Source organism: Serratia sp. EC4, from assembly GCF_059652115.1.
In genome coordinates, this window is the sequence record NZ_JBNIDE010000012.1 from 1 (window position 1) to 57,671 (window position 57,671).

A 57,671-nucleotide genomic window follows, 5' to 3' on the forward strand; every position below is an offset into this window, starting at 1 on the left:
CGCAAAAAAGCGCAGCTACGCTGCGCGGTTTTCCCCTCCTCCTTATTCTCCGCCAGCGAGCCAGAGAAAAGGCCCCGAAGGGCCTTTGATTAGGGTGTGTTTGCTTTTTTCACTTATTATTCGATCAATGCGAGCTGCCCTGAGAGATGCCCAGCCCGGTTTGCGAACGGACAAACTGGGCCCGGAAGCGTTCCCGCTCCTGCTGTCCGGCCAGCGAGCTGTCGGTGATCGAGAACAGCCAGGTGCCGACAAAGGCCACGATCATCGAGAACAGCGCCGGATATTCATACGGATAAATTGGTTTTTCATGGCCGAGGATCTGCACCCAGATTGTCGGGCCGAGGATCATCAGAATTACCGCCGTTAACAGACCCAGCCAGCCGCCAATCATCGCGCCGCGGGTCGTCAAACGCGACCAGTACATCGACAGGATGATGATAGGGAAGTTACAGCTGGCGGCGATGGAGAAGGCCAGTCCGACCATAAAGGCGATATTCTGCTTCTCGAACAAAATCCCCAGGGCAATGGCGACCAGCCCCAATACCACGACGGTGATCTTGGAAACCTTCAGTTCATCGCGCTCAGTCGCCTTGCCGTTTTTAATCACGCTGGCGTACAGGTCATGGGACACGGCCGAGGCGCCAGCCAGCGTCAGGCCTGCGACGACTGCCAGAATGGTGGCGAACGCCACCGCCGAGATAAAGCCGAGGAAGAAGTTGCCGCCAACGGCATTGGCCAGATGCACCGCCGCCATGTTGGTGCCGCCCAGCAGCGCGCCGGTGGCGTCTTTGAACGCCGGATTGGCGCTGACCAGCAAGATGGCGCCGAAGCCGATGATAAAGGTCAGAATATAGAAGTAACCGATAAAGCCGGTGGCGTAGAACACACTCTTGCGCGCTTCCTTGGCGTCACTCACGGTGAAGAAACGCATCAGGATGTGCGGCAGACCGGCGGTGCCGAACATCAGCGCCAGGCCAAGCGACAGCGCGGAAATCGGATCGGACACCAGCCCGCCGGGGCTCATGATGGCGATGCCTTTCGGATGCACCTTCACCGCTTCGGCGAACAGGGTATTGAAGTCGAAGTTAACCGACTTCATCACCATCAGCGCCATAAAGCTGGCGCCGGCCAGCAACAGCACCGCTTTGATGATCTGCACCCAGGTGGTGGCCAGCATGCCGCCGAACAGCACGTACAGCACCATCAGGATACCGACCAGGATCACCGCCACATGGTAGTTGAGCCCGAACAGCAGCTGGATCAGTTTGCCGGCGCCGACCATCTGCGCGATCAGATACAACGCCACCACCACCAACGAGCCGCAGGCCGAGAGGGTGCGGATCGGTTTCTGCTGCAGACGGTAAGAGGCGACATCGGCGAAGGTATAGCGGCCGAGATTGCGCAGGCGTTCCGCGATCAGGAACAGAATGATCGGCCAGCCGATGAGGAAGCCGATGGAGTAGATCAGGCCGTCATAGCCCGAGGTATAGACCAGTGCGGAGATGCCGAGGAACGAGGCGGCGGACATGAAGTCGCCGGCGATCGCCAGCCCGTTTTGCAGACCGGTGATGCGCCCGCCCGCAGTGTAGTAGTCCTGACGGGAACGGGTGCGTTTGGACGCCCAATAGGTGATGTAGAGCGTGGCGCCGACAAACAGGATAAACATCACGATCGCCTGGATGTTCAGCGGCTGACGATGCACCTCGCCGCCAATGGCGTCGGCGCAGGCCAGGCCCGGCAGCAACAGCAGCGCGGGGGCGGACAATAAGCGCTTCATTGTTTCACCTCGCGCAGAATCTCTGCGGTGAGGCGATCGAATTCGCCGTTGGCGCGAAACACGTAGATCCCGGTCAAGACGAAAGAGATCACGATCAGCCCGACGCCGACCGGGATCCCACGGGTGATGGTCGATCCGGCGGCGATCGGCGTGCCGAGCCATTGGGGATCGAAGGCGATCAACAAAATGAAGCCGACGTACAGCGCCAGCGTAATCAGCGAAAGCAGCCAGGCGAACCGGCCGCGTTTTCTCACCAGCTCTTTAAAGCGCGGGTTTTCTTCAATCCCTTGATAAATGGTGTCATTCATCAGAGTGTCTCCAGTCGGTATTGAGAGAGTACGCCGCGCCAGGGCCGCTCAACGGCGCGTTATCCGAATGAGCGGCCTGAAGCGGCGTAAATTATGACGGCACTTTCATTGATTGTTTTTCTTCCAACAGCTTGTCGACTACGGCCGGATCCGCCAGCGTGGAGGTATCCCCCAGGTTGCTGGTGTCGCCGGCGGCAATTTTGCGCAGGATACGCCGCATGATCTTGCCGGAGCGCGTTTTGGGCAGCGAATCTGTCCAGTGCAACACATCCGGCGTAGCGATCGGCCCTATCTCTTTGCGCACCCAGTTGCGCACTTCGGCATAGAGCTCCGGCGTCGGTTCTTCGCCGTGGTTCAGCGTGATGTAGGCGTAGATCGCCTGGCCTTTGATGTTGTGAGGAATGCCGACCACCGCCGCTTCGGCGATTTTCGGGTGCGATACCAGCGCGGACTCGATCTCGGCGGTGCCCAGACGGTGGCCGGAGACGTTCAGCACGTCGTCGACGCGGCCGGTGATCCAGTAGTAACCGTCCTCGTCGCGGCGGGCGCCGTCACCGCTGAAGTACATGCCTTTGAAGGTCGAGAAGTAAGTTTGCTCGAAGCGATCATGATCGCCGAACAGGGTGCGCGCCTGGCCCGGCCAGGAATCGACGATCACCAGGTTGCCTTCGCAGGCGCCTTCCTGCGGCGTGCCGACGTTATCGACCAGCGCCGGCTGTACGCCAAAGAACGGCCGCGTGGCGGAACCGGCCTTCAGCTCAGTGGCGCCCGGCAGCGGGGTAATCATGAAGCCGCCGGTTTCGGTTTGCCACCAGGTGTCGACGATCGGGCATCTTGCGTTGCCGATCTTGTTGTAATACCACTCCCAGGCTTCCGGGTTGATCGGTTCGCCGACCGAGCCCATGATGCGCAGCGAATCGCGTCGGGTGCCTTCGATCGCCTTGTCGCCTTCGGCCATCAACGCGCGAATGGCGGTCGGCGCGGTATACAGAATGTTGACCTGGTGTTTGTCGATCACCTGCGACAGGCGATTGACGCCCGGATAGTTAGGCACGCCTTCGAACATCAGCGTGGTGGCGCCGCAGGCCAGCGGGCCGTACAGCAGATAGCTGTGGCCGGTGACCCAGCCCACGTCGGCGGTGCACCAGTAAATGTCGCCGTCGTGGTAGTCGAACACATACTTAAAGGTCATCGCAGCGTAGACCAGGTAGCCGCCGGTGGTGTGCAGCACGCCTTTCGGCTTGCCGGTCGAGCCGGAGGTGTACAGGATGAACAGCGGATCTTCGGCGTTCACTTCTTCCGGCGGGCAGTCTGCGGAGACGCCCTGGGTCAGCTCATGCCACCACAGATCGCGCCCTTCCTGCCAGTAGCCCGGTTTACCGGTGCGTTTGAATACCACCACGTTGGCCACGCTGACCACGCCGGGATTTTTCAGCGCATCGTCGACGTTCTTTTTCAGCGGCACGGCGCGGCCGGCGCGCAGGCCTTCATCGGCGGTGATCACCAGTTTGGCGTTGGAGTCGATAATGCGCCCGGCGACGGCTTCCGGCGAGAAGCCGCCGAAGATCACCGAATGTACGGCGCCGATGCGCGCGCAGGCCAGCATCGCGACCGCCGCTTCCGGCACCATCGGCATATAGATGGCCACCACGTCGCCTTTTTTAACGCCGAGCTGTTTCAGCACGTTGGCGAATTGGCAGACATCGTGATGCAGCTGTTTGTAAGTCACCTTTTTGGATTGGGTCGGGTCATCGCCTTCCCAGATAATGGCGGTCTGGTCACCGCGCTCGGCCAGATGGCGGTCCAGGCAGTTGGCCGCCAGGTTCAACGTGCCGTCTTCAAACCAGCGAATGCTGACGTGGCCCGGATCGAACGAGGTGTTTTTAACTTTGGTATAGGGTTTGATCCAATCCAGGATTTTGCCATGCTCACCCCAGAAAGCCTCTGGGTCTTGAACCGACTGTTGATAATACTCTTGGTATTGTGCCGGATTAATCAGGGCGCGTTCTGCAATTGCAGAAGGAATAGCGTGTTTATGCAGTTGGCTCATAGCTTTTCTCCTTGAAGTTGTTAATGATATGTCAACTGAAGGTTAAGTATAGTTTGCTATGATTCTTTGTTTCTTTTTTGCGCGGCAGATCACGCAACAAAGATATTGATTTGTAATCATTCTGTCGCATTTGCAGGGCGTATCTATCTCTTTGGCGCTTAAATCCTCATAAACCCACGTTTTTAACCAAAAACACTTATATAAAGAACAAAAAAGAATAAACCAAAACGGGCTCAACTGCCGAGAAATTAATAGATACGATCAGGGCCGCCATTATTTCTCGCTATAAATCTTTTTGGATTATTTTTCGCTATTAATATTCTAAGTTGGCATTAGCACGATATAACGATGGACTGCACAGCGTGAAATAACGTTTTATTAACCTTTAATTCCTGATGAAAGCTCGGGTAATGCCCTATGGTATGCGCCCTGCGATATCGTTCTTTTTTTAATCGAAATATAAAGTGGCACTGCATTTATGGGTGAAATTGTCACTCGGTCAATTCTCATTTGTTTGACTTTTGAGTAACAAAATATAAACATATCATGCGGATTAAATATGCAGAATGAGCGAAAAATAACGCATTTTAATAGCGTTCAAAAAATCGTCGTCGGTGCGGTTATGTACTTCATTGTATGAAAAATTATGTTTTTAATAACAACCAATTATGCCGTTTGAAATAGTTACTCGAATTTTTTGTGATTCGATTCAGCGCTCAACCCTGACAAATCAAGGCTTGCAGAGCATGCCGCCCGGATGATACAGATTTATACTGCGTTTCACCCAGGGCAGGTGAACGCTTCCGCTGAATTAACATAAGCCTGTAATAAATGATTAAGTATTCTTTTCGTCGTGTTGCGACTTTGTACGGCGAAAAGAGTCTTTGAGGACTTTTTGGGTATGAAAAGTGTAAAAATTAGCCTGGCTTGGCAAATCCTGATCGCGTTGGTACTGGGTATTATTGTTGGCGCGGTATTGCACAACCAGACCGAATCTCGTGAGTGGCTGGTCAGTAATATTCTCAGCCCGGCGGGTGATATCTTTATTCGTCTGATCAAGATGATTGTGGTGCCGATCGTTATTTCCACGCTGATCGTCGGTATTGCCGGCGTGGGGGATGCGAAAAAGCTGGGCCGCATCGGATTGAAAACCATTATTTACTTCGAAGTGATCACCACGATCGCCATCGTGGTGGGGCTGACGTTGGCCAACGTATTCCAACCTGGCCACGGCATTGATATGTCGACGCTGACCACGGTGGACATTTCGCAGTATGAGAAAACCACCGAACAGGTGCAAAGCGGTTCGCACAGTCTGGTGGCGACCATTCTGTCGCTGATCCCATCGAACGTCTTCTCGTCGATGGCCAAGGGCGACATGCTGCCGATTATCTTCTTCTCGGTGCTGTTCGGCCTGGGGCTGTCGTCGTTGCCGAAAGAGACCAAAGAGCCGCTGCTGAAGGTGTTCAAGGCGGTGTCCGAGAGCATGTTCAAAGTCACCCACATGATCATGCGTTATGCGCCGATCGGGGTGTTTGGCCTGATTGCGGTCACGGTAGCCAACTTCGGTTTCGCTTCGCTGCTGCCGCTGGCCAAGCTGGTGGTGCTGGTGTACTTCGCCATCGCGTTCTTCGCCCTGGTGGTGCTGGGGGCGGTCGCCCGGCTGTGCAACCTGCGCATCTGGACGCTGATCCGCATCCTGAAAGACGAACTGATCCTGGCTTATTCCACCGCCAGCTCGGAAACGGTGCTGCCGCGCATCATCGAAAAGATGGAGGCTTACGGCGCGCCCAAGTCGATCACCAGCTTCGTGGTGCCGACAGGTTACTCCTTTAACCTGGATGGCTCGACGCTGTACCAGAGCATTGCCGCCATCTTTATCGCCCAGTTGTACGGCATCGAGCTGTCGTTGGGGCAGGAGATCGTGCTGGTGCTGACGCTGATGGTGACCTCGAAAGGGATCGCCGGCGTGCCGGGCGTCTCGTTCGTGGTGTTGCTGGCCACCCTGGGCAGCGTCGGCATTCCGCTGGAAGGCCTGGCGTTCATCGCCGGCGTGGACCGTATCCTGGATATGGCGCGCACCGCGCTGAACGTGGTGGGCAACGCGCTGGCGGTACTGGTGATCGCCAAGTGGGAGCACCAGTTCGATCGCAAGAAGGCGCTGGCCTACGAAACGGAGTTCCTGGCGCAGAAGGTGAAGCCGGCCAACCAGGCCTAATCACCGAGTATCGCCGACGTTGAAAACGCCCCAGGCAGTTGTGCCGGGGCGTTTTGTTTTTTATGGCTCTTCAACCTGCCACTTTCTTTTCTCTGCCTTACTGCGCGACTTGCATCCCCGCTTAACAGAATCTAAAGTGTTACCAAATTAATAGAAATGATAATAGATGTTATTATCATTTTCATTTGATGATGTATGGAGACACGCAAAGTCGTTGAACGGTGGGGTTACGCCCGTTCGGCGTCTTTATTCGGGCTTATCAAAGGTAGGTAACATGTCGGACACCGCTTTGGCCTCTGGATGGTTGCCGCTGGCGCCAGCGCAGCTTGATTTCTGGGAAGAACACACCTTGCACCCTGGGCGGACTCTGTCCACCGTCGCACATTGCACCGAACTGTGTGGCGCGGTAGAGGAAGAGACGCTCTGCCGGGCGATCGTCACCACTCTCGCCGAGACGCAGGCGTTTGCCTTGCGCTTTGGTGAGCGGCATGGCGACTCTCCCCCGCTGTTACGTTACGATCCACAGCGCACACCGCCATTGCAACGCATCGATCTGCAAACGCACGGCGATCCCTGGCAGGCGGCGCAAAGCCTGATGCGCGAAGATATCGCGCAGCGCCGGGCGCTGCACAGCGAGCCGCTAGCCGCAGCCTGGCTGCTCAAACTGGGGCCGGAGCGCTACCTCTGGTACGTGCGTGCGCACCATATTCTGGTTGATGGCTTCGGCATGGCCCTGATCGAACACCGCTGCGCCGCGTTATACGCGCACTATCTGGGTGAGGGCTGCGCGGGTATGCCCCTGGGTGCCTTTGACGCCTTTCAACAGGCTGAACTGGCCTACGCTGATTCTGAGCGATGCGCGCGCGATCGGCGCTTTTGGCAGACCTATCTGCCGCCGTCGCAGGCGCTGCCGACGGTGCGCAAGGGCGGTGAGGCCTATGGCGTACGGCGTTTGAGCGCCCACTACCGGCTGCCGGCGGCGGTGTCGCACTGTCTGGCGCAGTTGGCGGAGCGCAGCGGCATCAATTGGCCCGACTTGCTGGTGGCGCTGTCGGCGGCCTGGCTGTTTCAGGTGATGCCGCGCTGTACCCGGCAAGGCGATACGCTGCCGATGTGGATGCCGGCGCTGAATCGTCGTGGACAGGCCGCCACCAACGTGCCTTCGCTGGCGGTCAACACTCTGCCGCTGCTGGTGTCACCGCCGCAAGCGGAGACGCTGGGGAGCTTTCTCACCACGCTGACGCAGCAGCTGCGCGAGCTGCGTAGCCACGGCGGCTACCGCCTGCGCCAACTGGCCGCCGATCGCGGCGTGGATCCGGACTCGCGCTTCTTTATTTCCCCTTTCATCAACGTGCAGCCCTTCGATACGCCCCGTTTTACCGGCTGCAGCGGGACGCGCAGCGTATTGGCCGGCGGCTCGGGCGACGGTTTCAACCTGACTTATCGCGGCCGCACCGACGCTCGCGATCTGCAGGTGGATATCGATATCTATCTGGAGCAGTTTCCGACGGAGGATGCGCTGGACTATGGCGAGGCGCTGCAAGAATTTCTGTTGCGTGCGCTGCAGCGGGAAGCCTGGGAGCAACCGCTGGCGGCCCTGACGGCGTTGCCCGCCTGAGAAAGTGCGGGCGGGAGGATGCTCCCGCCCGAGTGCTATGGCTTCAGCTGGCCAGCAACGCCGCCACTTCGCGCGCGTTCTTGCACGGCAAGAGCGAACTGCTTACCAGACGGGTGCCGAAAGCGTCATTGAGGCGTGCCGCCACCTGTTTGATATGCGGCAGCTTCAGCCCCATGGCGATAAACGCCGTCTCTTCCCCCCATTCCGGGCGCGGCGTTACGCCAATTTCCTGCCAGTAAATGGCCAGGATCTCGGCGCTGCGCGCCAGCGGCGCGTTCGGCGGCGGGGCCGCGCAGGCGTTCAACGCCGGCGCGGTTTGCTGGTGGCTCAGGTCGGCGCGGATGCGATGGCGGTCGGTTTTACCGTTGGCGGACAGCGGCAGCGCCTCGGCATGGATAAAGCGCGTGGGAATATGGGTACAGGGCAGATAGCCGGTGGCGAAGGCGCGGATCTCGGACAGCGGCAGCGGTTTGCCGTCGCGGGTCAGATACAGGGCGCCGAGCGCCGCCTCGTTGTTCTCTCCGCTGGGATAATCCACCACCACCATATCCAGGATCGCCGGATGGCGGCGCAGCACGTCTTCGATTTCCGGCAGCGAGACGCGCACGCCGCGGATCTTCACATAGCCGTTCACTCGGGTGGCGAACATGATGTTGCCGTCCGCACGGTAATAGCCCTGATCGCCGGTGCGGAAAGCGCGCAGCGATTGCCCGTCCGGCCCTTCGAGGGTGACGAAATCGTGCTGCTTAAGTTCCCCCTGTTCCAGATAGCCTAACGCCAGGTTGACCCCGGCGGTGTGAATGCGGCCGACCACGCCCGCCGGGCAGTGGCTGCCGTCGTCATGGCAGATGAAGTAGCGGTTAGCCGGCAGCGGGCGGCCGTAAGGCACGGTGCCGCTCTCCTGTGGGGCGATCGGGTGCCAGATGCTCCAAATGGTGGTTTCGGTCGGCCCGCCGAGTGAGAACAGCGCGAGATCCGGGCGCAGGGTACGCAGGGTTTGCACCGTCGCCGGCTTGATGTAGTCGCCGCCCTGCGCCACCAGGCGCAGGGAGCGCAGGCTGTCGGCCGTTTTACAGGTGAGCAGCATCTCCAGAATGGCCGGCACCGAACACCACAGACTGACCCGATGTTTCTCCACCAATTGGTTCCAACTGATGGCGTCCTTTTCCTGATGCGACGCCGGCAGCACCAGCGTGGCGCCGGCGCACAGCGAACCGAATAGATCGAACATCGACATGTCATGGTGCGGCGGCGTGACGGAAATGAAGACGTCGTCAGCGGTAACCGCCCAGCGCAGCTGGGTCTGGTGGATAACGTTGGCGGTGGCGCGGTTGTTGAGCACCACGCATTTGGGCTTGCCGGTGGTGCCGGAGGTATACAGATAGTAGCTTGCGGCCAGGCTGGCGCTGCGTTCCACCAACGTCTGTTCATCCGGCAGCGCAGGCGTGCGATCCGTCGGCGTCAGCAGGGGCGCCGGCGTCACGCCGATCGGCGTCTCCAGATCGCCGCCGTGCACCACCAACGTCGGCCGGCAGTTCTCCAGCAGGTAGGCGGTGCGCTCCGGCGGCGAGTTGATGTCGACAGGCACCCAGATCACCCCCTGCAGGGCGCAGGCGAGGCTGAAGATGACCAGTTCCGGGCTGCGCGGCAGATACAGCGCCACCACGTTGCCCGGCTGCACGCCGCGGCTCTGCAGGTTGGCGATTGCCGTGGCGATCCGCTGGCCCAGTTCGCGGTAGGTCAGCGTCTGCTCGCCGCAGATCAGCGCATTGCCGCCGTTTTGCGCGCCAAACAGCCGCTCGGCCAGCTGCGCCAGATAAGGATAAGGCGCGTAATTCGCTTCGCTGTCGTTGTGGCGGTAATGCGCCAGATCGATGAAGTCCCGCGGCGCGATCGCCAGGTCGGCCCGTTGGCAACTGTGCAGGATGCGTCGCTGCAACGCGGCCAGCATGGCTTCTACCTGCTCGCCGTGCAGCGCCTGTTCGGCGTAGTCCACGCACAGCTGCAGATTTTTTTCGCTGTCCAGCGTCAGGCGAATGTCGATGGCGACCTGCGGCGTTTGGGTCAGGCCGTCGTGGAAGCGCACCGGCACCTCGGCCGGCAGCGTTTCCCAACCCAGGCAGTTGGTCAGGATCACCGGCAGCGCCGGGCCGCCCTGGCTTTGGCCGAGCAACTGCCGCGCCAGATCGACGCCGGAAAATGCCAGGTGGTCGAGCGCGCCGAGTACGTCGTCCTGCAGGGCTTGCGCGCGCTGAATAAAATCTTCGCCGTGGCGGGAATAGCGCACCGCCACGAAGCTGGAGGCGTTGCCCAGGGCGCCGTCGGCGGCGGGGAACGCCACCGGCACCCCGACGCACAGCTCGCCATCGGTGGTCCAGTGGGCCAGCGTATCGAGGATCAGCGCCGACAGCAGGCTGTTGCGCAGCAGCGCATGCGGCGATCCCAGGCGGCCAAGCTGTTTTACCGTATCGCGCGGTAGCGTCAAGGTGGCGCGGCGATAGCGTGATGAGGTGAGATTGGCGAGCGGGGCGCGCCACGGCAGTGCCGACGGCGTGGTGACATCCTGCAGTTTTTCACGCCAGTAGGCGGCATCGGCCTGGCGCTGCGCCGCCGATGCGGCGGGGGGCGGCAGTGCGGCGGCGGTCGGCGCCAGAGGGCGATCGTCGAACAGGCGCGCGATCACGGTGGAGATCCCTTGGCCGTCGAGGATCAAGGCATCGAAGCTGGTGAAGATCAGCGTATCGTACGGCGATCCCGTCGGATCCTGCTGTTCGGCAAGTTGGATCACGGCGATGCGCCACAGTGGCTGGCTCGGATCGTGGCGCTGGTGGGAGTAGCGATCGCGCAGCTGTTCAGTCTGGCGCTGCGCCGCTTCGCCATCAAGGGAGCGCAGATCGTGGCGATCCAGATGCAGCGTCACCTCTGGGCGTACGTGCTGCGTGGCGCGCTGCACATCGATGCAGGTGCGCAACGCCGGGTAGTGCTGTACCAGCTCGGCCAGGCGCGCTTCAAGGCGCGGTACATCCCGCTGCCGGGTGCGGTATTCGCGAAAGTCGTGCATCGCCACGCCGCCGAGCGGCCATCGATCGCTGCGGCCCAGAAGGTAGGCCTGCTGCAGTGCGGTTAATGGTGTCTCCATGGTACTTCCCTATAGTCGCTAACCGATTAAAACGAGCCGGGCGCCGTGCGCCCGGAAACCGATCTCAGTGCTGCGGCGCCAGCGCGGCGAGCAGCGTTTTCGCATGCTTTCCTGCCTCGGGCGACCGTTGGCAGATCAACGCCGCCAGCGCAGCCGGGGAGGGATGCGCCGTCAGATCCTGCGCCGTCAGCGCCGCCGCCAGATACTTGTTGAGCACTGTCAGCAGCGCGTTCACCCCGGCATCCGGCAAGGCCAACCGGCGGATATCGTCGTGGTCGCGCAAGTCGGCCTCGGGAGCCACCCGCACCAGCAGCCGGTGCAGCACCTGGCGCACCGGCGCCTGCTGCGCCAGCGCGTCGGGCGTGCATTGCGCCAGCAGCTGCGACAGCGGGCGATCGAACGCCCCCGCTTGCCGCGCGGCCAGGTGCAGCAGCGCCCGGTAACAGGCCAGCAGGCGCGGCAGCACCTGCTCGGGGAACGCGTCCAGCCGCACGTCCCAGTTGATCAGAATACCGTCGTCGACATGGGCGACCTGCGCATCCAGCGCCACCTGCGGCCCCTGAGAGATCACCCAGCCGAGACGGCCGAAGGTGTCGGTGACCCGTTCGGAAAACAGCGTTTTGCCGCGGATGCCGAAACCGGCGGTAAACACCACCGGCGAAGGTTGCAGGCTGCCGTGCAGGCGCGACAGATCGCGCATCACGCTGACGCCGGGGTAATCCGCATGCTCGATCAGCTCCCCCAGCTGCGTCATCAGGCGCCGGCAGAAGGCGTTCAGGTTTTCCGTCGGGTTCAGTTCCACGCCGAGCAGCACCAGGTTAGAGAAATCGCCGATGAGGCGATGTGCGTCTTCCCGTTCGCTCTCGCGGTGGAACAGCGGCACGTTGAGCCGGAAGCGTGTCATGTTCCAACCCTGGCCGACGGCCAGCGCGAACAGCGCCAGAAACAGCGTCGAGAGGGAGGTGTGATGCCGTTTCGCGACGTTTTCCAGCGCGCGGCTTTCTTCTGCATTCAACTGTATGGCCAAACGATCGCTGCGGCAGCGGTCCGGCGTGCGCAGCAGGCGCGGCGCCGGCGGCATCTGCGCCAGGCGTTCACGCCACCAACGCTGGCCGCGTTCGCGCCGTTGGCGCAGCGCCGCGTCGGCGTCGCGTCGTTCGAGGTGGTCGAAGTAGGCCGGCGGCGCGTCATGGGCTGGGGCCGGCGGGCACTGGTGATAAAACGCCGTCAGATCTTCCATCAACAGGCGAAAGCTCATGGCATCGCCGGCGATCATGTCGAGATCGACATGCAGGCGGCTGCGTCCCGCCGGCAACAGGCTCAGGCTGATATCGCAGGGAACGCCCTGTTCCAGCGGCAGCAACTGGGTGCTTTTCGCCTGGCGCTTGGCGGCGAGCGCGGCCGCCAGCGTCGCTTCATCGGCATGTCGCCAGTCGTCGAGATGCAAAGTATGCCGGGGGCCGGGAGGTGCGATCGTCTGCCTGCCATCGTCGGTAATGCGTAGGCGTAACAGCGGATGGCGCAGATACAGCGCCTCGACGGCCTGGCGCAGCCGGGCGATGTTCAGCTCGCCGCTGTCGAATTCCGCATACAGGTGGGCGGCCATGCCGCCGAGAGGAGGAGCGGACTGTCGGCCTACCCAATAGGCGGCCTGCATCGTGGTCAAAGCTTTCATCGGGTATCCATTTTGATTCAGCCAACGAGACTGCAAGAATATATCCAAATGTTAATAGGAATGAAAATTATTATTATTTGATTCATTTGGCGCAGAGGTGCTATCTATAAGGGGTTTTAGCGATGCCGGGCAGGCAGGGCGTTGGGTGTGAATAATTTATCTATATTATTCTTAGCATTGAAATGATTGCTTGTTATTGCAGCGCTTGTTTTTCCTGCAAAAATATAAGGGTTTCTGGCGGTGAACACGCCCGGCCTCACACCTTTATTGATAATGATTTGCATTAAAAAATGCAAAATATTATCATTCTTAACACTATTTTACGTTTTTATACAAGCTGCCGGCCGCTTCGCCGGCGGCTTGGCTGTGGACGGGGCCGCGCCCGTTCGGCCGCGAAAGACATGGGTTCGCCGCAGGGATAAGCAACAGCAAGGCCGGGAAGGCCGCAGCGTCATGGTCTGTGTGAGTGTCGATGTAGGTTGTGTAAAAAAAAATCAAATTTTGTGCACCTCTGGGATGAAAGGAGAAGACATCTATGGGCAAGCATTTTGCGGCTCAACGGCATGAAAGCGTAGGAAACGGGGAAAAAGCGGGGTTGAAAGCCATTGGGGCGTTTTCCTCCGTATTTTTAGGGGTTTGTTCACTGGCGATCGGTAACGTCAACGCGGCGGAAACCAAGAGCAACGAAACCTACCAGGACGCGGAAACGCTGCTGGTTACCGGTGAGAAGGTCAAACGTTCCATTTTCGACACCGGCTCCAGCGTCGAAGTGTTCGACAGCAACCGCATCTCCTCTATGCCTAATGCGACACAGGTTCCCGATTTGCTGCGCATGACCCCCAACGTGGTGGATGTCGGCATCGGCAACGATCTGCCAACCGTGCGTGGCGTTGACGGCTCCGGCCCGACCACCGGTGCCGGCGCTTTCCTCAGCGGCACCAGGCCGCGCCTCAATCTGTCGTTGGACGGCCGTTCGCTGACCTATAACGAACAAGCCTACGGACCGCAATCGTTGTGGGATCTGGATCGCGTTGAAGTGTTCCGCGGCCCGCAAAGTTACATTCAGGGGCGCAACGCCATCGCCGGCGCCATCGTCATGGCCAGTAAAGACCCGACCTTCGAATGGGAAAGCGCCTTCAAGGGCGGGGCCGGCAATCAGCACTCCTCTCAACTAGCCGCCATGGCGTCCGGCCCGCTGGTGGAAGACCAGTTGGCGTTCCGTGTCAGCGTCGATCGCCAGCGCCGCCGTAGCGATGCTGACCTGCCGGCCTATGAACCGGTGGGCGATCCGCGTGAAGTGGAGGCCACCACCGCCCGCGCCAAGCTGCTGTTCAACCCGGCCGGTTTGCGCGATCTGACCACCAAGCTGACCTTTAACCACTTTGGCAGCACCGCACCGCAGAACGAAAGCCTCAACCCGCAGCCGCATCCTGCGAGTGCGCGTCACGACATCCGTCGGCCGGTGTTCAAAAGCAATGTGAACAGCGGGATCTGGGATCTGGCCTGGGAGGCCTCCGATGGCCTGGTGTTGGAAAACCGCGTTATCTATACCGATTTCAACATTAACCGCGCCACGGCTTATCAGCTGCCGTACGCCGACATCGGCGGTAAAGAGGTGCACGTAGAACCGGTGGTACGTTTCGGCGGCGCGGACAGCCGCCTGCACGGGCTGGCGGGGCTGCGTTATTTCCACGCCAAGCAGGATGAGTTCGTCAATATCTTCGGCGGCGCGACTTTTAAAGATAAAACCGACACTAACTCGGCCTTCGCTGAGCTGACCTATGCGCTGACGCCGCAGGTGGACGTGACTGCCGCCAGCCGTTTGGAACGCGAACATCGCCAACGCAATGGCGGCAGCAAGGCGGTGCGCATCGACTTCGACGAAACCTACACGGTGTTCCTGCCGAAACTGGACGTGGCCTGGAAACCGACGGACACCCAAACCTACGGTGCCAAGATCGCCCGCGGTTATAACGCTGGCGGTGCAGGCATTACTCTCAGCAGCCCGATCGTCAGTTACACCTACGGTTCCGAGTATGTCTGGAACTATGAGTTGTACACCCGCCATCACCTGAAAGACGCCAACGTGGTGCTGACCAGCAACGTGTTCTACAACGATTACAAAGACATGCAGCTGCCTTATTACCTGGGTGAAAATTCCAGCGTGATCCGCAACGCCGACAAGGTGGAAACCTACGGCGCGGAAATCGGCGCCACCTGGCAGCCGCGTTGGGACTTCGAGCTGTTCGGTAACGTTGGCCTGCTGAAAACCAAGATCAAAAAGTTCTCGGGCAGCGGCGTGGAAGGGCATGAATTGGGACGCGCGCCGGCTTACACCGCCAACATGGGCGCCAAATATCAGTTCCTGAAAGGGTGGGAAGTGAGCACTAACGTGGCGTTCTCGGACTCCTATTACTCGGCGTATGACAACGATTCGCGCGGGCGTATAGGTTCTTACTGGTCGGCTAACGCCCAGCTGGCCTACACCTTCGCCTATGGGCGCGCCACGCTGTTTGCGCAAAACCTGTTCGACTCCGAGCGTCGCATCATGGTTGGCGGCAACGATATCTACACCGCGACGCAGCAGCGCCCGCGCATGGTCGGCGCGGCGGTTGAGCTGAATTTCTAACGCTATCGCGATGATGGGGGGACGAATGTCCCCCGTTTTATGCGCTATCCCGGCATGGCCGGGCAGAGGAGATAACGCAGTGATCGGTGATTTTGACAGCATTCTGAGCGATGAAGAGGCCCAGCGGCTGGAGAGCGCGTTTCAGGCGCTGGGCGCGCCGTCGGCGAACGGCGAGCGGCCGGTAAGCGAAGCCGAAGAACGGGCATGGTTTGCCCATCTGCAGCAGGGTGACGCACGCGGGCAGCGGGCGATGGCCTGGCGCCTGACGGGAGAGGTAGATATCGCCCAACTGACGGCGGCGCTGCAAGCGCTGGTGCGGGAAACGCCGGGCGTGAACGTGCGTTACGTTTTTGATGACGAAAACGGTCTGGTTAAACGCGCTGCCTATTCGGCGCCGTTGCCGGTGAGCCTGCGTCAGGTGGCGGATGAACAACACGCCATTTGTCGTCTGCTGCAAGTGCAGGCGGCGCCATTTGAACTGGAAAGCGAAGCGCCGCTGCGCTGCCTGCTGTTGCTCACGCCTGCCGATGACGTGATTTTGGGCGTGGTATTGCATGACATCCTGGCGGAAGCGCTGCCGTGGCGCCATCTGCCGGCGATGCTGTCCGCCCGCTATAACGGAGATGCGATGCCTCTGCCTTTCGCGGCGGCGCCGGTCGAGCTGCCGGAAATCCCGGCGCCACAGCTGCCCTGGGCGCGCCAGGCGGTCTCGCTGCAGGATTACCGCAGCCCGGCGCAGCGTGCTGAAGCCTTGCCGCCGGTGGGCGCGCGCGTGGTCACACGCATTGATCGCTCGCTGTTGCCCGCCAACGACACACCGCGGGCCTTGCTGGCGGCGGTGGCGGCGCGGTTTGCCGAGTTCGTCGCCGCGCAGGCCGGTGGCCAAGCGGTGCAGCTGTGCGTGCCGGCCGCAGAAACGGCGGAGTGCGTCGGTCTGGAGCTGGGCCTGACGGCGGCGCCGCTGATGCGCCTGACCGTGCAGCATGGCGAGGGCGACATCGGGCAGCGGCTGCTGGCGCAGGCCGTGGCTGAACAGCCGGATCCGCAGCGGGCGCAGCTGCTGGTGGCCTGGCGTGACGATCTGGCTGCGGACTGGCGCATGGAAGGCGTTCACGCCGAACGCCTGTTGCTGCCGCCGCTGCATACGCCGTTTGAACTGGCGCTGCTGTTGGGCTTGCCGGAGGCAGAAACGCTGACGCTGGAGCTGGTCACCGACCCGCGCCTGTCTCCGCACGCGGCGCCTTTCCTGCTGGAGCAGTTCAGCGCGTTCCTGGCCGGGCAGCGAATTACCGTCGCATTGCCGGCGGCTGAATCCGCTTCCCCGGCGATGGCCGCGCCGGCGGCGAACAGCGACGTGGATGAAAGCGTTGCGCCGCTGATATTGCAGGAGTTCCGTGAGGCGCTGGTGGCACCGGAAATGACCCTGGATGAAGACTTCTTCGATCGCGGCGGCCATTCGCTGGTCGCTACCCGGGTGATTGGCCGCTTGCTGAGCCTGCATCAGATCGAAATCAACATTAACGATTTGTTCAGCCATCCGACGGCGCGCGGGCTGGCGGGCTACGCCAAACGCCTGAACGTCGCGCAGCCGAATGCCGCGCTAGCCACCGCCGACGATCATGAGGGGGCGCAGGCGCCGCTGTCGCTGGCGCAGGAATCGCTGTGGAAGGTGTATGAAGCCTTCGGCCATGACGAGATTTTCAACCTGCCGTTCTCTCTGCGCTTCTTCGATGCGGTGGACGAAACGGCGCTGCACCAGGCGTTTATCGACGTCATGACTCGCCATACCGTGCTGCGTTCACGCTTCGTCGAGCAGCAGGGGGAGGTGGTGCAGGTGGTGGTGCCGGCCGCAGAACTGCCGGATTATCAGTGGTTCCGCTTCTCTCACGAGACGCCGGCGGGTAATGCCGCCGCCCTGTTGGCCGACGCCGGCCAGCACCGGTTCGATCTGGCCGCCGAGCTGCCGCTGCGCGCCACGCTACTGCGAGATGCGGACAACGGCCAACAGCTGCTGTCGTTGCTGTTCCACCATGTGGTGCTGGATGAATGGTCGCTCAATCTGATGATGGATGAGCTGGGCGTCGCCTATCGCCATCGCGTCGTCGGCCAGGCGCCGCAGTGGAGCGGGCAGCCGCCGCAGTTCCATACCTTCGCCCGGCAACAGCGGGCCTCGGGAGTGCAGCAGCAACATCTGGACTACTGGCTCGATGCGCTGCGCGGCGCGCCGGTCGGCCAGCCGATCTTCCGGCAAGAAGCGTCCACCCACCCGGCGGTGCCGGCGCCGGCGGACGTCAACGGCGGCTGGCTTGAGTTCGAGGTCGATCCTGCCGTGGCGGAAGGCTTGTATCAGCTTGCCCGCCGCAACAACGCGTCGCTGTTCAACGTGGTGTATGCCGGGATTACCTCGGCGCTGCGCCTGCTGGGCGGCCCGGCGGATCTGCTGGTGGGCACCTCGACTTCCGGCCGTAACGACGCCGAGTTCTTCGATACCGTCGGCTATTTCACCACCGTGGTGGTGCACCGCGTGCGCTTCGACGAGGGGCTGACGGTGGCCGGATTGGTCAGCCAGGTGAAAAACACCATCAATGGCTCGCTGCCGTACACTGACATTCCGATCGATCTGGTGGAAGAAGGGCTGTTCGGCGTGGACGCCGACCGCAAGAACCACATGTTCGAAGTGTTTATCCAGATCCACAGCCGCATCAAGCTGAACGGCGAGTTCCGGCTGCAGGACGGCAGCGCGATCGCCTACCGTCAGGTGGAGCCGGAGAAAGCCGAATCGTTGCTCGGCCTGCAGTTTGAGGTGATGGAAGACGATCTGGCGGGGGCGAAATCCCTGCGGGTGATGATGACCTACCGCCAGGATCACTACAGCCGGGAGCAGGCCAATCTGATCGCCGACGGCGTTCAGCACGTCTTTACCCAGTTTGCGCAGCACATCGCTGGCGATATCGCTCTGGCGGCGCTGCCGCCCGGGCCGCAGGCATGACGTTGTTTCACTCTAACCGAAAGCATGATTTTCAAGGAGATAAAAGGATGTCTGGAACCCTAGCAACCCCGCGCGCGTTACTGTCGCTGCTGGTGGCGGCCTCTCTGGTGGTCGCCGGCGCCGCGCAGGCCGACGATGCCGGCATCAGACCGCAGGACATCAAGCGCCAGGCGTTGTCGTCGACGGTGGTGGAGATGGCCTACAGCACCTCGCAACAGGCGCTGTTCGTCAGCGCGCCGGATTGGAAGGAAGAGGCGCGCTCCCGCGTGCTGCGGCTGGATCCCAACACCCTGGCGATCAAGGCGGAGATCCCGCTGCAGGTGAAAGGCTTCGGCGTGGCGCTGAACGACGCGGGCAATCGCCTGTACCTGACGCAGGCCTTCAACGGCGAAGTCGGGGTGGTGGACACCACCACCAACCACGCGCTGGGCAGCATCAAGCTGCTGGACAAGGCGGTGCTGGAGCAGGCTTACAAGCAGGCGGGCATCAGCGGCAAGCGTCTGGATTTCCTGTTGGCGGAGCTGAAGAAGTTTAAAATCACCGAGGACTACCTGTATCGCCTCCGCGAGATCAAGTATGACGCGCAAAGCGGCCGTCTGTTCCTGCCGGGCCTGGGTTTCGGCGTCGACAGCGTGCTGTACGTGGTCGATACCAAGGCCGGCAAGCTGGAGAAAGTGATCCCGGGCTTCGGTTACAACGCGGTGGGCATCACGCTGGATGAGAAGGGCCGTCGGGTATTCGTTTCCAACATGCAGGGGCAGGTGATCACCCTGAACGCCGACACGTTGGCGATCACCGCCACGCACGAAGTGCAGGCCGATCAACTGCTCAACCTGGTGTATGACCCGGCGGGCAATCGCCTGCTGGGCGTCGATCAGGGCATCGATCGCGACGACTACCGCAACCATCATCTGGGGCACGACTACGTGAAGCGCAGCAGCGGCCACCGGGTATTTGCGCTGGATGCGGACAGCGGCAAGGTGCTGGCCAGCGAGCTGACGGATGAGGTGCCGATCGGCCTGTTGCTCGACGAGCGCAGCCAGCGGCTGTATGTCGCCAACCGCAAAGGGGTACGCGTGGATCACGGCGCCGGGACGCTGACGGTGTTTGACGCCAAAACGCTCAAGCGTCTGCAGACCGTGGATTTGCCGCCGCACCCTAACAGCCTGGCGCTGGATCCGAAAGGTGACGCGCTGTTCGTGACGGTGAAAAACGACGGCGCTTCCACCAAGGCCGGCAAGCCGGAAAGCGTGGTGCGTATTCAACTGCATTCCAACTAGCTGAATATAAAGATAAAAAAAGGGCGCCGCGGCGCCCTTTGTCGTTGGAACATGTCATCAGAAGTGGGTGTTGATGCTCATGTAATAGGTACGGCCCGGTTCGTTGTAGGTAGCCGCGCCCGCGCCGGCGATGTTGATCGCGCCGGTGTTCGGATCGCCCACGTTCTGCGCGTTGCCGGCGCGGAACTGGCGTTTGTCGAACAGGTTGTCGATGCCGGCGGTGAGGCTGACGTTTTTGGTCAGGTCATAGGTCGCGCTGGCGCCGACGACGGCGTAAGGGCTGACCTCGCGGGTTTCGCCGCCGGTGGCCGGTTTACCCTGGTAGTTGTACTTCTTCGGCTTCTGACGGCCGTACCAGGTCAGGGTGGACTGCATCGACAGATCTTGCGTGGCCTGCCAGCTGAGGGTCGAGTTGACGGTAAACTTCGGGATCACCGACAGGTAATCGCCGGTGGTCTTGTTCTTGTTCTCGATCATGTAGGTGGCGTTGTTGCTCCAGGTGACGGTCTCGCTGACCGGCACGTTCAATGAGCCCTCCAGCCCCTGCACCACCGCTTTCGGTACGTTTTCCCACTGATAGACCGCCGTGCCGGTGCTGCTGGTGGCGATGCGCGAGTTGCCCGCTTCGATCTTGTTGTGATAATCGTTGCGGAAGTAGGTCACGCCGGCCAGCCAGCCGTCGTTATGGAACTCCAGCCCGATCTCTTTGTTAACGCTGGTCTCCGCTTTCAGATCGTCGTTGCCGAGCAGGTAGCAGCCGTTTTTGGTATCGCTGCCGGCACATCCCTGGCCTTTGCTGTACAGCAGGTAGTTGCCGTTGGTCTGGAACAGCGTCGGGGCTTTATAGGAACGTGCGATGCCCATCTTCAGCGTGAAGTAGTCGCCCAGTTCCTGCGACAGGTTCAGCGCCGGGCTCCAGTTGTTGCCGGATTCCGAATGCAGATCGTAGCGCAGACCCGGCGTCAGCATGGTGGTGTCGGTCAGTTCAATGTTGTCTTCGGCGAACAGCGAGAAGATATGCGCGGAAGCGTAAGGGCTGCGCGTACCTGTGGTCATGCCGGGAATGGTGCCGCCCATCAGTGTTTGGCTGGTGGACGTGCCGTCTTTCATCCGCTGCTGGGTCCACTCGGTGCCCAGCGTGGCGGTTTGCGCGACGCCCAGCTCAAACGGCACGCTGACTTCGCTGTGCGCCAGGAAGTCGTCCAGCTTGGTGGTGCCGAAACCGGTGTTTTTGGTGTCGAAGATGCCTTCGGTGCCGCCGGCCAAGCCCTCGTTCAGGCGGGTGTTGCGGGTGCGTTCGAACTGCACGTAGTTGTTGGTGCTCACGCCGTTGTCCCAGGCGCCGCGATGGGTCAGGCCGAAGGTTTCACGGTAGATGCGGTTGGTCTCTTTGCCGTAGTTGCTCTGCACCAGGGCGTTGGTGTTGGTGTTCTGGGTATCGCCGGCGTACAGGTTGCCCTGGCGGCCATAGGCGTACTCGAACTCCAATGACTGCAGATGGGCGAAATCCCAGTGCAGCAAGGCGTCGATGTTTTTATCGACCACCCCCTCGCGCCCGGCCGGGACGCTGTTGGCGTAGGCGCCGACGCGTTCGGATTTATGCGATTCGTTAATGTCCCAGGCGTCGGCCTGCGTTTTGCTGTAGCCGCCGAACAGGCGGAAGCTCAGGGAATCGCTCAGCGGGCCGGACAGGCTGAAGTCGGTGCGCTTGGTGGCGCCTTCCTGCTTGTGCTGCGGCACGTTGAAGTAACCGTTCAGCGAGCCGTGCAGCGCATCGCCGGCTTTCTTGGTGATGATGTTGACCACGCCGCCCGCGGCGCCGTTGCCGTAGCGCGCTGCGGCAGGGCCGCGCAGCACTTCGATGCGCTCGATCATTTCCGGCGGCACCCAGGCGGTATCGCCGCGCGAGTCGCGCTCGCCGCGCCAGCCCTGACGCACCGAGTTGCGGCTGGAGGCCGGTTTGCCGTCGATCAGAATCAGGGTGTTTTCCGGGCCCATGCCGCGGATATCGATCTGGCGATTGTTGCCGCGCTGGCCGCTGGTGGAGTTGCCGGTCAGGTTAACCCCGGGCATGGTGCGGATCAGTTCGCTGATGTCGCGCGCCGGCGGGCGTTTTTTGATCTCGTCGGCGGTGATGGTGGACACCCCCGGCGCCTGCAGGTTCTGCCGGGCGGCGGTCACGACGATGGTGTCTTCGCCGCGCGGCTTTTTCTCCGTGGCGCCGCTGTTCTCTTCCGTGGTGGTGGTGTCGGTCTGCTGCGCGGCGTTGGCGAACGCGGACGCGCCCAATCCCAAGCCGATAAGAGTGGCTAAAGAATAACGTGATAGCTTGCTTTTCATCTGAGTGTCCTACCTTGCTGCCATCCCTCGCCGAATGGGGGGAAGGGCGGTTGTAGTTTTTGTGTAGTCGGAAATAGAAAATCGGCTGCGGCAAGGGATGCCATTGATGTATCCCCGATCCCTGTCCGTTGCGCGCAATACCAGCACGATCTCCAAGCCTTACACACTATTGCAAATGCAAATTATTATCAATAGTATTTGGCGTACAGTGCGTTCGGGCGGTGGCCGGCGATAGGGAAAAGTCGACGTTCCCGGTGCCGCCAACTACAAAATGGGTAGGCGTTGTGAATACAGAACTACAGTCAGAAAGCAGCAGATTATTGGCCAGCAGCAATGCGGGCAGTCCAGGATGGTGGTTGACGGTGGCACGACGCGGTACGCCATGGGTAGAACCGGCGGGTAACGGCCGGTGGCGCACCACCTTCTTCTGGCGCGATCCTCAGGGATGCGAATTGACCTCCGCCTACCGTCGCGTGTGGATCAACATTAACTGCCTGACCGACCATCATCAGCCGAATCCGCCGCAAAGCCTGCAGCGCTTGGCCGGTACCGACGTGTGGTACTGGCAGACCGAGCTGAGCGGCGCCTGGCGCGGCAGCTACTGCTTTATCCCCTGCTTTGACGAGCGGCCGCCGGCGTTCAGCGGCGACGATGCGCACGCCAACATGCACAACCTGCGTCACTGGTGGCACCAGGTGTTCGTCAGCGCTACCCCCGATCTGCTCAACCCTTATCGCTCCTGGCAAAGCGCCAGCGGCCACAGCGTCTCCGGTCTGCACATGCCGGATGCGCCGCCGCAGCCGGTATGGCGCTCGTTCGACGAGTATGAGATCGCCAGCGGGCGCTGCACGCCGCCACTGCCGGCGCGTTTGCAGCGCCATACCTGGCAGAGCGAACGCCTGGGCAACAGCCGCGACGTCTGGATCTACACCACCGGCGACAGCAAGCCGGCCGAGCGCCCGCTCGCGATCCTGCTAGACGGCCAGTTCTGGGCGAAGCAGATGCCGGTTTGGGAGCCGCTGATGCAGCTGACCCGCGAGGGGGCGTTGCCGGAAGCGGTGTATGTGCTGATCGACATCATCGATCTGCCGCACCGGGCGCGAGAATTAACCTGCAAGGACGATTTCTGGCTGGCGGTGCAGGAAGAACTGATGCCGCAGCTGGCCGACTGGGCGCCGCACAGCGACAAGCCGGCCGATACGGTGGTGGCGGGGCAAAGCTTTGGCGGCCTGGCTTCTCTGTACGCCGGGCTGCGTTGGCCGCAGCGCTTCGGCGCGGTGATCACCCAGTCCGGCTCCTACTGGTGGCCGCGGCGCGACATGCTGCAGCTGCCGAGCATTCCCGATGACGCCTGCTGGCTGATGCAGCAGGTAGAACGGCACGGCCTGGGCAACCACGGCGCGCTGAAGGTCTTTATGGAAGCCGGTTCGCAGGAAAAGCTGGTGCATCGGGTCAGCGGCGAAATGGCGGCGCGCCTGAGCGACGCCGGCCATCGGGTGCACTACCGGGTGGTGGAAGGCGGGCACGACGCGCTGTGCTGGCGCAGCGGCCTGACCGATGGGCTGCAGGCGGTATGGGCCTCCGCTTTCGCCACCGCTTATCCGGCATCGGCGACGGCAACGGCACGAGGAACACATGGTGGAAAGCCTGAATCCGTTCGATGATCAACAGCAGCGCAGCCTGGTGCTGCGCAACGTACAACAACAATACAGTTTGTGGCCGGATTTCCGCGCCATTCCGTCCGAGTGGACGATCGTCTTTGGCCCGGCGGCGCGCTCCGCGTGCGACGAGTGGCTGGAACAGCATTGGCAAGATATTCTGCCGGTCGCAGCACGCGAGGCGTGACCGGCGCCAGGTAATTACGGGAGCAATAAGCAGTGTCACACACCCCTAACTCTCTCAGCGGCCCGGCGCTTGCGGGCGAATGGCCGCTGGTCGCGGCGCAACCCGGCATCTGGGTCGCCGATCAAATCTCCCCGCATCGCAATGCCTACGCGGTGGCCCACGCCATCGAACTCAACGGCCCCATTGCCGTAGAGCCTCTGCTGCAGGCCATCATCCAGGGCCTGGGCGAGGTGGACATGCTGCGCCTGCGTTTTGCGGAACGCGACGGCGTGCCGGTGCAATGGCTGGACGACGCGCTGGCGGTGTATGAGCCGGAACTTGTCGATCTGACGACGTCGTCGGATCCTGAAGCCGCCGCGCGCGCGCTGATGGACATCGATCTGGCGAGCGATCTGCGCGCCGGCAGCGGCGCGCCGCTGTATCGCCATATGGTGATGCGTTTGGCGGATGACCGTTGGTTCTGGTATCAGCGCTATCACCATCTGCTGGTGGACGGTTTCAGCTTCACCGCCATCGCTCGCCGCGTGGCGGCGATTTATACCCACCTTTGCCGCGGCGATGCGCTGGAACCGACGCCTTTCACGGCGTTCAGCGACGTGGTGGCGGAATACCAGGCTTACCGGGAAGCGCCGGCCTGGCAACGCGACGCCGATTTCTGGCGCGAGAAAGCGCAGCAGCTGCCGCCGCCGGCCACGCTCTGCCCGCAGCCGCTGGCCGGGCAAACGCCCACGCCGCGCATCCATCGATTGGAACAGCGCTGCGATCCGCAGGCCTTCGCCGAACTGGTGCAGTGCGGCGCGCAGCAGAAGCTGAACGCCGCCGATATGGCGGTGGCGCTGGTGGCGTTGTGGGTGTCGCGTCTGAGCGGCCAACCGAGCTTCAGCGCCGGTTTTATCTTCATGCGCCGCACCGGATCGGCCGCCCTGTGCGCGGCCGGCCCGGTGATCAACGTGCTGCCGATGGAGATGCACCTCGAGCCGCAGGCCACGCTGTATGAGGCCGCCGCCCGCATCAGCCGCGAGCTGAAAACGGTGCGCCGCCATCAGCGCTACGACGCCGAACAGGTGCAGCGCGATCTGGGGCGCATCGGCGACGGCGAACCGCTGTACGGCACGGTCTTCAACTTCAAAATGTTCGATTACCAGCTGGATTTTGCCGGTATCGAAGGCATTACCCACGATCTGGCCTCCGGGCCGGTGCGCGATCTGGAGATTGCGCTGTTTATCGACGAACACCATCAGCTGAAGGTGGAGCTGCTGGCCAACGCCGAGCGTTACAGCCGTCAGGAACTGCTGGCGCATCTGCAGCGTTTGCCGCTGCTGCTGGCGCAGTTCGCCGCGCAGGCAACGTTGCCGATCGGCGAAGCCGACATGCTGACCGCCGACGATCATGCGCTGCTGGCGCGGGTCAACGACACGGCGCATCCGGTGCCGGCGGCCACGCTGAGCCAACTGCTGGCGCAGCAGGCGCAAATTACGCCGAACGCGCCGGCGTTGGCGGATGCGCATTTCAACTTCACCTACCGCGAAACGCGCGAGCAGGTCACGGCGCTGGCGCGCCAGCTGGTGGCGCAGGGCGTGCAGCCTGGCGACATCGTGGCGGTGGCGCTGCCGCGTTCGGTGTTCCTGTCGCTGGCGTTGATGGCGATCGTAGAAGCGGGCGCAGCCTACCTGCCGCTGGATACCGGTTATCCGGACGAGCGGCTGGCGATGATGCTGGAAGACGCCGAGCCCCGGCTGGTCATCACCAACCCGGCGCAGCAGGCGCGCTTCGCCGACAAGGGCGAAATCTTGCTGTATGACGCGCCGCTGGCGGCCGATCATGCCGCCGGGGTGGCGATCGCGGGCCCGACGCCGGATCATGCGGCCTATATCATCTTTACCTCCGGTTCCACCGGGCGCCCGAAAGGCGTGCTGGTCGGCCATCAGGCGATCGTCAACCGCTTGCTGTGGATGCAGCACCAGTATCCGCTGGGGGCGGACGACGCGGTGCTGCAGAAAACGCCATGCAGTTTCGACGTCTCGGTGTGGGAATTCTTCTGGCCGCTGATGGTCGGCGCCCGGCTGGTGATGGCGCCGCCGGAGGCGCACCGCGATCCGCAGCAGCTGCAACAGCTGATCGCGCAACACCGCATTACCACAATGCACTTCGTGCCTTCGATGCTGGCGGCTTTCGTGGCCGCACTGGACGACGACGCGGCGGTGGCGAACTGCGCCGCGCTGCGCCAGGTGTTCTGCAGCGGCGAAGCGCTGCCGGCGGAGCTGTGCCGCCTGTGGCAAAGCCGCACGGCAGTGCCGTTGCACAACCTCTACGGCCCGACCGAGGCGGCGGTGGATGTGACCTGGCATCCGGCCTACGGCGACGCGCTGGCGAAGGTGACCGGCGCTAACGTGCCGATCGGCCTGCCGGTATGGAACACCGGACTGCGCATTCTGGACGCGCGCCTGCGGCCGGTGCCGCCGGGCGTGGCGGGCGATCTGTATCTGACCGGCGTGCAGCTGGCGCACGGCTACCTTGGCCGGCCTGATCTGACCGCCAGCCGCTTTGTCGCCGACCCGTTCGGCGAGGGCGGACGGATGTACCGCACCGGCGACGTGGCGCGCTGGCTGCCGGACGGCGCGGTGGAATATTTGGGCCGCAGCGATGATCAACTGAAGATCCGCGGGCAGCGTATCGAGCTGAGTGAAATCGACCACGCCTTGCTGTCGCTGCCGGGCGTGCGCCAGGCGGTGACGCATGCGCTGGTGTTGCAGGGCACGCCGGTGGACGCCGGCGGCGATGCGCGCCAGCTGGTGGGCTATTTGGTGATGCAGCCCGGCGCGAGCTGGGATGCGGAAGTTTTGCGCGCGGCGCTGGCCGACCGCCTGCCGCCGCACATGGTGCCGGTGGCGTTGGTGGAAATGAGTGATTTGCCGCTGAGCGCCAACGGCAAGCTGGATCGCAAGGCTTTGCCGCAGCCGCAGGGCGGTGAGCGCAAGGTGGGGCGGCCGCCGCAGGCCGGGTTGGAAAGCGAGATCGCTGCGGTATTCGCCCGTTTGCTGCAGCGCGAGCAGGTGTTCGCCGACGACGATTTCTTCGCGCTTGGCGGCCATTCGCTGCTGGCGATGCGCCTGGCGGCGGAGTTGCGCCGCGATCTGGGCAAGGCGGTGTCCGTCGGCCAGGTGATGGTGGCGTCGCGCGTTGAGCAACTGGCCGCCTTGCTGGCGGAAGATCGCACGCAGGAAGAGGCCGATCGCAGCGGCTTCGACAGCGTATTGCCGCTGCGCGTCACCGAGGGGCCGACGCTGTTCTGTCTGCACCCGGCGTCCGGTTTCTCCTGGCAGTTCAGCGTATTGCCGCGCTATCTCGATCAGCACTGGTCGCTGGTCGGCATCCAGTCGCCGCGGCCGGACGGCCCGCTGGCGCTGAGCGAAGATATGGATCAGGTGGTGGATGCCCACTTGCAGACGGTGTTGCAGGTGCAACCGCACGGGCCGTATCACTTCATCGGCTACTCGCTGGGCGGCACGCTGGCGCAGGGCATTGCCGCCCGGCTGCAGGCGCGTGGCGAGCAGGTGGCGTTCCTCGGCCTGCTGGATACCTATCCGCCGGAGACCCAAAACTGGGACGTGATGCTGGACGACAACGTGTTGAAGGAAGTGCAGCGTGAGCGCGAGCAGTTCCTGGCGGTGTCGCAGGACACGCTCGATCCGGCACTGGGTGAGGCGCGCACGGTGATGTTCGACAACATTGAAGCCAACTACGCCGATTCGGTGCGGTTGCTGTCGCACACGCGGACCGCCCGTTTCCACGGCCAGGCGACGCTGTTCGTCGCCAAGCGCACGCTGCAGGACGGGATGGACGTGCAGCAAACCTGGTCGCAGTACGTCGATGCGCTGCAGGCGCACGAGCTGGACTGCGCGCACGTCGATATCGTTTCGCCGGCGTCGTTCAAAGTGCTGGGGCCGCTGCTGAACCGGATCTTGCGCACGCTGTAATTACGCCCTCATCCCGCCGCCAGGCACGGGTATTGTCCCGCGTTTGGCGGCGTTTCTTGCGGTCGCTCACAATTGAATATCAATGATTTTTATTATCATTATTGATTTCGTCATCTGTGCTAGCATAGCGCTCCGCAACTGCAGAATCCCCGTTTAAAGATGTGGTGAACAACCGATGAGTAGCAAACCCTCCATCCTGCTTGATTTCAGCCTGCTGAAAACCAACCGGGCTTTCCGCGCGGTATTCTGCGCGCGTTTCATCTCCATTGTGGCGCTGGGGCTGATGGCGATCGCCATCCCGGTGCAGATCCAGGCGCTGACCGGTTCCACCCTGCAGGTCGGGCTGGCGGTGACGCTGGCCGGCGGCGGCATGTTCGCCGGGCTGCTGATGGGGGGCGTATTGGCCGATCGCTATGAGCGGCGCCGGCTGATTCTATTTGCGCGCTCCACCTGCGGCGTCGGCTTCGTCGGCCTGTGCCTCAACGCCCTGTTGCCGTCGCCTTCGCTGGCGGCCATTTATCTGCTGGCGGTGTGGGACGGCTTCTTCGGCGCGGTGGGGGTGACGGCGCTGCTGGCGGCCACGCCGGCGCTGGTGGGCCGCGAAAACATCGTGCAGGCGGGCGCCATCAGCATGCTGACGGTGCGCTTCGGCTCGATTCTTTCCCCGGCGATTGGCGGCCTGGTGATCGCTCATATGGGCATCGCCTGGAACTACGGCCTGGCGGCGTTCGGCACCCTGCTGACGCTGTTGCCGCTGCTGAGCCTGCCGCAGCTGATGCCGCCGCCGCAGCCGCGGGAACATCCGCTGCGCGCGCTGGCGGGCGGTTTCGCCTTCCTGTTCCAGAACAAGGTGATCGGCATGGTGGCGCTGATCGGCGCGCTGCTGACCATGGCCAGCGCGGTGCGCGTGCTGTACCCGGCGATGGCGGAAAGCTGGCGCATCGACGCAGCCCACCTCGGTTATATGTACGCCGCCGTGCCGCTCGGCGCGGCCATCGGCGCGTTCACCAGCGGGCGCGTGGCACACGTGGCGCGCCCCGGTTGGGTAATGCTGCTGACGGCGATCGCGGCGTTCGCCGCCATTGGCCTGTTCGGTCTGATGCCGTGGTACAGCCTGGCGTTGCTGTGCCTGGTGGCGTTCGGCTACCTGAGCGCGCTGAACTCGCTGCTGCAATACGGCCTGATCCAGAGCCTGACGCCGGATAACTTCCTTGGCCGCATCAACGGCCTGTGGACGGCGCAAAACGTGGTGGGCGATGCGCTGGGCGCGTTGCTGCTGGGGGCGATGGGCGCCTTCATGCTGCCGGCGATGAGCGCCAGCGGTTTCGGCTTCGGCGCTGCGCTGCTCGGCATCCTGTTGCTGTTCGCCATGACCGGTTTGCGCCAGGTCACGCTGCACAAACCGGAGCCGCATAATGAGGCGCAACCAGCCAGCGAAAAGTAACGTCATGCGCTAATGCGACGCTGTGGGATCAAATAGCAATGCTTATCATCGGCATGCGTAAAACCCACAGCGTTTATGTCATGATTTCGAAATGAAAGAAGTGCTTACGTTTATTGACATAGCAAATATCGGCGAGTAATTTAGCGCGGAATTAACTCAAATGATAATCATTATTATATTGGTTATCACTTCAAATTATTGAGGGCGAAGCGATGGATACTGCCGTGAACGACATCAATCGAAAGGAAATGCAGGAGCGCGAAGAACACCGGTTCGCCGCTGATTTTTCTCCGGCGTCGGGCTTCTTCTTTACCTCCCCTTTCCGCAGCTTGACCACCACCGGTTGTTTCAGCCGCATTCGCCTGCCGGCCGCGGACGGCGCCGATCTGAACGGCGAGTTCCAGCGCAGCGTACGGCAGGCGTTTGCCGAGGCCCGCCAGGCCGGCATCAAAAAACCGCTGCTGTGCGGCGCCATTCCGTTCGATACCCGGCAGCCTTCGGCGCTGTTTATTCCCCAGCAGAGCCGCTGGTTCGATCGCGCCGCCTTTATGGCCGGCGTTAGGCCGGCGGCGGATGGGCCGGAGCTGGCCGGCGTAACGGAACTGCCGCCGCAGCAGCCGTTCATGAACATGGTCAGCGACGCCGTCGACGCGATGAAGGCCGGTGAGTTGGACAAAGTGGTCTTGTCGCGCCTGCTGGAGATCGAAACGCGCCAGCCGGTGGATCGCCATGCGCTGATGGCGCGCGTGATTGCCCAGAACCCGCACGGTTTCCATTTCCATGTGCCGCTGGAGCAGGGCGCGCTGTTGGGCGCCAGCCCCGAGTTGCTGCTGCGCCAGGACGGCGGCCGTTTCTATTCCAACCCGCTGGCCGGTTCCGCCCGGCGCGAGGCCGACCCAGAGCGCGATCGCGAAGTGGGAGAGCGGTTGATGGCCTCGGCGAAAGATCGCCACGAGCATCGCATCGTTACCGAAAGCATGCGTGACGTGCTGACCGGCCGCTGCCGCTACCTGAACGTGCCGCACACCCCTGAACTGTTGACCACCACGACGCTGTGGCATCTCTCCACGCCGATCGACGGCGAGGCGGCGTCTCCTGACGAAAATGCCCTGTCGCTGGCCTGCCTGCTGCACCCGACGCCGGCGCTGTGCGGCATGCCGACGGCCGAGGCGCACGCCTTGATCGGCAAGCTGGAGCCGTTCGATCGCGGCCTGTTCGGCGGCATCGTCGGCTGGTGCGACGACGAAGGCAACGGCGAGTGGGTAGTGACTATCCGCTGCGGCACCGTTGACGGCAACCGGGTGCGGCTGTTCGCCGGCGCCGGCATCGTGGAAGACTCTTCACCCGAATCTGAATGGCATGAAACAGGCACCAAACTCAGCACTATTCTGCGTGCCTTTGGTATAAATCAAGGATAACGACAAGATGAGCATTGCCTTTACCCCCTGGCCGGCGGAGTTCGCCAGCCGCTATCGCGAGCGCGGCTACTGGATAGACAAGCCGCTGACCGAGATCCTCGACCGCCAGGCCGACAACGACGCCCCGGCGATTATCGATGCCCAGGGCAGCCTGACCTACCGCGAGCTGCAGCAGCGCGCCGATCGTCTGGCGGCCGCTCTGCTGCGCCGCGGCGTAAAATCCGGCGATACCGCGCTGGTGCAACTGGGCAACGTGGCGGAGTTCTATATCGTGTTCTTCGCGCTGCTGAAAATTGGCGTGGCGCCGGTCAATGCGCTGTTCAGCCATCAGCGCAGTGAACTGAACGCCTATGCCGAGCAGATCAAACCGGCGCTGCTGATCGCCGATCGCCAGCACGGGCTGTTTGCCGACGATCAATTCCTGAACGCCTTCCGCGCTGCGCATCCTTCGCTGCGCGTCGTGGCGCTGCGCAGCCAGCCTGAGGGCGAGCTGGCGCTGGCCGCCTGGCTGGACGAAGCGAGCGACGGTTTTGTCGCGCAGCCTTCCGCGGCCGACCAGGTGGCGTTCTTCCAGCTTTCCGGCGGCAGCACCGGTACGCCGAAGCTGATCCCGCGCACCCACAATGACTACTACTACAGCATTCGCCGCAGCGTGGAGATCTGCCGTTTCGACGCGCAGACCCGCTATCTGTGCGCGCTGCCGGTGGCGCACAACTACCCGATGAGTTCGCCGGGCGTGCTGGGCGTGTTTTATGGCGCCGGACGGGTGGTGTTCGCCGCCGATCCGGACGCCGGACAGTGCTTTCGCCTGATCGAACAGCATCAAATCAACGTGACGGCGCTGGTGCCGCCGGCGGTCACGCTGTGGCTGCAGGCGATCGAAGAGTGGGGCGGCAATGCCCAGCTCGCCAGCCTGAAACTGCTGCAGGTGGGCGGCGCCAAGCTGGGCGAAACGCTGGCGGCGCGCATTCAGAACGAAATCGGCTGCCAACTGCAGCAGGTGTTCGGCATGGCGGAAGGGCTGGTGAACTACACCCGGCTGGACGACGACGAGCGCCACATTCTGACGACGCAAGGGCGGCCGATGTCGCCGGACGACGAGGTGTGGGTGGCGGATGACGACGGCAATCCGTTGCCGGCGGGCGAGGTTGGGCGGTTGATGACGCGCGGGCCTTACACCTTCCGCGGTTACTACCAGAGCCCGGCGCACAACGCTGACGCCTTCGACGCCAACGGTTTCTATTGCTCCGGCGATCTGATCAGCATCAGCGAAGACGGTTACATCACCGTGCAGGGGCGGCAAAAAGACCAGATCAACCGCGGCGGGGAGAAGATCGCCGCCGAGGAGATCGAGAACCTGTTGCTGCGTCATCCGGACGTGATCAACGCCGCGCTGGTGTCGATGCCGGATGCGCTGATGGGGGAGAAGAGCTGCGCCTATATCATCGCCAACGCGCCGCTGAAGCCGGTGGTGCTGCGCCGCCACCTGCGTGAGCAGGGCGTGGCGGACTTCAAGCTGCCGGATCGCTTTATTCAGGTGGACAGCCTGCCGCTGACCCCGGTCGGCAAAGTGGACAAAAAACGGCTGCGCCAGCAACTCGACGCGCAACTACAGACTCAGGCTCAGGGAGATTAATCGATGGCCATTCCAAAACTTAATGACTACGCGCTGCCGACGGCGGACGAACTGCCGCAAAATAAAGTCACCTGGCAGGTGGAGCCGCAGCGCGCCGCGCTGTTGATCCACGATATGCAGCAGTATTTCCTCAACTTCTGGGGCGAGGATAGCGCGCTGATTAAACAGGTGGTGGAGAACATCGCCAACCTGCGCCGCTACTGCAAGCAGCAGGGCATCCCGGTGTTTTATACCGCACAGCCGAACCAGCAGAGCGATGAAGATCGCGCGCTGTTGAACGACATGTGGGGGCCGGGCCTGAACAAACACCCTGAGCAACAGGCGGTGACTGCCGCGCTGGCGCCGGACGAAGACGACACGGTGCTGGTGAAATGGCGCTACAGCGCCTTCCATCGCTCGCCGCTGCAGGAGATCCTGCAGGAGTCCGGCCGCGATCAGCTGATCATCTGCGGCGTGTATGCGCACATCGGCTGCCTCACCACCGCTATCGACGCCTTCATGCGCAACATCCAGCCGTTCATGGTGGCCGACGGCCTGGCGGACTTCTCGCGCGACGAACACCTGATGGCACTGCGTTACACCGCCGGCCGCTGCGGCCGGGTGGTGACCACCGCGTCTCTGCTGCCGGCGGCCGGCATCGCCAGCATCGACGCGTTGCGTCAGCAGATCCTGCCGCTGCTGGACGAAGACAGCGAAGACATGGGCAACGATGAAAACCTGATCGATTACGGGCTGGATTCGGTGCGCATCATGGAACTGGCGACCCGTTGGCGCAAGATCCGCAGCGACATCGACTTTATCGCGCTGGCGCGCAACCCGACCATCGACAGCTGGTGGGCGCTGCTTTCCGAAGAGAAAGCCTGATTTTAATCACGAGCAGAGGGCGGCCGTTCGGCCGCCCTGTTGGCTCTATAAGGAGATTTTGATGAATACTTTGATCACCAAGGGAAAACGTGCGGCATTTCCGCTGATGCTGCTGTCTACGCTGCTGTTCTCCAACACCTTGCTGGCGCAGACCGCGCCGGAAGTACTGCGCAAGCCGGTCGGCAAGGGCGCCTATGAAATGGCCTACAGCCCGAGCGAGAACGCGCTCTACCTGGCCACCTCGCAGAGCCGCAAGCTGGACAAGGGCGGCATCGTCTACCGTTTGGATCCGGCCACGCTGGACGTGACCCAGATTATCCATAACGACATCAAGCCGTTTGGCGCAGCCGTCAACGCCAAGACCGGCACGCTGTTCTTCGGCAACACCGTCAATAACTCGGTGACCGCCATCGACGCCAAGACCGGCGACGTGAAAGGCCGCTTGGTGCTGGACGCGCGCCAGCGCTCCGAGACCGTCAAGCCGCTGGCGCCGCGCGAGCTGGTGGCGGATGCCGACAGCGATACCCTGTACATTACCGGGCTGGGTGAATCCAGCGTGGTGTGGGTGGTGGACGGCAAGGATCTGACCCTGCGCGCCACCGTGACCGACACCGGCAAATACGGCACTGGCCTGGCGCTGGACGCCGCCGCCAAGCGCCTGTACGTCACCAACGCCGACGGCGAGCTGGTGACCATCGATACCCAGAGCAACAAGGTGCTGTCGCGCAAGAAGCTGGATGAGGCTAAAGAGCACTTCTTCCTGAACCTCAGCCTGGATACCGCCACTCACCGCGCCTTCATCACCGATTCCAAGCAGCCGCAGGTGCTGGTGGTGGACACCCGCAACGGCAACATCCTGAGCAAGATCGACGTGCCGGAATCGCTGGCGGTGCTGTTCAACCCGGCGCGCAATGAAGTTTACGTGACCCACCGCCAGGCGGGCGAAGTGAGCGTGATCGACGCCAAGAACTACAAGGTGCTGAACACCATCAAGACGCCGACCCACCCGAACAGCCTGGCGCTGTCGCCGGACGGCCAGACGCTGTATGTCAGCGTCAAGCAGGCTTCCAGCCGCGAGAAAGAAGCGACCGCGCCGGACGACGTGATCCGCGTAGCGCTGAAATAATCCCTCGCTGGTTAAGCGCACACCGAACAGGCGAAGCGGCGACGCTCCGCCTGTTTTTTTTCGCCGTGCGATCTGCGGTATAAAGAGGGGATTGCATTATTGACCCGAAGGAACGTTGGATATGCCCGTCTCACGCTCTCCGCTGTTGTTGTCCATTATCACCTTGCTGCTGCTGGCCGCGCTGATCCACAGCGGCATCAGCCCTTACGATCGCACCACCTGGCTGATGGAGGTGGCGCCGGTATTGATCGTTTTGCCGCTGCTGTGGCTGAGCCATCGCCGTTACCCGCTGACGCCGCTGCTCTACACGCTGATTTTCTTCCACGCGCTGATCCTGATTTTCGGCGGCATGTACAGCTACGCCCGCGTGCCGCTGGGGTTTGAGGTGCAGCAGTGGCTGGGGCTTAGCCGCAACCCATACGACAAACTGGGGCATTTCTTCCAGGGGTTGGTGCCGGCGCTGGCGGCGCGCGAGATCCTGCTGCGCGGCGGTTATGTGCGGGGCCGCAAAATGCTGGGCTTCATGGTGTGCTGTATCGCGCTGGCGATCAGCGCGGTGTATGAGCTGATCGAGTGGTGGGCGGCGCTGGCGCTGGGCCAGGGCGCCGATGAGTTTCTCGGCACCCAAGGCGACCCGTGGGACACGCAGTCCGACATGTTCTGCGCCTTGCTCGGTGCGATAGCCGGCCAGTGGCTGTTCGGTGGTTGGCAAGATCGGCAACTGCGGCGTTTAAAGGCGTAAGCCCGGCGGCGGTTGGGCCTGGTGAAAATAGATATTTCTCGTGCCGCCCGGTATTTGCCGGGCGGCATTTTTAATGCCGACATGATAAAACAACAGCTATCAGTTAAATATTTTGTACTCTGTAATAAAGCGCAATGTTATTTCCTATATTTATGTTTAATTAGTTTTTTATATGTTTTTATAAGAATTTTCTTAACCCATGCCGTGTGCTAGTATTCCCGTGTTTAACAAGGGCTAATTAGTATTGATTAGTTTTTTGAGCGGGGAATAATGAGATACATTATTAATAATAAGATTAAATATCATGAAGATAGATCAGAACTGGTGGATCTCGACGCTGAGCTGCCGCCTCAACCGCTCACCGCCACGTTGAACCGCCTGCTGTCCGCGTTGGTCAGAAACAATAACCTTGTGATCTCTCGCGATACCTTGCTGACACAGGTATGGGAAGCGCACGGCCAGGTGGCCTCCGGCAATAACCTCAATAACACCATTTCCATTCTGCGCAAGATGTTCGCCGCCCTGGGCGAGGACGACATTATCGTCACGTTGCCGCGCCAGGGATTCATGTTTACCGCCGCTTCGTTGAAGACGACGGACAGCCAGGCGGAAGGCTTGCCGCAGGCGGAGACGCCAGCCACGGTGGCTGAGGGCGTATCTTCGGGGGCTTCGAGACGCCTCGCTCGCCTTAAGCGTTTTGGGTTGGCCGCTTTGCTGCTGCTGGCAACGGGGAGCGGGGTATGGGCCTGGCAGGATGCCGGCTATGCGCCGCTGAGTTCGGTAAGCGTCGGGAAAATCGGCAAATGTGACGTCAGGTTTGTGACTTCCTATCATAAGCCTGTTTCTGGGCAGGTGGATTTGACGCATTTGCAAAATATGCTGGCGCAAAGAAAATCAGATCGATGCACGGAACCGGCGACGTTGCTTTATTACGATAGCAAATCGGTGTTGTCTGATGCCATTGGGCGAGTCAGAACGTCTTACTACTATTATTGCCCACAGAACGCGATAGCTACGGGCCAAATGCAATGCGAGAACTACTATGAAGACCGCGCTCAGTAAGCGCTTTTGGCGTTATAGCTACGCTCTGTTGAGTCTCGTGGCGGTGTTAGGCTGTGGCATTTCCGCGTATTTTCTGTTTCTCAAACCGGGGATGCCCGAGTGTCGGGCGGTGCTGTACATGAGCGATCAGATATCCGATAAGTTGATACAGCGGGTTTTGTTGCTCAGCGTAGTGCCGGATGGGCCCCGAAAGGCGACTTTGTTAGTGAATGGCAGTCTGTTTGATGGTGACAGGCGTTATGTCATTGATCGGATTTTAGTGGTCGACTATCAGAAACAAGGGAGTAACTACAGGCTGCATTTGAAAGAGACAATAAGAAAGCCTTTGGATAATTTGGAGAAAGAAGACTTTAATCGACGATTGCCGATGTCCGCACCGGTATTCCATTGGCGGATAGAGCGAGTTGATCCGCGGCACTATCTTTTTACTGGTAACAATGCCCCATTTTTTGTTTGTGCCACTGCAGCTTGAAGGCTCCCCCGGCGTGCCGGGGGCATTTGTTTCGTTGGCCCTGGGGATAAATGGCGCAAGGTTAAGGCTGTTTATTATTGATGTAATTGTTAATACAAGGGCTATTACTGGCTCGCGGACAATAGGTTAACCATTGCTCTTCTTTTTCGGCGCTGTCATTACGCATGTTGTCATAGTAATAGACATCCGCCTGATATTGACAGTTGAATCCAGCCTGCCGTATCTCTCGCTTAATGCTTGCCAGGTCGCCGCTGCCTAATCGCATGGTATAGATTTGGCAATTTTGCTCATTGCCCAGCGGATAAACGCTGATGCGCGTGCTGTTTTGATAAAGCACAATCGCGGCAAACGGCACTAAACAAGCGGCCATAATCATAATTAAACGCTGCGCCGAGCGACGAAAGTTAGGCAACCGAGCCTTCGGTGGCGGCGTTGAGGCTATTTCGGTTTCGCTATAATCATTACTTTTAATCTCATCTGTTTTTATATCCATCTGTTGAATGCTTAAGGCATTAAATTTGAACCCCTGACGGGGATAGGTGACAATAATATCCTCCGCGCCGAACTGCGCCAATGACTTGCGTAAGCCGGAAACGTAATTATTCAGGTTGTTATTGGAGGCTTTCAGCCCATGTTCAACCCAAACGTCATTAAGCAACCTCTCTCGTAGCAGCAGTTTGTCGTTATTACGAATAAACAACGAAAGCAATCTGCTGGTCGGTTTAAGTAAAGCTACTTTATTGCTGGCATTATCGATATGCATCAATGTGCCTTCCTCCTCGTTATAGAGGATGCTCTCATTTATAATGAAAATCATTTCATTTACCCGTCAACTTTCCTGTCGAGAGATTATTCTGAGACCTGCTTGCGCTTTTTTCAATCCCTTGGGGTGGTGGTAAATAGGATTTTTCTCTCTTTCTCTATAATTGGTGTGAAATAGTTGTATGCATACAAGTGAATTAAAATAAATATAGATAATTAAATGATAATTCTTGGCATTAAAATCTATATAAATGAGTTTAATTTATATAATAAACTGTGTTTTTGTATTTTTACGACATAACATTCCATTTTTGTAATGGGGAGTGTAAATTTGTTTCCACTGATACGGGGTGCGGAAACGCAACGTATTAGCCACGGAAGCTACGCCCAGAAATAATACGGTGCGTTGAAGATGTGACTCTAAGGATTTAATTTTCTCCACTACTTACTAAGGAATGTAAGGGATCTCTATGAAACTGAATAAAATCATGCTGGCCGCCGTTATGGCTTTTGGTGTTTCTTCTCTGGCTAACGCGGCAGACCAGGGCCACGGTAAAGTGACCTTCTCGGGTTCTATTATCGACGCGCCTTGCTCTATCTCTCCTGAGTCAATGGATCAGACCGTTGAATTGGGTGCGATCTCTAACGTGGCGTTGAAAAACGGCGGTAAATCTACCCCGCGCAACTTTGATATCAAACTGGAAAACTGCGAGCTGACAACTGCTGTTCCTGGCAAGAACAACACCGTTTCTCTGACCTTCACCGGCGCCGTTTCCGCCATTGACAGCAAGCTGCTGGGCATTACCGGTACTGCTAAGGGTGCGGGCATCGCTATCACCGACGGCTCCGGCAACGACATCGTGCTGGGTACGAAAACCAATGCGCAAACGCTGCAAAACGGCGCCAACACCCTGAGCTTCGCCGCCTACCTGCAGGGCGTTAATGCTTCTACCGGGGTTGTTCCTGGCGAATTCCAGTCTGTTGCCGACTTCACCCTGGCTTACCAGTAATCATTCTCCCAATGATGGACGTCTGATTATCGGGCATGCGGGATCACCCGCATGCCATTTAGACCCCGTTACTTCACAGGGAAGGAAGAGAACATGATGAGACAAGGAACGGTGGCACCTTGCCTATTGTGCGCGTTGTTAGGTTTTAGCTCACAGGCTATTTCTGCCTCGCAGGGCTGGGGGCGCGTCAATATGCAAGGAGCTATTCTCGATACTGCCTGCGCCATTGCCACAGAGAGTCGCGAACAAACAATCAATATGGAAATGGTTCCTTTCGCCGATATTATTCGCGACGGGCAGGGGCGGGCGGTGCCGTTCAGCATTGAATTAGTGAATTGCGTACTGGAGCGAGCAGATAAAACGCTGCCGGACTGGAAACAATTTCAAGTCACCTTTGACGGTTTTGCCGACGGTGAATTATTCGGTGTAAAAGGCGAGGCTTCAGGAATAGCACTGAGAATCACTGATGCCGCCGGAAATATAGCCAGGCCGGGTGCGCCTATGCCGCCAATGAATATTATTCCGGGAAGTTATCGCCTGAATTACGCCATGACGTTAATCGGCAATAACCAGCCACTAAAAGCGGGTGACTATTTCTCCGCGGTGCGTTTCAAAATGGATTACTACTGAGGCGAGCGTTATTTACAAGGACTCTAATAAATAAAAGGTTGTGGACATGATGTTTTTGCCTGCAGGGAAGCCGTTTCGTTTTCATCTTCTGAGCACCGGTGTGGCGCTGGCGCTGGGGAGCGTCTGGGCGCCTGTCGCTAACGCGGAGGAGATTCAGTTCAATACCGATGTGCTGGACGTCAACGATCGTAAAAATATCGATCTGAGCCAGTTTTCGCGTGGCGGCTTCATTATGCCCGGCAGCTACAGCATGGTGGTGCACGTCAACAAGAACGATCTGCCGGAGCAATCGGTGGCGTTCTATGCTCCGGACGACGATGCCAACGGCAGCCGCGCCTGCCTTACGCCAGCGCTGGTCGAGCAGTTGGGCATTAAGGACGACATGCTCAAAAAGCTGACCTGGTGGCGTGAGGGGGCCTGTCTGGACGAGGCCAGCCTGCCGGGGATGGAAATGCGTGGCGATCTGGCCACCTCGGCACTGTACCTGAACATCCCCCAGGCCTACCTGGATTATGTCTCGGAGGATTGGGATCCGCCGGCGCGCTGGGACGAAGGCATTCCCGGCATGCTGCTCGACTACAACCTGAACGCGCAGACACAGCGCCAGCTGAAATATGGCACGCAGGATTACAGCCTGAGTGGCAACGGTACGGCGGGGGCTAACCTGGGTGCCTGGCGGCTGCGTGCCGACTGGCAGGCGAACCTGCGCCACCAGACCGGTTCCGGCCAGCCGACGGACAAGCGGCTGGACTGGAGCCGTTATTACGCCTATCGGGCCGTGCCGGCGCTGCGTTCCAAGCTGACTCTGGGTGAAGACTATCTGGACTCCGGGGTGTTCGACAGCTTCCGCTTTGGTGGGGTGAGCCTGCGTTCCGACGACAGCATGTTGCCGCCCAACCTGCGCGGTTACGCGCCGGAGGTAACCGGGGTGGCGAAGAGCAACGCCAAGGTGACCATCAGTCAGCAGGGCAGGGTACTGTATGAAACCACCGTAGCCGCAGGGCCATTTCGCATTCAGGACCTCAACGATGCGGTCTCCGGTGAACTGGACGTGCGGGTGGAGGAGCAGGACGGCAGCGTGCAGGAATTCAAAATGAGCACCGCCAGCATCCCGTACCTGACGCGGCCCGGTTCGCTACGTTACAAGCTGGTGGCGGGTAAGCCGTCGGACATGGATCACCGTTACCAGGGGCCGATGTTCGGCACCGGCGAATTCTCTTGGGGGGTGAGCAACGGTTGGTCGTTGTATGGCGGTACGTTACTCGGTGGCGACTATAACGCACTGGCGCTGGGTATCGGGCGTGATCTGTTGCTGCTGGGGGCGCTGTCATTCGACGTTACCCAGTCGCGCGCCAAACTGCCGTACAACGACGAGACGCTGAGCGGCGGTTCGTACCGCCTCAGCTACTCGAAAAGCTTCGACGAGCTGGACAGCCAGGTGACCTTCGCCGGCTACCGCTTCTCGGAACAGAACTTTATGAGCATGGGCGAGTACCTGAACGCCCGTAGATACGGGCAGCGGTACGGCAGCAGCAAGGAGATGTACACCATCACCTACAATCAGCAGCTGCGCGATCTGGGATTGAGTGCCTACCTCAACTACAGCCACCAGACCTATTGGGACCGGCCGGCCAACGATCGTTACAACCTGACGCTGTCGCGTTACTTCGATGTGGGAAACATCAAGAGCTTGAGCCTGTCGCTGTCGGCCTACCGCAACCGCTACAACGCGCGCAATGACGACGGCATGTATTTGGGGCTCTCGGTGCCGTGGGGTAATGGCACCACGCTGAGCTATAACGCCACGCTGAACCGTGACGACAATACCCACCGTGTGGGGTATTACGATCGCATCGACGATCGCAGCAACTACCAGATCAGCGCCGGCGGTTCGCGCAGCGGCGCTAATCTGAGCGGCTACTACAACCGCGACGGTGATTTGGCACGGATGAGCGCCAACGCCAGCTACCAGCAGGACCGCTACAGCGCATTCGGCCTGTCGGCACAGGGCGGCATGACGCTGACTGCGGAAGGCGGGGCGCTGCACCGCACCAGCAGGGCGGGCGATACTCGATTGTTGCTGGATACCGAAGGCGTGGCCGGGGTGCCGGTACGCGGCTACGGCAGCGCGGTGGCGAGCAACCGCTGGGGCAAGGCGGTGGTGACGGATATCAACAGCTACTACCGTAACAACGCCAGCATCGATCTGGACAAGCTGGGCGACAACGCCGAAGCGATTAAATCGGTGGTGCAGGCGACGCTGACCGAAGGCGCCATCGGTTACCGCAAGTTTGCGGTGATCGCCGGGGAGAAGGCGATGGCCGTGATCAAGCTGGCGGACGGCAGTGAACCGCCGTTCGGCGCGACAGTGCTGAATGCCCGTAAACAGGAGACCGGTATCGTCAACGACGGCGGCAGCGTCTACCTGAGCGGCATCAACGCCGGCGAGCGCATGACGGTGCGCTGGGACGGCGCCGTGCAGTGTGAGGTGCAAATGCCGACGCCGCTGCCGGCTGAGATGTTGGCGACGAATTTACTGCTGCCGTGCCGGGCATTAAGCGCCGGTGCGAACGGCGAAGAACACTGAATTGAGGAGTTTTTATGATGAAGCAACGTAATGTTATCGGTCTGTTGGCCACGACCACTTTATTGGCCGGCGTCCTGGCACCGACGGCGCAGGCAGCCATCGCATTGGACCGTACCCGAGTGATCTTCGATGGCAGCGTGCAGTCGGTGAGCCTGAGCGTGAGCAATCAGAACAAGCAGCTGCCGTACCTGGCCCAGGGCTGGCTGGAGGATGAGCAGGGCAACAAGATCCAGAGCCCGCTGACGGTACTGCCGCCGGTGCAGCGCATCGAACCGGGCAAGCCGAGTCAGGTGAAGATCCAGGCGCTGCCGGCGGCGAAAATGCTGCCGCAGGACCGCGAGACGCTGTACTACTTCAACCTGCGCGAGATCCCGCCGAAGAGCAACAAACCGAACTCGCTGCAAATTGCATTGCAGACGCGTATCAAACTGTTCTACCGCCCGGCGGCGATCGCGCCGGAACGCAACGCGGCGCCGTGGCAGGAACAGCTGACGCTGAGCAAGCAGGGTGACAAGTACATCGTCAACAACCCAACGCCGTACTACGTCACTATTGTAGATGCCGCCAGTCGCAAGGGCGTTGAAGGTGCCAAAGGCTTCGAGCCGTTTATGGTGCCGCCGAAGGGTAGCACGCCGTTAACGGTAAGCGCGGGCAGCGTGGGCAACAGCCCGGTGCTGACCTACATCAACGACTACGGCGGCCGGCCGCCGCTAAGTTTCAACTGCAGCGGCAGCGCCTGCACGGTGGTGCCAGAGAAGAAGGCGGCGGAGTAATACGCCAGGGCGTTGAGCGGGAGGAGGCGGCATGAAGAGCAAGCGACTGGGATGTGTGCTGGCGCTGGTGGCAGGGATGGCAGCCGGATCGGTGATGGCGGCGGACAATATGTTGTTTCACGGTGCGCTGGTGGCGGAGCCTTGCACGCTTAAACCGGGAGATGAGGACATCCGTTTGGATTTTGGCACGGTCATCGACAAGTACCTTTATGCCAATGGCCGTACGCCGACCAAGCCGTTTACTCTGACGTTGCAAGATTGCGATCTTAGTCTCGGTCAAACGGTAAAGATAACCTTCAGCGGCAATAAGAGTCTTGAATTGCCTGACCTGCTGGCGCTGGATGGCGGCAGCCAGGCCAGCGGTATCGCATTGGGGTTGGAAACGGCGGAAGGTAAGCCGGTGGCGCTCAATAAGCCCAGTCAGGAGATGACGCTGGCCAGCGGCAGCACTAGCCTGGCCCTGCAGGTTTATGTGCAGGGTGAGCCGACGGCGCTCGCACAAAAGAGCATCGGTCTCGGCGCATTTTCCGCCGTCGCCACCTTTGGCCTGGAATATGAATAAACCGACAAGGAGAACGGCGGATGGCAGGTAAAGGATTGATAACGGACGACAGGCGGCAGCTGTGTGCCGAGCTGCGCTACTACGCGGTGCTGGGCGGGTTGGCGCTGATGGCGCCGCTGAGCCTGACCGCGCTGCTGTGGTTGTTGCCGGCGGCGCAGGCGGTGGACAACTGGGAAGTAGAGGGGGCTAACGGTGTGCTCTACGTGCATGGTTCGTTGGCGGTAAATGCCTGTCGTCTGGAGATGGACAGCGCGCGGCAGGACATTGCTCTGGGCGAAGTGACTACAGGGCGGTTGGCCCAGTTGGGCGATCGCGGCACATCGGTGCAGTTTGAGCTGCGGCTGCGCGACTGTCTGAACTCTCGGGCTGCCAGCCGGGATGAACGAACCGGAGCGCTGAGTTGGGCGGCGGATCAGCCTGCGGTGCGGGTGAGCTTTAAGGCGCCGGCCGATAAAGATGATTCGCACCTGGTGAGAGTGGCGGGGGCCACGGGGTTTGGCCTTCGACTGTTGGATCAATACGGCCGGGATGCCCGTTTAGGCAGCAGAGGGGCGCCGCTATGGGTAAAGCCGGGTACCGACGTTTTAACCTACACGATTATTCCTGAACGTACGCTGTCGCCGCTAAGAGCTGGAGTTTATCAGGCAAGAATAGATTTTAACCTTAGTTATGACTAAGCACGGTGGAAATAGCGTGCCCAATGCGGCGGAACAGGCAAGGAGGACATGTGAAGACGCGTTTAAGTAGAAGAGAGCTTTCTTGCCTGCTGATGTTCACGGGCATGCTATGGGGGGGCAATGGCAATGCAGAAACACCGATAACGGTTAAAGTGACGATTATGGCGCCATTGCCCTGCATATTGAACGAGAAGCAGCAGATATACGTGAATTTTGGCGACGAGATCATGACCACCCGTATTGATGGGGATGCATATCGCAAGAAAATAGATTATAGCCTGAAATGTGATGAGCAGGCTAAGAACGCCATGAAGCTGCAAATTAAAGGGGATGGTGCGGTCTATGACGGCACGGTATTAAGAACCAGCAGGGATGGGTTAGGGATCGCCTTTGAACAGCAGCAGCCGGGAAAGAAGTTGCCGATCAACAGCTGGGTGAATTTTAACTATCCCAATCTTATCGATCTCTATGCGGTGCCGGTAAAAAAGAGTGGAGCCGATTTAAAAACGGGAGAATTTACCGCTTCCGCCATGCTGTATGTCGATTATCAATAGCAAGGATAAGAGATGAATAAGAACGTGACAGCGGTTTATTTATTTTTGTTGGTAGCGCCATATGTCTCCCTTGAGGCTGCTGAAGGGGTAAACATGACGTTTCGCGGCGGGCTTATTGCTCCGCCGCCCTGCACGATTAACGGCGGAAAAAAAATTGATGTCGATTTCGGTGACCGGGTGGGGGTGAATAAGGTTGATGGGAAGAATTATCGCCAGACTATTGATTATAGCATCACCTGTGAACGCGGCGCTTTGCCCTGGCAAATGACGTTGACGTTAAAGGGTGGCGTCAGCTTTGAGCGCGCCGCGCTACAGACCAATAAACTCGATCTCGGCATCCGAATTTACCAAAATAATACGCCATTTATTATCAATACGCCGTTAAACATTGTACCCGGTGATTTACCGCTGCTGGAGGCGGTACCGATAGCCAAGCCGGGCTCGACGTTGATCGAGGGCGCGTTTTCCGCCACGGCGACCTTACAGGCTGATTATCAGTAAGGGATTTTTCTTGCGGTAGGCCTCTTATATTACTAGGTGTCAGTTAAATTTCATCTTGTAATCAATGATAAGCGATATTCTTTGTATTCACTAATTTATATGATTTTGTGAGGGCTTATGAAAAAGGTCGTAAGATGCATTATTATGCTAAGTACGCTCTTGCTAATAACTAATCAAGTAAGAGCTGCCTGGGAAATGGATATAAAACTTTATCCACAGCAAAAAATATTTAAGGTGAAAGTCATCCGCTGGGATGAGGATGACCCAGCTAAGAATATACTTTTCGGATGTAGGACTTCCGGTATGGGGTGTATGCTGGGAATTTATGGGATTCGTGATGGCGCCTATTTTTACGACGACAATTTTCCCATGCCGGATAGGGTTTCTGATATGCGGACTATGGGGGAGCTGGCTAGAGTATTTAGGGAGCAGGGATATTTGAATAAAGAAATTCGGCGTAGCGCTTGGTATCCATACATTGATTATTGTTTTTATATTGGATATTACGTTATCACTGGACCAAGCACGGCATCGATGGTTCCAGTGCCCGGTGGCGTATCGGAGTGTCCTAAAACTGAAATATTGCCAACTTTTTGCAGTATTACTGAGCCTTATATTGAGCTTAATCATGGTTCCTTAAGTGGCGACTCGGTTAACGGTAATACCGTCAGTAAACCAATTCATGTGACCTGCAACAATGACTTTAATTTAGCGATTAAGTCAAAAAATTCCCAGGGGCAATTGTCTCTTGGTGGTGGGTTAAAAAGTCAGTTAAAAGTGAATGGTACCGATCTGGGGCAGGGATATAGTGACGTGGTTGGTCCGTCTGGAAAAACGTTTACGCTCTCTTCCACCTTAAGTGGATATACCGGCGCGACAGGCGATTTTCAGGGGTCAAGCGTTATTATCTTGGGTCTGCCGTAAAATCAGATAACTTTGTGGGGGTGTTAGAATGGTGTTACAGCACCTCAGTTTTAGATAATCAAATGCTTTCAAGGTCACATAATGGTTTAATATAAATCAACAAGAATATTAAATTTAAAATAACACTTTGCCAAATGAGTGAGGTGCTATTTTACGCCAGGAGGGATATATAGTGAAGTCAATTAGTTTTCTTATTGATGACGAAAACCGTTATTTTGCCGCCGGCCTGCGGTACAGCATTATGCAATATGCGCAAGCCAACCATCAGGCAGTACGCTTTTTAGCGCCCGGCGGTGCGGTGCAGCCGGATGTGGTGATCGCTTCCGCGAGCCGGCGCGCCCAGCGCTGGCGCAGAACCGGCTATAGCGAAGCGGCGGCGCCTGTCGTCACCATCAAAGAGCGATATTTTGCCGCGTCGAAAGCGAATCGAGTGCTGTATCGCACCGACGATCGCCAGCGTCTGTTCGAACTGCTGAGCGAGATGCTGGAGGGCGCGCATTCTGCAGGCCAGCTTGAGCGCTGTAAGCTTACCTGCCGCGAACGCCAGGTGGTGAATTATCTGAGAAGCGGCCTTGATCAATCACAGGCTGCCAGAATAATGGGAGTGAGCGTCAAAACGGTGCATAGCCATAAGCGTTCCATAATGAGTAAGCTGATGCTAAATCGGAGCCATGACTTTATTTATTGGCTGTTATCCTATGAGGGAGAATATTCCTAACTTTGATGAGGGATATTCTCTTCGCTGAAATTTGTTATTCTCTCCTCGGACCAGATGCTTGTTCATAGTTATGCAGTTCACTCAGAGCTGGTTAATAATATAAAGGAGATTAATTCATGGGAAGAATGATTGTTTCACTGATTGGTGCCTGCGTTTTGGTGGCCTCCTATGCGCAGGCCGGTTTTAATGGCAATCAACATGTGCAAGGGAATCAGGGCAGCACCAATGGCGCAGGCAATAGCAATATCGGCCAGTGTATACCGGGCAACGGCCAGAACGCCGGACAGTGCATCGGGGAAAATAACGGCGCGGCAAACCCTAAAGAGAAAGAAAAGAACGACAGAATTATATCCCTTTGCAGCTCACCGTTTATGAAGAAGTATGCCGCCATTTGTCAATAAATCGTCAGGCGAAAAAGCAGGGAGATAATCGCCTGCTTTTTTGTGTCTTGCCGTTAACTCCTGCATCACATTAACGACAGGCGTACTTTTATTAGTGATTTATTTGGGTGCGTTAGCTCTCGATGTCTGCTGAATAAACCCAAGGACGGTGAAGTGGATCTGTTTTATCTGGCGCTCGGGCTACTGGCGTTGAGTCTTTATTGTTTTTATCAGCATGCGAAGCGTATGCGGAAAAGGCGGCTGGCCATTCAAGAAGATTTTTACCACCGGGTGGTTCGGCTAATCAGCCACAGATAGCAGCGGGAGACTGTGCTTTTGGCGAATGTAGTCTCCCGCGGTAAGGCATTGTGCTAATGCACCGCTCTCACCGGCATAGTGGCAGCGCTATTCCGGCCAACGATTAAGGCGCGACAAGGGCTCATTGACGGCGAAGATATTTGCGTTGATATCAACGATGCCGAAGCTCTTGAGGCGAGCGCTGTGCATCGCCAGATAAGCCTCGGCGCTGGCGAGATCGCGAAACAGATAAACGCCGCCGGCTTCCCCAACTGACTGATTTTCCAAATCAAACCCGTTTCTTCGGCGATGGAATGGGCCAGCCCGGCCTGGCGCCGTGTTGAACAGCGCTTGAGCGCTGGCCCGCAGGGTGAGGTCTTCAGACCGCATAATCGAACGTAGTTCGATGAGAGTCCGTACCCCAGAAAGCGAAAAACCCGCCATAGGCGGGTTCTTCTGAATATGGTGCCCGGACTCGGAATCGAACCAAGGACACGGGGATTTTCAATCCTCTCTTCGCTAGCAAGTTGAATTATCGCAGTGTGAAATTAGTTTCTGCATCGAATTTGTACTCATCGAATACTTTATTCGAGTGTACACATGGAAAATATCGTCACAAAAGCCGCTACTGTTTCTAACAGTACTAAGCCTCATGTTATCCCTATGGTCTCAACCAAAGGGGGCGAAGGTAAATCCACTCAAAGCGCCAACCTTGCCGGCTTCCTTGCTGATGCAGGTAAAAAGACTCTCCTCATCGATGGTGACCACTCCCAACCTACCGCAAGCAGTATTTTCTCCCTGGAATATGAAGCACCCAATGGTTTGTATGAGTTGTTGATGAAGACTGTCGATCTCAATCACCCTGAGCAAATCATTTCCCGTTCTGTTATCCCAAATTTAGACATCATCGTTTCCAACGATCCCCACGACCGTTTATCTTCCGCCATGTTGCATGCCCCTGATGGTCGTATGCGGCTGAAGAATGTTCTGCAGCACCCTTTGTTCAACGAGTACGACGTTATCGTCATTGACTCCAAAGGTGCGGCGTCTGTGATGCTTGAACTCATTCTTGTCGCCAGTACGGAGTTCGCTGTCGGTGTTATCAAGCCTATACTGCCGGATACGCGTGAGTTTCTGCGTGGCACATTGGGGTTGATGGAGGGATTATTGCCGCTGACCAGCTACGGTATTGCGTTACCGCGAATCCGTATTCTGACGAACTGCATGGAGTACACGAATCTCGATTGGCAGACCCTGAACAGTCTGCGCGGCATTATCGCAAACGGGCAGTATCTGCGTGCAGATACCTTCGACGTCTCCCTTCTCGACACCATCATCCCCAAGCTTGAAATTTACAAAATGGGGCATGCTTCCGGCCAACCTGTTCATCGTCTCGAAAGAACCACCACCCGTACATCAACGCTCGCTGCTGCTGACACTATGTATGAGCTGGCCTGCGAGTTGTTTCCTCACTGGGTTGCCGACTTCGACGTTCTGCGTCAGGAGGCAAATCAATGAATATTGAACAGCTAGTGAACTTTCTTAATGAACAGCGCGAGTTAGCCGCACCTGCACCCTGGCAGGTTCTTGAACTCTATAGCGATGGTGTCACTGTCGTGGATGTCAACGGCTTCGAGCATGTGGAAATCCCTAATGTCGCGATTGTTCCAGACTGGGAAAAACTTGGGCTTGAGCACTGGTCGGATAACGGTGGGAGCCGTGATGTAAGTCTTGAGGAGCAACGGGCTAATGGTTATCTGGCCGCTGCAGCACCACAGCTACTGGCTTACGTCAATGTGCTTAACCGTAATTTGGAAACCACGGAGAATGCGCTGCGCCGCATGCTGAAAATGCATGCGTTGATGATGGCAAAAATCAATCATGCTGCCAGCTTCTATGATGCCGAATGTCTTCACGAAATGGCCGAGGCTCCGTATGAGGCCACCGCGGTTCTTGAGTACATCTGTGGCGCCGATGCCGAGAATACACACCTAAAAGAGGCAACTTGCGTAGGGTGCGGTTGTACAGATGACCACGCTTGCCTGGATAAAAACAGCAAGCCATGCAGTTGGCTTAAGGTCAATCGTGAAACCAGGATGGGGGGTTGTTCTTGCTGCCCGACTTTTCTTGGGCACCCGTTAACAACTGACGGTGAAGGAGCGGAGGTGCGTCATGGTTGATATGCATATTCCTTATTCTTCAGATGCCGAGCAGGCCGTTCTCGGCGGCTTGATGCTGGATAACGAGCGGTGGGATGACATTCTGCCATTAGTTGGAGATCGTGATTTTTATCTGGCGGTACATCGTCGCATTTTCCAGGCCATGGCTCGCTTGATGGCTGTTCAGCAGCCGATCGATCTGATTACGCTCCATGAATCACTGGAACAAAACGGTGAGCTCGAACAGGTTGGCGGTTTTGCCTATCTGGCGGAGTTGTCTAAAAACACACCGAGCGCTGCCAATATTGTCGCCTATGCCGGGATTGTCGCTGAACGCAGTCGACTGCGTAGGCTGTTGCAGCTCGGGCGTGAATTGAGCGCTGATGCTGCTCATCCCCGCGCAGATTCTGCCGCCCTGACCGAAAGGGCAGAACAGCAATTGTTCCAGCTCTCTGAGCACACACTGTCACAGCAGAATGTCAGCCTGACCGATGGGCTGAATGCTGTCGTGACTTATCTGGAGACGGTGAATGGCGGTAATGGGATCACAGGCACCCCGACTGGCTTCTTAGAGCTTGATGTGATGACGTGTGGTTTGCAGCCGGGGGATTTGGTTTTGCTTGCCGCACGGCCGTCAATGGGCAAAACCGCCTTTGCGTTGAGCGCCTTCACCGGCGCACTTCGAGGCACGGAGAAACCGGCATTCTTCTTTAGTCTGGAAATGCCGCGCGAGCAGTTGCTCCAACGCCTGATTGCTGTTGACGGGCGGGTTGAACTTTCAAGGCTGCGCAGCGGCCAATTGGATGATGAAGATTGGGCGCGTATTTCCAAAGCGATGGAGCGGTTGTTGCCATTGGAAAACCGCCTGATTATTGACGATGAATCGTATTTGACCCCCGCACTGCTGCGTTCCAGGGCACGGCGCTATACCCGGTTGTATGGTAATCCGAGTTTAATCATGGTCGATTACCTGCAGCTGATGCGTTGCCCAGGCCAGGAAAATCGCACTCAGGAAATTTCAGAAATTTCCCGCAGTCTGAAAGCGCTGGCCAAAGAACTTGATTGTCCTGTTGTGGCGCTATCTCAGCTGAACCGTCAGTTGGAAAGCCGTGCTGACAAACGTCCCTTTAATGGTGACCTGCGAGACTCCGGTGCGCTGGAGCAGGATGCCGATGTGATCGCCTTCATCTACCGGGATGAGGTTTATTACGCTGACTCTGATGATGCCGGCACGGCAGAAATTATCATTGGTAAGCAGCGTCAGGGGGCAACGGGCACCGTTCGCGTCAAGTTTGAAGGGCAATTCACCGCGTTCAGTGACTTCCACGATGGTCAGTATGACCAATACTCGGGGAGGGCGTAACTATGGCGCGTACTAAAACCAAGATCCTCGATCTGAACAGCGCTTTGCTCCAGCAGGGCAAGACTGCAGCAGGCACACAACCTTTAGCTCCTGTGCTGGCGGAAACCCCTGTCAGTGAAATGCCGTTGGTATTGACCCTGGATGAAGTGAACCCGAATCCGGATAACCCACGAACCTCGCGTAACCCGAGATATGAGGAAATTAAGTCATCAATTCTAGCTCGAGGTCTCGATACGGTACCGAAGGTGACTCGTGATCCGGAACGTCCAGAGCTGGGGTATTTTTTCAGTGATGGAGGGAATACGCGTTATGCCATTCTTTCCGAGCTCTGGCAGGAAACGGGAGAAGAACGGTTTTATCGCTTCTCTTGTGTATTCAAGCCCTGGCCAGGACGATTATCCTGCGTGATTGGTCATCTTGCCGAGAATGAGGTACGTGGTGATCTGAGCTTCATTGAAAAAGCGTTTGGCATTCGACAGGCCCGGGCTTTATATGAAGCGGAGTTGGGGAAAGCCGTCTCACTGCGTGAACTCTCGACACTTCTTACCGCACAAGGTTACCCCGTCCATAATTCCAGTATCAGTCGGATGGAGGATGCGGTGCAGTACCTGTATCCCTATATGCCTCACTTATTGGAGACAGGCCTGGGGCGTCCACAAATTCTGCAGTTGCTGGCTATGCGATCCCATGCAGAAACCACGTGGCAGAAGCATTGTATTACCCAAGAACCAAAGCAGCCATTTGATACCGTTTTCGGTGATGTATGCAGCCATTTTGATTCGCCCGAGGACTATTCGCTGGATATGTTCCGTGATGAGTTGATTGGTGCGCTCATCAACGCGTTGCCACACCCGTTGCTCAATTATGACCGCTGGCTATTGGAGCTCGATCCCAAAGAGCAAAACTGGCGCAAGCACCTCGGTGAGCCTGAGCCGGCATTAACGCCTGAGTTGTCAGGCGAAGGCAATACTGTCGAACTGGCGTCAGCACTGCAGCAGGGAAATATCGGCGGACCGACGGTACCTGAAGTACAGGGAGAAAGCTCTTCTTTGGTGCTGGACAGCGCGTTGCATGAATCAACGGGAGATGCCGATGATGAATCACAGAACGCTCAGGAAGAGGAAACGCCTGCAACTCAAACTGAACGCCGTGTTGAAACTCAGCCTGACTTATATGGTGCGCCTTCTGTGTTGTCGGGGGACGTTGAAACGGTTTTAGACGGTGAGAATACCACCGTCCCCCTGCCGGCCCCTCATGAGTCGACAGCCCCTCATAGCAATACCGTGACACAGCCAAAGCAAGGTGTAACCCCTGTTGCAGAGGTGCCTTTTGCCGAGGTAGGACTTGAGCCGGTCTCCTCCATTTGGGCTATTTCTGCCCTGCAGGATGATATCGAGCACCTGCAGGTGATCACCTTCCGATTGGCATTCGAACTGGCCGAAGTGGCGGGCTGCGAGGCGGAAATCAAAGCCGATAAAGCCGACTTGCAGGCTGCCGGCTACGCATTGACTGCCGAACGTCCCTCTCGCTTTACCGCGTTACTCCTGACCCTTGCCGGCAACAACCCGGACGGTGCCTCATCCAGCTCGCTCAATGAAGCCCTTATCGGTTCGGAAAATGCGGCTGACTGGCCTTTGCTTGACGACGTCCATGCCGTGAAATTGATGCGCCTTATTCGCGTTTTGCGTCGTTTGCGTGAACTGCAGCGTGACTTACCTGAAACAGAGGAGGCAGTCTGATGAGCCATTCACAACGACAGGCACGCCTGGTGAAACTGGTGCGCAAACTGCTTGAGCTGGCCCGCAGCAACAGCAATGCGCATGAGGCAGGGCTGGCGTTAGCCCGGGCGCAAAAACTGATGGAGAAATACGGCATCAGCGAGCTGGAGGCCAGCCTTTCCTCTATTCAGACGGCACCGAGCCGGGGAGCACCTTCCGAAGCGAAACAAAAACTGCCTGAATGGATGTCCGGGCTGGCGTGGGCGATTGCCCGCGCCTTTGGATGCCGTTTGTATTTTTCCTGGCGGGATACCGCGTCGGGCCCGCGCCGCAACGTGACGTTCTACGGCTTCAGTGAGCGGCCGGCCGTTGCGGCTTATGCGTTCGATGTGCTGAGCCGGCAGTTGAAAGATGCGACTGCAGACTACCTGAAAACCCAGAATAAGCGCCTGAAAATGAGCACGCGCCGCGCCCGAGCAGTGCAGTTTCGTGCCGGCTGGGTTGCCGGCGTCCGGAGAGTCATCACGACGTTTACCGTTACTGAACAGGAATGCAAGCTGATGGGAGCCTGGCTGGAAAGCCAAAAGATGGGGGAGTTGCAGACGCGCGCCCCGAAAACCTGCCGCGGTGATGATATTGCCCGTTTACGTGGATTCGAAGCAGGCCAGAACGCCCGTTTACACCAGGGTGTTCAGGGGGCTGTGACCACTGGCATTGGTTATCTGGGAGGACGCAATTCATGAACATTTATCTATACCTTATCACAATGCAGACCTTCGTTTTTTGGTTCCTGCTTCTAGGTATGGGCCACGTTCCTGATCCCAGAACGTGGTTTAAGGACAAGGGCAAAAACTTCGTTTCAGCGTTGCCATTCCTGTTTGTTTCCATGGTGTTGCTGGCATGCTTGTTTGCTGTTTTTTCGAGATTTTTTTCAGAAATTGGGGGGCTTCACTATGAGTAATAGCTTGTCTCAGGCGACGAACAGCCTGCTCACCCAGCTCGTGATGGAACTTAAATCAGGCTATATCCGCCGCTGTGAATCTCTGGGGCTGACCACGGAGGAGATGCAACTGCTGCACGGTTTGACCATTGAAGATCTGCATTACCTGATGAACAGCTCGGTATCGGTGCTGACCTTCCAAATCCATCACGAGAATTTCTCTCTGATGCTGCAACATGCGCGCCGTGAGCAGCAGCGCATGCAGCGGATTGATCGTGCACTGGCGTTGGGAGGCTCTATCGAAATGATGCAGCACTATTTTGGCCTCTCGACCGTTGAAGTTGCCGCCCGCCGGCGCATGACCGGTATCAACATTCGCCAGGGGCGCTGTGCAGCGCTCAGCGACGACGAGAACGCGGCATTGTGGCGCCAGTGGCAAAAAGCCGACATCGATGACGCCTCCAGTGCCGATGGACTGGACGTCATGATGCTGGCCGCCGAACAGATGGATGTTTCTCTGACGGCTGTCTGGCACGCCGTCCGCAGCTTCGATGCCCCTCAGACGGCAACGGCCAGAAAAGCCATTCAGGCGGTGCGTACGCCACGCGCTACGCCGGGAGGAAATACAAGGAGGCTGGCATGAAGCCCGTGATGTTAATGCCGGGGTTGCAGGTCCCCCGTTCGGCGCCACCATCCTGCCAGAGAAAGGCGAAGGAGCAGGTCAGGCGTTTCCGCCGCGGGGAACGTAACTACAAGCACCTTCATGTTAAAGGCAAGCACGCCCCCGGGCGTGCCTGGATGAAGATTGATATCGGTACCAGCTGGCGACTGCTCAGCCGAAACAGTGGTGATGACTGGGAGCTGTTGACCCATGAACGCTACAACAACGAACTGTGGAAGTGATGACACTGACCCTGTACCTGATGTCGGGTACAGGCCTGAGTGCCGTTAGGCCAACAACCGCTTGATGCTTTCGCCCTGTGGGCGAGGGCAGCGTAAAAGGATGCGCAAAATCGATGAGCATAAATAAAACACCTGATGACAGCCTGATCACCTTTACGCTCGAGCAAATGGATGCCCGCCTGGCGGAGCGAATAGGCGCGGAAAAGCACGCGGGGAATCCCGATGTCACGAATCTGCGCAGCGGTCTCCTGTACATGGGCAATGTGCATGACTCCATTCCCCGCCGGTTGCTCCTGGACACCCGTCTGTCACCGCTGGATAAAACTGCGTGGATTATGATCCGCCTGTACGCACAACAGAATCAGGGCGCAGTGTTCCCGACCTATGACGAGCTGCAGCTGCAGCTTGCCTCGCCCTTCAATGGTAAGGCGTCTCGCGAGACCGTCAGCCGCGTGCTGCTGATGTTACGCCTGACCGGCTGGCTCAGTTTGTGCCGGCGTGTGCGTGACGACAAGGGGCGAGTGAGGGGGAACATCTATGCCCAACATGATGAACCACTCTCGGCCCGTGATGCAGAGACATTGGATCCGACCTGGCTGGATACGGTTGCCATGGGCTGCGCGCATAAAAACCGCACCGTCAGCCAGACGGCCTGGTCGGTACTGACCGATATTCAACATGACCCGACAATGCGTCATCAGCATTCCCAGATGGCGGCGGTTGCTGAACGGCTGGGGTCGCCACAAACCCCGCAACAGATGGCCGTCAGAGTGTCTCAACGACAGGAAAATATCCCCAGTTCGGACGCTGGACTCAGTAAAAAATCCCCGGGTTCGGATACCGAACTGAGTCAAATTAAGCCCGGTTCGGATACCGAACTCAGTGTAAAACAGGGAGGCAAAACACCGAGTTCGTTTTCCGAACTCATGGTGAAATCAGTTACTTACGGCGCATCAACGAAACCGAACTGTAACGTACGTTCTTTCACACAGAGTGTGAATAAAACAACGTACGTACCTGAGTTGCCGGCCGAACTGCAGAACATCATCGCGACGGATGATCAGCGGCAGATTGGTATCCAGCTTAAGGCATTGCCTGCAGAGGTTTCCCGTCAGGTGCTGGAGAGTCTTGAGCAGGCGATGGCCAAAGGCACCCTGAATAACCCCACAGGCTGGCTGCTGGCGGTGATCAAGCGCGCCCGAAACGGTGAGCTGTATGCGAGTGCCAAATCCCCAGAACCTGCCAGGCCTGTACCGCGACGCCAAATACCTTGCTCTGCGGCGCCAGCAAAACCAACAGATACGGTCCGCCAACACCTTGCTTCGCGGGAGCATGTCAGCGACATAGTTGCGAAGTTACGTTTGGGAATGGCACGCGCAAAAAATAAGTCATAAATCTGAACAATAAGAGGTGTTCAAAAAACACACAGCGCTACCACTGGCAGCACTGATTAAAAAGCATGCACTGCTACCACTGGCAGCACTGATTAAAAAGCATGCACTGCTGCCACTGGCAGCACTGATTAAAAAGTATGCACTGCTGGCACTGGCAGCACTGATTAAAAAGTATGCGCTGTTGCCACTGGCAGCACTGGTTAAAAAGCATGCACTGTTGCCACTGGCAGCAATAGATAGAAGTGAACGGGATAGCCTTTTGAGTTTTTGTTCGTCATGCAAAAAGAGTTTTGGATTGTTGCCAGGGCAAGCTGGCGCAACTATTTCAAGCCACACATAAGTTAAACAGGATGCTTAAAATGGTTGATTCATCAAGCAATAAAGAAAACAAACCCTCTTCAACTCGCGCAGGAGCGCTCAAATCGACGTTAACCGTCCAATTGCATACACAATATGCAATATTGTTATGGGAGGGACGGCAGCGTGAGAAAGAGTCAAATAAACCACAAATAGTCAGCATGCCTCAGGTCATCGCCCGAGCAGGGAAAATTAATGCTGATTCAAACGCTGACAACCCTTATGCCGATGGCGCGATGTTGTCGTTGGAGCAGGCTATTGAACGTGGCACCGCGCGATTGCAGAGTGCAGTCGCAGAACTTGATAACGTCTTATCCAGCTTGCCGGGTCAGGTCTCGATGTCAGAAGTCTCATCAGTATCACCGCTGAATATCGGTGTATTTAGTCGTACTCCGCTCGGGTATCGTTGTGTCTGGTTACTCGTTGGATTTGATCAACTGGCTATGAAAGCATTTCAGGCATGGCACTATGGGTTGATCTCCCGTCAAAAGCGGGATGACTTGCTGAGCCAGGGGGGGCATTGGGTACGGCAGGTTTATGGGGTTGTGCAGCAGTACCGATCTGTAGCTGTAACGCGTGATGATATTCGCCTTCAAACTCCGGTTGGTATGGAGGCTGTCAAGCGTCTGGGGGAACCTGACGCAGACATTATGTCTGGCACATCGCGTTCCGCTTTTTCGCCCCCACTCAATAAAACTTCTGTGCCAACATCGTCCACTTCTTCAAAAAAAGTAGCTAAATCATGATTATGAATCGACAGGTAACGTCTTTTTTGATGCCAGGTGTACTCTGCACCGCGTTATTGTTAACGGGGTGCGCAGGCACCGAATTGGGTGAATGGAACAAAAAAATCAGTGACGCTGCCCATTCCCTGGCAACCGGTGGCAGCGGCGGCTCCAGTGAGGGTAGCATGCCCTGGATGACCCGGGCCGGTATTTCGGGGCCCCGGCAGGACGTGCAACATACGTATAGCCTCCCGGTGGATGTGGATACCGCGGCGGCGCGGCTGAAAAGTCATTATCAGTTCATCTCCTCCGAGGAGCTTGAAAGTCTGCGCCAGCGTGATCAGCACGGTGACTGGAGTGCAAGCTCCATTGATGAAGCACGCCCGGTCTGGTCAGCAAATCGGGGCAGTTATTACAAGATGGGGCAGGAATGGAAAGGCAATGATCGCCTTGAGCTCGAAGTGGTCAAGTCCGGCGCCGGCAGCCGTCTGAAAGTGACATACAGCTCACCGGATGCGTCGCACCTGACCGACGCTTACCTTGGGAGATTGATGACGCAGCTGCAGCAGGTTGCCAAAGGTCAGGGCTGAGGGAGGTTATCTGATGCAGCTCTACCTGTGTGAGAAACCCAGCCAGGGTAAAGATATCGGCGCCATTCTCGGGGCGACCCAGCGTAAGCAGGGCTATCTGGCGGGCGCCGGCGTCATCGTCACCTGGGCAATCGGGCACCTGCTGGAGCAGGCTCAGCCGGAGACCTACGGTGAACAGTTCGGTAACCCCTGGCGAGAGTCTGTGCTGCCTATCGTGCCTGCTCAGTGGAAAATGACGGTAAAAAAGGACACTGCCGATCAGTTTGCGGTCATCCGTGGGTTGCTCAAACAGGTTGATTCTGTGGTGATTGCGACCGATGCGGATCGTGAAGGGGAAGTGATCGCACGGGAATTACTGGAGCATTGTCACTTTACCGGCCCGGTCCAACGGCTCTGGTTGTCTGCGCTGGACGAGGCCAGTATCCGGCATGCTCTGGCAAACAAACTCCCTGGCGAGAAGACTGCACCCCTGTATGAGGCCGGCCTGGCACGTGCCCGGGCTGACTGGATGACGGGGATGAACCTGACCCGACTTTAT

Annotated in this window: 46 protein-coding genes and 1 pseudogene (1 of these 47 running past the window's edge); 39 read left to right on the forward strand and 8 right to left on the reverse strand. The window is 58.7% G+C overall.

The features are described 5' to 3' along the window. Window positions 1-124 precede the first annotated feature (124 nt). From actP to acs, 3 genes are all read right to left on the reverse strand, one after another. Window positions 125-1,777 (reverse strand): cation/acetate symporter ActP, encoded by a 1,653-nt coding sequence (actP, locus tag ACP39K_RS22490; RefSeq protein ID WP_497008844.1) that lies wholly within the window; start codon window positions 1,775-1,777, stop codon window positions 125-127. Next, a complete protein-coding gene (locus tag ACP39K_RS22495) occupies window positions 1,774-2,085 on the reverse strand; it encodes a DUF485 domain-containing protein (protein ID WP_004930047.1) in 312 nt (103 codons plus the stop codon). The genes actP and ACP39K_RS22495 overlap by 4 nt, the downstream gene beginning before the upstream one ends. Window positions 2,086-2,176: 91 nt before the next feature. Then, complete coding sequence (gene acs / locus ACP39K_RS22500; RefSeq protein WP_089185201.1) at window positions 2,177-4,135, reverse strand: acetate--CoA ligase; 1,959 nt, start codon at window positions 4,133-4,135, stop codon at window positions 2,177-2,179. A gap of 901 nt (window positions 4,136-5,036) precedes the next feature. Here acs and gltP point away from each other — a divergent pair. Beyond that, window positions 5,037-6,353 (forward strand): glutamate/aspartate:proton symporter GltP, encoded by a 1,317-nt coding sequence (gene gltP, locus ACP39K_RS22505; RefSeq protein ID WP_016929412.1) that lies wholly within the window; start codon window positions 5,037-5,039, stop codon window positions 6,351-6,353. Window positions 6,354-6,627: 274 nt separating this feature from the next. Beyond that, the gene (locus ACP39K_RS22510) at window positions 6,628-7,971 is read left to right on the forward strand and encodes a condensation domain-containing protein (protein ID WP_243810772.1); all 1,344 of its coding nucleotides are present in this window, start codon (window positions 6,628-6,630) and stop codon (window positions 7,969-7,971) included. A 43-nt stretch (window positions 7,972-8,014) separates the two neighbouring features. Here ACP39K_RS22510 and ACP39K_RS22515 read toward each other — a convergent pair whose 3' ends face one another. Continuing rightward, a complete protein-coding gene (locus ACP39K_RS22515) occupies window positions 8,015-11,110 on the reverse strand; it encodes an amino acid adenylation domain-containing protein (RefSeq protein ID WP_147827581.1) in 3,096 nt (1,031 codons plus the stop codon). A 64-nt stretch (window positions 11,111-11,174) separates the two neighbouring features. Beyond that, window positions 11,175-12,785, reverse strand: coding sequence for a condensation domain-containing protein (locus ACP39K_RS22520; protein ID WP_497008845.1), 1,611 nt, complete (start codon window positions 12,783-12,785; stop codon window positions 11,175-11,177). Between the two features lie 535 nt (window positions 12,786-13,320). On the opposite strand from ACP39K_RS22520, the gene ACP39K_RS22525 reads away from it, so the two are divergent. The 3 genes from ACP39K_RS22525 to ACP39K_RS22535 all read left to right on the forward strand — a co-directional run bounded on the left by ACP39K_RS22525 (window position 13,321) and on the right by ACP39K_RS22535 (window position 19,683). Then, entirely contained in the window at window positions 13,321-15,414 is a 2,094-nt protein-coding gene (locus tag ACP39K_RS22525) for a TonB-dependent receptor (RefSeq protein WP_497008846.1), read from the forward strand. A 79-nt stretch (window positions 15,415-15,493) separates the two neighbouring features. Continuing rightward, window positions 15,494-18,403: a condensation domain-containing protein gene (locus ACP39K_RS22530; RefSeq protein WP_497008847.1), complete on the forward strand. Its 2,910-nt coding sequence runs from the start codon at window positions 15,494-15,496 to the stop codon at window positions 18,401-18,403. Between the two features lie 47 nt (window positions 18,404-18,450). Further along, window positions 18,451-19,683 (forward strand): YncE family protein, encoded by a 1,233-nt coding sequence (locus tag ACP39K_RS22535; RefSeq protein ID WP_147827583.1) that lies wholly within the window; start codon window positions 18,451-18,453, stop codon window positions 19,681-19,683. Window positions 19,684-19,740: 57 nt separating this feature from the next. On the opposite strand, the gene ACP39K_RS22540 is transcribed toward ACP39K_RS22535, so the two are convergent. Continuing rightward, window positions 19,741-22,023, reverse strand: coding sequence for a TonB-dependent siderophore receptor (locus ACP39K_RS22540; RefSeq protein WP_033638946.1), 2,283 nt, complete (start codon window positions 22,021-22,023; stop codon window positions 19,741-19,743). A gap of 284 nt (window positions 22,024-22,307) precedes the next feature. Between ACP39K_RS22540 and fes the strand changes: the two genes are divergently transcribed. From fes to ACP39K_RS22595, 11 genes are all read left to right on the forward strand, one after another. After that, window positions 22,308-23,687: an enterochelin esterase gene (gene fes / locus ACP39K_RS22545; RefSeq protein WP_115116305.1), complete on the forward strand. Its 1,380-nt coding sequence runs from the start codon at window positions 22,308-22,310 to the stop codon at window positions 23,685-23,687. Further along, a complete protein-coding gene (locus ACP39K_RS22550; protein WP_033641327.1) occupies window positions 23,662-23,868 on the forward strand; it encodes an MbtH family protein in 207 nt (68 codons plus the stop codon). The genes fes and ACP39K_RS22550 overlap by 26 nt, the downstream gene beginning before the upstream one ends. Before the next feature lie 32 nt (window positions 23,869-23,900). Further along, window positions 23,901-27,845 carry an enterobactin synthase subunit F gene (locus ACP39K_RS22555; RefSeq protein WP_497008849.1) on the forward strand — a complete coding sequence of 1,315 codons (3,945 nt, stop codon included), beginning with the start codon at window positions 23,901-23,903 and terminating at the stop codon, window positions 27,843-27,845. Between the two features lie 175 nt (window positions 27,846-28,020). Continuing rightward, complete coding sequence (entS, locus tag ACP39K_RS22560) at window positions 28,021-29,289, forward strand: enterobactin transporter EntS (protein WP_033638942.1); 1,269 nt, start codon at window positions 28,021-28,023, stop codon at window positions 29,287-29,289. A 212-nt stretch (window positions 29,290-29,501) separates the two neighbouring features. Next, window positions 29,502-30,707, forward strand: a complete 1,206-nt coding sequence (locus ACP39K_RS22565) for an isochorismate synthase (RefSeq protein ID WP_243810779.1) — start codon at window positions 29,502-29,504, stop codon at window positions 30,705-30,707. Between the two features lie 7 nt (window positions 30,708-30,714). After that, complete coding sequence (locus ACP39K_RS22570) at window positions 30,715-32,343, forward strand: (2,3-dihydroxybenzoyl)adenylate synthase (RefSeq protein WP_097102946.1); 1,629 nt, start codon at window positions 30,715-30,717, stop codon at window positions 32,341-32,343. A 3-nt stretch (window positions 32,344-32,346) separates the two neighbouring features. Then, on the forward strand, window positions 32,347-33,207 hold the full coding sequence (locus ACP39K_RS22575; protein WP_016929399.1) for an isochorismatase: 861 nt from the start codon (window positions 32,347-32,349) through the stop codon (window positions 33,205-33,207). A 106-nt stretch (window positions 33,208-33,313) separates the two neighbouring features. Further along, window positions 33,314-34,333: a 7-bladed beta-propeller protein YncE gene (gene yncE / locus ACP39K_RS22580; protein WP_391564977.1), complete on the forward strand. Its 1,020-nt coding sequence runs from the start codon at window positions 33,314-33,316 to the stop codon at window positions 34,331-34,333. A 121-nt stretch (window positions 34,334-34,454) separates the two neighbouring features. Then, window positions 34,455-35,075, forward strand: a complete 621-nt coding sequence (locus ACP39K_RS22585; protein ID WP_161544324.1) for a DUF2238 domain-containing protein — start codon at window positions 34,455-34,457, stop codon at window positions 35,073-35,075. A 270-nt stretch (window positions 35,076-35,345) separates the two neighbouring features. After that, window positions 35,346-36,137 carry a winged helix-turn-helix domain-containing protein gene (locus tag ACP39K_RS22590; RefSeq protein ID WP_048796226.1) on the forward strand — a complete coding sequence of 264 codons (792 nt, stop codon included), beginning with the start codon at window positions 35,346-35,348 and terminating at the stop codon, window positions 36,135-36,137. Next, entirely contained in the window at window positions 36,118-36,609 is a 492-nt protein-coding gene (locus ACP39K_RS22595; protein WP_033638938.1) for a FidL-like protein, read from the forward strand. Before ACP39K_RS22590 ends, ACP39K_RS22595 begins: the two co-directional genes overlap by 20 nt. A gap of 61 nt (window positions 36,610-36,670) precedes the next feature. Here the strand turns inward: ACP39K_RS22595 and ACP39K_RS22600 are convergent, their stop codons facing one another. Continuing rightward, a complete protein-coding gene (locus ACP39K_RS22600; RefSeq protein ID WP_227944635.1) occupies window positions 36,671-37,372 on the reverse strand; it encodes a winged helix-turn-helix domain-containing protein in 702 nt (233 codons plus the stop codon). 469 nt (window positions 37,373-37,841) lie between these two features. Here ACP39K_RS22600 and ACP39K_RS22605 point away from each other — a divergent pair, with 469 nt between their 5' ends. The 11 genes from ACP39K_RS22605 to ACP39K_RS22655 all read left to right on the forward strand — a co-directional run bounded on the left by ACP39K_RS22605 (window position 37,842) and on the right by ACP39K_RS22655 (window position 46,708). After that, window positions 37,842-38,381 carry a fimbrial protein gene (locus tag ACP39K_RS22605; RefSeq protein WP_033638936.1) on the forward strand — a complete coding sequence of 180 codons (540 nt, stop codon included), beginning with the start codon at window positions 37,842-37,844 and terminating at the stop codon, window positions 38,379-38,381. 96 nt (window positions 38,382-38,477) lie between these two features. Next, window positions 38,478-39,011, forward strand: coding sequence for a fimbrial protein (locus tag ACP39K_RS22610; RefSeq protein ID WP_033641324.1), 534 nt, complete (start codon window positions 38,478-38,480; stop codon window positions 39,009-39,011). Window positions 39,012-39,057: 46 nt separating this feature from the next. Next, window positions 39,058-41,598, forward strand: a complete 2,541-nt coding sequence (locus tag ACP39K_RS22615; RefSeq protein ID WP_048796219.1) for an outer membrane usher protein — start codon at window positions 39,058-39,060, stop codon at window positions 41,596-41,598. Window positions 41,599-41,615: 17 nt separating this feature from the next. Beyond that, on the forward strand, window positions 41,616-42,371 hold the full coding sequence (locus ACP39K_RS22620; RefSeq protein ID WP_497008881.1) for a fimbria/pilus periplasmic chaperone: 756 nt from the start codon (window positions 41,616-41,618) through the stop codon (window positions 42,369-42,371). Between the two features lie 31 nt (window positions 42,372-42,402). Continuing rightward, a complete protein-coding gene (locus ACP39K_RS22625) occupies window positions 42,403-42,933 on the forward strand; it encodes a fimbrial protein (protein WP_048796220.1) in 531 nt (176 codons plus the stop codon). A 20-nt stretch (window positions 42,934-42,953) separates the two neighbouring features. After that, the gene (locus ACP39K_RS22630; protein WP_033638933.1) at window positions 42,954-43,610 is read left to right on the forward strand and encodes a fimbrial protein; all 657 of its coding nucleotides are present in this window, start codon (window positions 42,954-42,956) and stop codon (window positions 43,608-43,610) included. 50 nt (window positions 43,611-43,660) lie between these two features. Continuing rightward, complete coding sequence (locus ACP39K_RS22635; RefSeq protein WP_227944634.1) at window positions 43,661-44,164, forward strand: fimbrial protein; 504 nt, start codon at window positions 43,661-43,663, stop codon at window positions 44,162-44,164. A gap of 12 nt (window positions 44,165-44,176) precedes the next feature. After that, a complete protein-coding gene (locus ACP39K_RS22640) occupies window positions 44,177-44,665 on the forward strand; it encodes a fimbrial protein (protein WP_048796221.1) in 489 nt (162 codons plus the stop codon). 117 nt (window positions 44,666-44,782) lie between these two features. Then, entirely contained in the window at window positions 44,783-45,589 is an 807-nt protein-coding gene (locus ACP39K_RS22645; protein ID WP_147881906.1) for an MrpH family fimbial adhesin, read from the forward strand. A 172-nt stretch (window positions 45,590-45,761) separates the two neighbouring features. Next, window positions 45,762-46,307 (forward strand): helix-turn-helix transcriptional regulator, encoded by a 546-nt coding sequence (locus ACP39K_RS22650; protein WP_033638931.1) that lies wholly within the window; start codon window positions 45,762-45,764, stop codon window positions 46,305-46,307. Between the two features lie 116 nt (window positions 46,308-46,423). Next, window positions 46,424-46,708 (forward strand): hypothetical protein, encoded by a 285-nt coding sequence (locus tag ACP39K_RS22655; RefSeq protein WP_497008852.1) that lies wholly within the window; start codon window positions 46,424-46,426, stop codon window positions 46,706-46,708. A gap of 384 nt (window positions 46,709-47,092) precedes the next feature. Here the strand turns inward: ACP39K_RS22655 and ACP39K_RS22660 are convergent. Then, a pseudogene (locus tag ACP39K_RS22660) lies at window positions 47,093-47,367 on the reverse strand (YdhR family protein). Between the two features lie 217 nt (window positions 47,368-47,584). Here ACP39K_RS22660 and ACP39K_RS22665 point away from each other — a divergent pair. From ACP39K_RS22665 to ACP39K_RS22720, 12 genes are all read left to right on the forward strand, one after another. Beyond that, complete coding sequence (locus tag ACP39K_RS22665) at window positions 47,585-48,502, forward strand: ParA family protein (protein ID WP_497008853.1); 918 nt, start codon at window positions 47,585-47,587, stop codon at window positions 48,500-48,502. Next, complete coding sequence (locus tag ACP39K_RS22670) at window positions 48,499-49,164, forward strand: hypothetical protein (protein WP_497008855.1); 666 nt, start codon at window positions 48,499-48,501, stop codon at window positions 49,162-49,164. Before ACP39K_RS22665 ends, ACP39K_RS22670 begins: the two co-directional genes overlap by 4 nt. After that, on the forward strand, window positions 49,157-50,506 hold the full coding sequence (dnaB-PI, locus tag ACP39K_RS22675) for an SPI-7-type island replicative DNA helicase (protein ID WP_497008857.1): 1,350 nt from the start codon (window positions 49,157-49,159) through the stop codon (window positions 50,504-50,506). The genes ACP39K_RS22670 and dnaB-PI overlap by 8 nt, the downstream gene beginning before the upstream one ends. 2 nt (window positions 50,507-50,508) lie before the next feature. After that, window positions 50,509-52,245 (forward strand): ParB family protein, encoded by a 1,737-nt coding sequence (locus ACP39K_RS22680; protein ID WP_497008858.1) that lies wholly within the window; start codon window positions 50,509-50,511, stop codon window positions 52,243-52,245. Continuing rightward, entirely contained in the window at window positions 52,245-52,967 is a 723-nt protein-coding gene (locus ACP39K_RS22685) for a DUF2786 domain-containing protein (RefSeq protein WP_497008860.1), read from the forward strand. The genes ACP39K_RS22680 and ACP39K_RS22685 overlap by 1 nt, the downstream gene beginning before the upstream one ends. Before the next feature lie 210 nt (window positions 52,968-53,177). After that, window positions 53,178-53,807 carry a DUF2857 domain-containing protein gene (locus ACP39K_RS22690; protein WP_060558267.1) on the forward strand — a complete coding sequence of 210 codons (630 nt, stop codon included), beginning with the start codon at window positions 53,178-53,180 and terminating at the stop codon, window positions 53,805-53,807. Next, window positions 53,804-54,067, forward strand: coding sequence for a ParE family toxin-like protein (locus ACP39K_RS22695; RefSeq protein WP_043143926.1), 264 nt, complete (start codon window positions 53,804-53,806; stop codon window positions 54,065-54,067). The genes ACP39K_RS22690 and ACP39K_RS22695 overlap by 4 nt, the downstream gene beginning before the upstream one ends. 113 nt (window positions 54,068-54,180) lie before the next feature. Continuing rightward, window positions 54,181-55,461: an STY4528 family pathogenicity island replication protein gene (locus tag ACP39K_RS22700; protein WP_497008861.1), complete on the forward strand. Its 1,281-nt coding sequence runs from the start codon at window positions 54,181-54,183 to the stop codon at window positions 55,459-55,461. Window positions 55,462-55,477: 16 nt separating this feature from the next. Next, entirely contained in the window at window positions 55,478-55,801 is a 324-nt protein-coding gene (locus ACP39K_RS22705; RefSeq protein ID WP_497008862.1) for a hypothetical protein, read from the forward strand. 19 nt (window positions 55,802-55,820) lie between these two features. After that, window positions 55,821-56,564 carry a PFL_4669 family integrating conjugative element protein gene (locus tag ACP39K_RS22710; protein WP_497008863.1) on the forward strand — a complete coding sequence of 248 codons (744 nt, stop codon included), beginning with the start codon at window positions 55,821-55,823 and terminating at the stop codon, window positions 56,562-56,564. Next, window positions 56,561-57,133, forward strand: a complete 573-nt coding sequence (locus ACP39K_RS22715) for a hypothetical protein (protein ID WP_060558273.1) — start codon at window positions 56,561-56,563, stop codon at window positions 57,131-57,133. The genes ACP39K_RS22710 and ACP39K_RS22715 overlap by 4 nt, the downstream gene beginning before the upstream one ends. 13 nt (window positions 57,134-57,146) lie before the next feature. Beyond that, window positions 57,147-57,671 carry the 5' portion of a DNA topoisomerase III gene (locus tag ACP39K_RS22720; protein WP_497008864.1) on the forward strand. Its footprint extends 1,515 nt past the window's final position, so 525 of the gene's 2,040 nt are visible here — the first part of the coding sequence; the start codon lies at window positions 57,147-57,149; the stop codon falls past the right edge of the window.

Coding starts and splice junctions, on each gene's coding strand:
- dnaB-PI (WP_497008857.1), top strand. CDS start 49,157: ATGGTTGATATGCATATTCCTTATTCTTCAGATGCCGAGCAGGCCGTT.
- ACP39K_RS22640 (WP_048796221.1), top strand. CDS start 44,177: ATGAATAAGAACGTGACAGCGGTTTATTTATTTTTGTTGGTAGCGCCA.
- ACP39K_RS22710 (WP_497008863.1), top strand. CDS start 55,821: ATGGTTGATTCATCAAGCAATAAAGAAAACAAACCCTCTTCAACTCGC.
- ACP39K_RS22655 (WP_497008852.1), top strand. CDS start 46,424: ATGGGAAGAATGATTGTTTCACTGATTGGTGCCTGCGTTTTGGTGGCC.
- ACP39K_RS22715 (WP_060558273.1), top strand. CDS start 56,561: ATGATTATGAATCGACAGGTAACGTCTTTTTTGATGCCAGGTGTACTC.
- ACP39K_RS22565 (WP_243810779.1), top strand. CDS start 29,502: ATGGATACTGCCGTGAACGACATCAATCGAAAGGAAATGCAGGAGCGC.
- ACP39K_RS22610 (WP_033641324.1), top strand. CDS start 38,478: ATGAGACAAGGAACGGTGGCACCTTGCCTATTGTGCGCGTTGTTAGGT.
- ACP39K_RS22615 (WP_048796219.1), top strand. CDS start 39,058: ATGATGTTTTTGCCTGCAGGGAAGCCGTTTCGTTTTCATCTTCTGAGC.
- ACP39K_RS22685 (WP_497008860.1), top strand. CDS start 52,245: ATGAGCCATTCACAACGACAGGCACGCCTGGTGAAACTGGTGCGCAAA.
- ACP39K_RS22625 (WP_048796220.1), top strand. CDS start 42,403: ATGAAGAGCAAGCGACTGGGATGTGTGCTGGCGCTGGTGGCAGGGATG.
- ACP39K_RS22540 (WP_033638946.1), bottom strand. CDS start 22,023: ATGAAAAGCAAGCTATCACGTTATTCTTTAGCCACTCTTATCGGCTTG.
- ACP39K_RS22630 (WP_033638933.1), top strand. CDS start 42,954: ATGGCAGGTAAAGGATTGATAACGGACGACAGGCGGCAGCTGTGTGCC.
- ACP39K_RS22495 (WP_004930047.1), bottom strand. CDS start 2,085: ATGAATGACACCATTTATCAAGGGATTGAAGAAAACCCGCGCTTTAAA.
- acs (WP_089185201.1), bottom strand. CDS start 4,135: ATGAGCCAACTGCATAAACACGCTATTCCTTCTGCAATTGCAGAACGC.
- ACP39K_RS22595 (WP_033638938.1), top strand. CDS start 36,118: ATGAAGACCGCGCTCAGTAAGCGCTTTTGGCGTTATAGCTACGCTCTG.
- ACP39K_RS22515 (WP_147827581.1), bottom strand. CDS start 11,110: ATGGAGACACCATTAACCGCACTGCAGCAGGCCTACCTTCTGGGCCGC.
- ACP39K_RS22520 (WP_497008845.1), bottom strand. CDS start 12,785: ATGAAAGCTTTGACCACGATGCAGGCCGCCTATTGGGTAGGCCGACAG.
- gltP (WP_016929412.1), top strand. CDS start 5,037: ATGAAAAGTGTAAAAATTAGCCTGGCTTGGCAAATCCTGATCGCGTTG.
- ACP39K_RS22665 (WP_497008853.1), top strand. CDS start 47,585: ATGGAAAATATCGTCACAAAAGCCGCTACTGTTTCTAACAGTACTAAG.
- ACP39K_RS22680 (WP_497008858.1), top strand. CDS start 50,509: ATGGCGCGTACTAAAACCAAGATCCTCGATCTGAACAGCGCTTTGCTC.
- ACP39K_RS22535 (WP_147827583.1), top strand. CDS start 18,451: ATGTCTGGAACCCTAGCAACCCCGCGCGCGTTACTGTCGCTGCTGGTG.
- ACP39K_RS22670 (WP_497008855.1), top strand. CDS start 48,499: ATGAATATTGAACAGCTAGTGAACTTTCTTAATGAACAGCGCGAGTTA.
- ACP39K_RS22620 (WP_497008881.1), top strand. CDS start 41,616: ATGAAGCAACGTAATGTTATCGGTCTGTTGGCCACGACCACTTTATTG.
- ACP39K_RS22570 (WP_097102946.1), top strand. CDS start 30,715: ATGAGCATTGCCTTTACCCCCTGGCCGGCGGAGTTCGCCAGCCGCTAT.
- ACP39K_RS22525 (WP_497008846.1), top strand. CDS start 13,321: ATGGGCAAGCATTTTGCGGCTCAACGGCATGAAAGCGTAGGAAACGGG.
- ACP39K_RS22575 (WP_016929399.1), top strand. CDS start 32,347: ATGGCCATTCCAAAACTTAATGACTACGCGCTGCCGACGGCGGACGAA.
- ACP39K_RS22605 (WP_033638936.1), top strand. CDS start 37,842: ATGAAACTGAATAAAATCATGCTGGCCGCCGTTATGGCTTTTGGTGTT.
- ACP39K_RS22700 (WP_497008861.1), top strand. CDS start 54,181: ATGAGCATAAATAAAACACCTGATGACAGCCTGATCACCTTTACGCTC.
- actP (WP_497008844.1), bottom strand. CDS start 1,777: ATGAAGCGCTTATTGTCCGCCCCCGCGCTGCTGTTGCTGCCGGGCCTG.
- entS (WP_033638942.1), top strand. CDS start 28,021: ATGAGTAGCAAACCCTCCATCCTGCTTGATTTCAGCCTGCTGAAAACC.
- ACP39K_RS22590 (WP_048796226.1), top strand. CDS start 35,346: ATGAGATACATTATTAATAATAAGATTAAATATCATGAAGATAGATCA.
- ACP39K_RS22690 (WP_060558267.1), top strand. CDS start 53,178: ATGAGTAATAGCTTGTCTCAGGCGACGAACAGCCTGCTCACCCAGCTC.
- ACP39K_RS22600 (WP_227944635.1), bottom strand. CDS start 37,372: ATGCATATCGATAATGCCAGCAATAAAGTAGCTTTACTTAAACCGACC.
- ACP39K_RS22585 (WP_161544324.1), top strand. CDS start 34,455: ATGCCCGTCTCACGCTCTCCGCTGTTGTTGTCCATTATCACCTTGCTG.
- ACP39K_RS22695 (WP_043143926.1), top strand. CDS start 53,804: ATGAAGCCCGTGATGTTAATGCCGGGGTTGCAGGTCCCCCGTTCGGCG.
- yncE (WP_391564977.1), top strand. CDS start 33,314: ATGCTGCTGTCTACGCTGCTGTTCTCCAACACCTTGCTGGCGCAGACC.
- ACP39K_RS22510 (WP_243810772.1), top strand. CDS start 6,628: ATGTCGGACACCGCTTTGGCCTCTGGATGGTTGCCGCTGGCGCCAGCG.
- ACP39K_RS22645 (WP_147881906.1), top strand. CDS start 44,783: ATGAAAAAGGTCGTAAGATGCATTATTATGCTAAGTACGCTCTTGCTA.